Origin of the sequence: Mycolicibacterium duvalii (assembly GCF_010726645.1) — a bacterium.
GTDB lineage: Bacteria > Actinomycetota > Actinomycetes > Mycobacteriales > Mycobacteriaceae > Mycobacterium > Mycobacterium duvalii.
Genome location: NZ_AP022563.1, coordinates 2,449,059 through 2,505,683, shown reverse-complemented (window position 1 = coordinate 2,505,683; position 56,625 = coordinate 2,449,059). Strand labels below are relative to the sequence as shown.

The following is a 56,625-nucleotide window of genomic DNA, read 5'->3' as shown; positions in this document are numbered from 1 at the left end:
TCTGTCCGTCTCCGACCGGCATCCCGCACGTCGGCCTGATCCGGACTGCGTTGTTCAACTGGGCCTACGCCCGCCACACCGGGGGCTCGTTCGTGTTCCGCATCGAGGACACCGACGCCCAGCGGGACAGCGAGGAGAGTTACCTGGCGCTGCTCGACGCATTGCGCTGGCTGGGCCTGGACTGGGACGAGGGGCCCGAAGTGGGCGGGCCCTACGGCCCGTACCGGCAGTCCCAACGCCGGGACATCTATGCCGACGTGATCACGCGTCTGCTGGACAGCGGCGAGGCCTACGAGGCGTTCTCGACTGCAGAAGAGGTCGAAGCCCGGCATGTGGCGGCCGGCCGAAACCCGAAGTTGGGCTACGACAACCACGACCGTGACCTCACCGACGAGCAGCGCGCCGAGTTCCGCGCGCAGGGCCGTACGCCGGTGGTGCGGCTGCGCATGCCCGACACGGACCTGACTTGGCACGACCTGGTGCGTGGGGAGACCACCTTCCCGGCCGGATCGATACCCGATTTCGCGCTGACCCGCGGCACCGGTGAGCCGCTCTACACCCTGGTCAACCCGGTCGACGACGCCATGATGAAGATCACACACGTGCTGCGCGGCGAGGATCTGCTGCCCTCCACGCCCCGGCAACTGGCGCTGTACGCCGCGCTGACCAGGATCGGCGTCGCAGAGGCCACACCGCAGTTCGCCCACCTGCCGTCGGTGCTCGGCGAGGGCAACAAGAAGCTGTCCAAGCGCGACCCGCAGTCCAACCTCTTCCTACACCGCGACCGCGGCTTCATCCCCGAGGGGCTGCTGAATTACCTTGCGCTGCTCGGCTGGTCCATCGCCGATGACCGCGACGTGTTCAGCCTCGAAGAGATGGTGACCGCGTTCGACGTCGCCGACGTCAACTCGAATCCGGCCAGGTTCGATCAGAAGAAGGCCGACGCGCTCAACGCCGAGCACATCCGGCTGTTGACCGAAGACGAGTTCTGTCGCCGGCTCGCCGCGCACTTCACCGCGCACGGCTGGCACACCGGGCTCGACGACGCGGGCTTCGCCGAAGCATGCCGATTGGTGCAGACCCGCATCGTCGTGCTCTCCGACGCGTGGGACCTGCTCAAGTTCCTCAACGACAGTGAGTTCACCCTGGATGAGAAGTCGGCCGGCAAGGAACTGCGCGCCGCCTCGGTACCGGTGCTGACGGCTGCTCTGGCGGCCGTGGAGACGCTCGCGGACTGGGATGCCGCCCACCTCGAAGAGGCGCTCAAAGCTGCCCTTGTCGACGATTTGGAGCTCAAACCGCGTAAGGCGTTCGGTCCGGTCCGGGTGGCGGTCACCGGATCCTCGGTGAGCCCTCCGCTGTTCGAATCCATGGAGCTGCTCGGCCGGCAGCGCAGCATCGTCCGGCTGCAGGCCGGCCGGGACCACGCGGCGGCCGCGGCGCCGGGGGAGGCGTGAAAAAGCACCCTGCAATCTTTGGTAGTCTGCTCGTCGGCCCGTCAAAAGGCGCACCGCGGTCCCGCTGCGGTGTGCCGGGTCGAAAAAGGGCCTGTGACCAGCGGTGACAGGCGCCTATTGGGGTATGGTGTAATTGGCAACACAGCTGATTCTGGTTCAGCCATTCTAGGTTCGAGTCCTGGTACCCCAGCGACTACGGTGATTAGGTCAGCAATCTCACCTTCGGCTATGCTGACCCACCGAAGTACAGTTCTGGCCCCCGTCGTCTAGCGGCCTAGGACGCCGCCCTCTCACGGCGGTAGCGTGGGTTCGAATCCCATCGGGGGTACGCATACGGCTCCGGTCCTCATCGAGGATGCGGAGCCGTCTTCATTGGTGTCGGCGCAGGTGTCGCGATGCTCACAGCCGCCGTGTCAGCGCGTCGGCGGCGGCGACGAGGTCGGCCGCCCACCGCGCGCCCGGCCGCCGCCCCATGCGGTCGATCGGACCCGACACCGACACGGCTGCGATCACCGCTCCGCGGGCGTCGCGCACCGGCGCCGAGACACTGGCCACCCCGGGTTCGCGCTCCGCGGCGCTCTGGGCCCAGCCGCGCCTGCGGACCTCGGCCAGGGTCCGGTCGGTGAACTTCGCGGCGGGCAGCACCGCCTGCTGGGTGGTGGCGTCAGCGAAGGCGAGTAGGACCTTGGCCCCCGAACCCGCCGTCATCGGCAGCCGGGTGCCGACCGGGACGGTGTCACGAAGCCCCGCAGGCGGTTCCAGCGCCGCGACGCAGATCCGTGACGTGCCCTCCCGGCGGTACAGCTGCACGCTCTCGCCGGTCAGCTCCCGCAGCCGGGGCAGGACCACCGCGCCGGCGGACAGCAACGGATCCCGGACGTGAGCTGCGAGTTCGGTCACCGCCGGGCCCAGCCGCCACTGGCCGTCGGCGTCGCGGGCCAGCAGCCGGTGGGTCTCCAGTCCCACCGCCAACCGGTGCGCCGTCGCGCGGGGCAGGCCGGTCCGCTCGCACAGATCGCCGAGGCCGCACGGCGACTCGGCCACCGCGTGCAACACCCCGACCGCTTTGTCCAGCACGCCGATGCCGCTATCCTGTCCCATAGAGAGATATTAGCGTCCCAGAATGTGAGATCGTCAAGATGACTGCAGCAGCCACCCCCCGCACCCTCGCCGAAAAGGTGTGGAGCGATCACGTGGTCGTATCCGGCGCCGGTGAGGGCGCCGCACGGGAACCGGACCTGATCTACATCGACCTGCATCTGGTCCACGAGGTCACCAGCCCGCAGGCTTTCGACGGATTGCGGTTGGCCGGTCGGCAGGTGCGGCGCCCGGATCTGACCATCGCGACCGAAGATCACAACGTGCCGACCATCGACATCGACAAGCCGATCGCCGACCCGGTCTCCCGCACACAGGTGGAGACACTTCGGCGCAACTGTGCGGAGTTCGGTATCCGGTTGCATCCCATGGGTGACGCCGAACAGGGCATCGTGCACATCATCGGACCGCAACTGGGTTTGACCCAGCCGGGCATGACGGTGGTCTGCGGTGACAGTCACACCTCCACCCACGGCGCCTTCGGGGCCCTGGCCATGGGCATCGGCACTTCCGAGGTCGAGCATGTTCTTGCCACACAGACACTTCCGCTGCGCCCGTTCAAGACGATGGCGGTCAACGTCGACGGGACGCTGCCGCCCGGCGTCAGCGCCAAGGACATCATCTTGGCCGTCATTGCCAAGATCGGTACCGGCGGGGGCCAGGGCTACGTCATCGAATACCGCGGCAGTGCGATCGAATCGCTGTCGATGGAGGGCCGGATGACGATCTGCAACATGAGCATCGAGGCCGGCGCCCGGGCCGGCATGGTGGCCCCCGACGACACCACCTTCGAGTTCCTGCGGGGCCGTCCGCACGCACCCACCGGACCCGACTGGGACGCCGCGGTGGCCGCGTGGCGGCAGCTGCGCACCGATCCCGGTGCCGAATTCGACACCGAGGTGTACCTCGACGCCTCCACGCTCAGCCCGTTCGTGACGTGGGGGACCAACCCCGGTCAGGGGGTGCCGCTGGCCGGCGCCGTTCCCGACCCGGACATGATGGCCGATGAGGGGGAGCGCCAGGCCGCGGAAAAAGCGTTGGCATACATGGGGCTTCAGGCGGGTACCCCGATGCGCGATATTCCCGTCGATGCGGTGTTCGTCGGCTCGTGCACCAACGGCCGGATCGAGGATCTGCGGGTGGTGGCCGAGGTGCTGCGCGGCCGCACGGTGGCCGACGGTGTGCGCATGCTCGTCGTGCCGGGCTCCATGCGCGTACGGGCCCAGGCCGAGGAGGAAGGGCTCGGCGAGATCTTCCGGGCCGCGGGGGCGGAGTGGCGCCAGGCCGGGTGTTCCATGTGCCTGGGGATGAATCCCGATCAGCTCGCCCCGGAAGAGCGTTGCGCGTCGACGTCGAACCGCAATTTCGAGGGCAGGCAAGGCAAAGGCGGCCGCACCCACCTGGTCTCACCCGCGGTGGCCGCGGCCACCGCGGTGCGGGGAACCCTGTCCTCGCCGGCGGATCTGACACCAGCGGCCGTGGCGCCGCAGACAGGAGAACTGTGATGGAGGCCTTCACGACGCACACCGGGATCGGCGTGCCCCTGCGGCGCTCGAACGTCGACACCGATCAGATCATCCCGGCCGTGTACCTGAAGCGGGTGACCCGAACGGGATTCGAGGACGGACTGTTCGCCGGGTGGCGCTCCGACCCGTCGTTCGTGCTCAATCAGCCGCCCTTCGACCGGGGTTCGGTATTGGTGGCGGGGCCCGATTTCGGCACCGGGTCGTCCCGGGAACACGCCGTATGGGCGCTGATGGACTTCGGCTTCCGGGTGGTCATCTCTTCGCGCTTCGCCGACATCTTCCGGGGCAATGCCGGCAAGGCCGGCCTGTTGGCCGCCGAAGTCGGTCAGGACGACGTGGAAATCCTGTGGAAGTACATCGAGCAGCACCCGGGTGCGGAAATCACTGTAAATCTTCAAGATCGAACAATTGCCGCCGGAACCATCCTGGTGCCGTTCAATATTGACGACTACACCGCCTGGCGATTGCTCGAAGGGCTCGACGATATAGGCCTTACGCTGCGGAAATTGCCCGAAATCGAGGCCTACGAGCGGCGTCGTCCGAGCTGGAAGCCCCGCACCCAGCCAGCCTGAACGGAGGCGTCGAACGGGCGCCTGACGCCGAAATCGCCCGGCTGCGATCCCCTTTTCGCGGCCTCCGGTAGGACAGTTTGCGCGGCAAGCGGATTGAAAAAAGTTCGCTGGCACGGCTTGAAATTGCGCGTGGCTCTTGGAAATCAGCAGCCAATGGGTTTACCGTGTCCACTAGTCGGTCCAAGGAGGACCACTGTTATCCGGAGGTTTTGCATGAATAAAGCAGAGCTCATCGACGTACTCACGGAGAAATTGGGCTCGGATCGTCGGCAGGCCACTGCCGCGGTGGAGAACGTCGTCGACACCATCGTGCGCGCTGTGCACAAGGGCGACAGCGTGACCATCACCGGCTTCGGTGTTTTCGAGCAGCGCCGTCGTGCCGCCCGAGTCGCCCGTAACCCGCGTACCGGTGAGACGGTGAAGGTCAAGCCGACATCGGTTCCGGCGTTCCGGCCCGGCGCTCAGTTCAAGGCTGTCGTTTCGGGCGCCCAGAAGCTTCCGGCCGAGGGCCCCGCGGTCAAGCGCGGCGTCACCGCCGGCAGCACTGCGCGCAAGGCGGCCAAGAAGTCTCCGGCCAAGAAGGCTCCGGCCAAGAAGGCCGCGGCGAAGAAGGCTCCGGCGAAGAAGGCTCCGGCCAAGAAGGCTCCGGCCAAGAAGGCGGCCACCAAGACCGCGGCCAAGAAGGCTCCGGCCAAGAAGGCAGCCACCAAGACCGCGGCCAAGAAGGCTCCGGCCAAGAAGGCAGCCACCAAGACCGCGGCCAAGAAGGCCCCGGCCAAGAAGGCAGCCACCAAGACCGCGGCCAAGAAGGCCCCGGCCAAGAAGACCGCCGCGAAGAAGGCTCCGGCCAAGCGCGGTCGCCGGTAGTCGACGGTTTCACCTCACGCGCCGCGGGTCACCGACCCGCGGCGCGTTGGTGTCCGGGCACGTCAGCGGACGGTGTACCGGCGCGAAAGGACCAGCGGTGTCACTTTTTCGGCGCCAACGGGCTGCCGAGGTGGTCGGCGGCGACCAGACGGCCGTCGACCAGCGACAGCACCCACGTGCTGCCTTTGCGGTTGCGTGACTTGTCCGGCCGGACGCCGTCGCGTTCGCACCACCACGCGATGAGATCCGGTATCACCTTGCCCTGGGTACAGATCACCGGCGTCTGAGCGCTGTCGGCGATCTCGAGCAGCCGGTGGTGGGCGGCTTTCGGCTTGTCGGCGTACGCCTCTTCGGTCAGGGTCGACTCGTCCTGCACGATCGCACCGAGTTCCTCGGCCAGCGGAGCCAGCGTCTGCCGGCACCGAACGCGGTCGGCGGCGAACAGATCCTGCGCGCCGAACGCCAGCAGCAATCCGACGAGTGACTCGGCCTGCGCTCGACCGTGCTTGTCCAGTGGGCGGTTACGGTCATCACCGCGATACCTCGACTTGCTGCCCGCGGTGGCGTGGCGGACGACCAGCACCGTCTTGGTGTCAGCGGGCAGCTTGGCGAACCGCCGCAACACCTTGCGGTCGTGCGGGTAGCCCAGCTGATCCATGGCCTGGCGTACCGGCAACCACTTGAGCTCGTCGACTTCGTGATTGACGGTGAAGTCGCCGCCGACCGCGCGGGCGGCCCAGTACCGGACCTTCTTGACGCCTTCCTCGATCGGGTAGCTCACCGATGCCAGGCGCCGACCCAGCTGGGACTGAAATCCCGTCTCCTCGGCGATCTCGCGCACCGCGGTGACCGGCTCGGTCTCACCGGGATCCACCTTGCCCTTGGGCAGCGACCAGTCGTCATAGCGGGGGCGATGGATGATCGCCACCTCGGGTTCGCCCGAGCCGTCCTGCGGCCGCCAGAGCACGGCGCCGGCGGCGAGCACGATGTTCCTCACTGCCACAGGGTCCTTGGACACCTCAGCGCCGACCTTCCGTCACGGCTGGCGGTGACGCTTCATCATCGACACCTGGTGGTCCTGCACGGTGTGGCCCTCCTGTGGGGATGCGGTCCAGTGCCCATCGGCTCCCAGTTCCCAGCAGCGGGTGCTGGGGTCCATCGCCGATTCGAAGACGTCGTCCAGCTGGCCGGCCAGTCGCGGATCCTTCACCTGCGCCATGACTTCGACACGACGGTCCAGATTACGGTGCATCATGTCGGCGCTGCCGATCCAGTATTCCTCGATGGCGCGGAAGTGAATGATTCGCGAATGTTCGAGGAACCGGCCCAGAATGGAGCGCACCGTGATGTTCTCCGAATAATCGTCGGCCCCCGGGCGCAGCGCACAAATGCCGCGCACCACGACCTCCACGCGCACACCCGCCTGCGAGGCCCGGTAGAGCGCGTCGATGACCTGCTCGTCGACCAACGCGTTGGCTTTCAGCCGGATCCGGCCGTCGGCCCCGTCGCGAGTTGCGGCGATCTCGCGTTCGATCCGCTCGATGATGCCTCTGCGCACGCCGTACGGGGCAACCAGAAGATTGCGGTAGGAGTCCTTGCGGGAGTACCCGGTCAACGAGTTGAACAGGTCGGTCAGGTCGGCGCCGATGTCGGGGGCGGCGGTGAGCAGACCGATGTCCTCGTACAACCGCGCGGTCTTGGGGTTGTAGTTGCCGGTGCCGACGTGGCAGTAGCGACGGATCATCGAGCCTTCGCGCCGAACCACCAGACAGGTTTTGCAGTGTGTCTTCAAGCCGATCAGGCCGTAGACCACATGCACGCCCGCCTGTTCCAGCGCCCGGGCCCACTTGATGTTGGCCTGCTCGTCGAACCTGGCTTTGATCTCCACCAGGGCGACGACCTGCTTGCCGGCCTCGGCTGCGTCGATCAACGCGTTGACGATCGGCGAGTCCCCGGACGTGCGATACAGGGTCTGTTTGATCGCCAGGACATTGGGGTCGGCGGCGGCCTGCTCGATGAACCGTTGCACGGTGGTGGAGAACGAGTCGTACGGGTGGTGGACCAGGACGTCCCCGTCGCGCAGCGCAGCGAAAATGCTCTTCGGCGTCTCGCGCTCACCGAAGGCCGGCGGCGTCGCGGGCACGAACGGCGGATCCTTCAGTGCCGGCCGGTCCACGCCGTAGATCTGCCACAGCGACGAGAGGTCCAGTAACCCTGCGACTTCGACGACGTCGCCGGGGGCCACGTCGAGCTCGCGCAGCAGCAACTCGAGCATGCTCTCGGTCATGTCGTCGGAGACCTCCAGGCGCACCGGCGAGCCGAACCGCCGGCGTGCCAGTTCCCGCTCGAGGGCCTGCAGGAGATCCTCGTCGCGGTCCTCTTCCACCTCGAAGTCGGCGTTGCGGGTGATCCGGAAGGCGTGGTGTTCGACGATCTCCAGGCCCGGGAACAGCACCGGCAGGAACGCCGCGATCAATTCCTCCATCGGCAGGAAGCGGACCTGGTGGCCGCCGCCCGGACGGGCCGCGAGTTCGACGAAGCGGTCGACGTTGTCAGGCACCTTGATCCGGGCGAAGTGCTGACCGCCGTCGTCGGGATGTTTGACGGTGATCGCCAGGTTCAGGCTCAGGCCGCTGACGAACGGGAACGGGTGCGCGGGGTCGACGGCCAGCGGGGTCAACACCGGGAAGACCTGTTCGTGGAAGTACGTCGACAGCCGGGCGCGCTCGGCTTCGTCGAGTTCGGCCCACGTGACAATAATGATTCCCTCGTCGGCCAACGCGGGCCGTACCGAGTCGAGGAACACGTGGGCGTGGCGGCTGGCGATCTGCTGGGTGCGCTCGCTGATCCGCCGCAGTTGCTCGCGCGGCGACAGACCGTCAGCCGAACGGACCGACAGGCCCATCTCGTCGCGGCGCTTCAGGCCGGCGACGCGCACCATGTAGAACTCGTCGAGGTTGGACGCGAAGATCGCCAGGAACTTCGCGCGCTCGAGCAGGGGCAGCGACGGGTCGGCCGCCAGGGCGAGCACGCGGGAGTTGAAGTCCAGCCAGCTCAGTTCCCGGTTCAGATACCGGTCCTCGGGCAGCGGGTTCTCGACGGTGGGTGGCGTCGCCGCCGGTGGTGCCTCGGGCGTCGAAGCGGTCGCGGCCGGCAGGGCCTCCGCCACCTCCCCATTCGCCGTCCGGGTCTGAGCTTCGGTCATGGCCTCGATGATTCCCTATCCACACCGGGTCGGGCTACCGCGAGCAAAGATGTCCGTCAGACGTTCACCGTTGCGCTGCGATGGCCTTGGCGGTGGCCGGGCCGATGCCGAGGGCCTGGGCGGCCAGGAGATCCTCCGGGGTGTCGATGTCGCAGCGCAGTCCCGGCCATGGACCGTCGAGTTCCAGCGCCCCCGAACGCCGATGCCGGCGCGCGGAATCGGCGCCGAACCGCGGATCCAGTGGCGCGGCGAACGCCAACAGCGCCGACGTCCCGCCGCCGTGCCGGTCGGCGACGAAACTGCGCCGTGCGTGTCGGCCGGCAGCGATCGCCTCGGCCAGTTCATAGGGCTGAAGTGCCGGCAGGTCACCTTGCAGCGCAACAATATTCGGCCCGTCTCCGGCCATCAGGACCGCCGCGGCGGTCAATGCGTTGTTGAGCGGGTCGGCGTGGCCGTCGGGGGTCGGATCCGCCAGCGCGCGGGCGCCGCTGTGCTCGGCGGCCTCGGCTGCGACGCGGTCGGGGGTGACCACCACCACCGAGCGCACCGCGGGCACGGCCACCGCTGCGGAGATGGTGTCGACGAGCATCGCGAGCACCACGTCTTCGCGGGCCGCCGCCGAAAACATCGGCGCCAGCCGCGTCTTGGCCGCCGTGAGCCGCTTCACCGCGATCACCACGCCGACGTCGGCTCGGTGAGATCGCGGGCGGGCGGCCGTCGGGGAGTCGGTGCCGCTCACGATCGCCATCCTGCCAGCCGCGGCCGGCCGGTTACGCTGAAGCCGTGGTGGAAGCGGCGGTGATGGGAGCCGGGGCGTGGGGGAGCGCTCTGGCCAAGGTGTTGGCAGATGCGGGGAACAACGTCACTCTCTGGGCGCGCCGGCCCGAGCTCGCCGACGAGATCAACGCCACCCACCGCAACTCGGGTTATCTCGACGTGGAGTTGCCGGCAGCCATCCGCGCCACCAGCGACCCCGCCGAGGCGCTCGACGGGGCCTGCACCGTACTGCTGGGAGTACCGGCCCAGACACTGCGGGACAACCTCAGCCACTGGACGAAGTGGATCGGCGCCGACGCCACGCTGGTCAGCCTTGCCAAAGGTATCGAACTGGACACCCTGATGCGGATGAGCCAGGTGATCGTCCAGGTGACCGGCGCCGATCCGGGCCGGGTGGCCGTGGTCAGCGGACCGAATCTGGCCAGCGAGATCGCCGAGGAGCAGCCTGCGGCCACGGTGGTCGCCTGTTCGGATTCGGGCCGTGCGGTGACGCTGCAGCGGGCGCTGTCCACGCACTACCTGCGGCCGTACACCAACTCCGATGTCATCGGCGCCGAGATCGGTGGCGCATGCAAGAACGTCATCGCGCTGGCGTGCGGGATGGCCGCCGGGGCCGGGCTGGGGGAGAACACCGCGGCAGCCATCATCACCCGCGGCCTGGCCGAGATCATGCGGCTGGGAATCGCGTTGGGGGCCAAGCCGGCGACCCTGGCCGGGCTCGCCGGGATCGGTGACCTGGTGGCCACCTGCATGTCGCCGCACTCGCGCAACCGCTCCTTCGGGGTACGACTGGGCGGCGGGGGCACCATGCAGGCCGCACTGGACGCGACCGGAGGACACGTCGCCGAGGGGGTCACCTCCTGCGTCTCGGTGCTGGCGCTGGCGTCGAGCTATGACGTCGAGATGCCGTTGACCGAGGCGGTACACCGGGTGTGTCACAAAGGGCTTTCGGTCGACGAGGCGGTTGCGCTGCTGCTGGGTCGATCGACCAAGCCGGAGTGACCTGTGCAGGGCACCTACGGCGATTCCACCCGCAGCGTCAAAGCCACCGACACCGAACGACTCCCGGGTTCGCCGGTGGCGCCCTACCCGGTGCCGGCCGCGGCCTATCATCTCGACCCCGCCGAGGACGACGCGCAGGACACCTACGGACGTCGCTCCAATCCCACCTGGCGGCAGCTGGAATCCGCCCTTGCTCAGCTCGAGAATTCCTCTGACGCAATCGCTTTCGGATCCGGTATGGCCGCGCTCACGGCGGCGCTGCGCGTCGCGGTCGCGCCGGGTGCCACGGTGGTGGTGCCGGCCGACGGCTACTACCAGGTGCGCGCCTACGCCCGCGAGTACTTCACGCCACGCGGAGTGACTGTCGTCGAAGCGCGTTGCGAGCAGATGTGCGATGCCGCCGGCAGCGCCGACGTCGTCCTGGCCGAGACGCCGTCCAACCCCCGGCTCGACGTGGTGGACCTGCATCGGCTGGCCATGACGTGCCGGGCGCGTGGAGCCACGTTGATCGTCGACAACACCACCGCGACCCCGCTGGGACAGCAGCCCCTGTCGCTGGGCGCCGATCTGGTGGTCGCCAGCGCCACCAAAGCGCTGGCCGGCCATCACGACCTGCTCGCCGGGTACGCGGCGGGCAACCATCCCGACCTGATGGAGCGGCTCCGGACCGAACGGCTCCACGCCGGACCGGTGCTCGGTGCGCTCGAGGCGTGGCTGCTGCTGCGCAGCCTGGCCACGTTCGGTCTGCGATTCGACCGGCAGTGCCAGAACGCCGCCGCGGTGGCAGTGATGCTGCGCACCCACCCGGCGGTGCGAGCGGTGCGTTACCCCGGGATACCGGAGGATCCCGCGCATCCGGTGGCGGCGGTCCAGATGCGCCGCTTCGGCGGGATCGTCGCGGTGGAGTTGGCCGATGCACGCACCGTGCACGCGCTGGTCGAGCGGAGTGCGCTCCTGGTCGCGTCGACGAGTTTCGGCGGCATCCACAGCTCGGTGGACCGGAGGGCCCGGTGGGGTGACGCGGTGCCCGACGGCTTCGCCCGCATCTCGCTGGGCATCGAGGACACCGAGGATCTACTCGCCGACCTCGAACAGGCGCTACCGCGGACGTGAGTCGTTCCGACCCGCTGCGCGCCGGCACCGGTGGGCCCGGACGGTAGCCTCTCTAGGTTGTGACTGCCCGCACCCGCGTTGCCGTCGTCTACGGCGGACGGAGTTCTGAACACGCGATCTCGTGTGTGTCGGCCGGCAGCATCCTGCGCAACCTCGATCCGCACCGGTTCGAGGTGGTGGCGGTGGGTATCTCCGCGGCCGGTTCCTGGGTGCTGACCGACGGCCGGCCCGAGACCCTGGCGATCACCGACGGCACGCTGCCGTCGGTCAACTCGTCGTCGGGCACCGAGTTGACCTTCGCCGCGGACCCACAACGACGAGGACAGCTGCTGTCGCTGGCCGACGGCGCCGGCGATGTGCTCGCCTCGGTCGACGTGGTGTTCCCGGTACTGCACGGGCCGTACGGAGAGGACGGCACCATCCAGGGTCTGCTGGAGCTGGCCGGGGTGCCCTACGTCGGAGCCGGGGTGCTGGCCAGCGCGGTGGGCATGGACAAGGAGTTCACCAAGAAGGTGCTGGCAGCCGACGGCCTACCGGTCGGAGACCACGTGGTTCTGCGGCCCGGGCGGGGCGACCTGTCTTTCGAAGAGCGGGAACGGCTCGGGCTGCCGGTGTTCGTCAAACCCGCCCGCGGCGGATCGTCGATCGGCGTCAGCCGCGTCACCGGGTGGGACTCGCTCATCCCCGCCGTCGAGCTCGCCCGTCGCCACGACCCGAAGGTCATCGTCGAGGCCGCCATCGGAGGTCGGGAGCTCGAATGCGGTGTCCTCGAATTCCCGGACGGCCGCGTCGAGGCGAGCACACTCGGCGAGATCCGGGTGGCGGGAGTGCGCGGGCGCGAGGACGGGTTCTACGACTTCGAGACGAAGTACCTCGCCGACGCCGCCGAACTCGACGTCCCGGCCAAGGTCGACGACACCGTCGCCGAGGAGATCCGGGCGCTGTCGGTCCGCGCGTTCACCGCCATCGACTGCCAGGGGCTGGCCCGCGTCGACTTCTTCCTGACTCCCGAAGGCCCCGTGATCAACGAGATCAACACGATGCCGGGCTTCACCACGATCTCGATGTACCCGCAGATGTGGGCGGCCAGCGGGGTGGACTACCCGACGCTGCTGTCGACCATGGTGGACACCGCGATCGCGCGCGGCACCGGCCTGCGGTGAGCGGGCGCTCAGCGGGCCGGGGCCGGATCGATCGGCCGCGCGGGCAATGACTGTGTGATCACGGTCGATAGCGCCTGGATCGGTGCCGGCCCCGATCCCGCCGGCAGCGTCAGGGCGATGTAGACCGGCCGGTCCACCGCGAACCACGTGGTCCGACCGTCCGCCGAGCCGGCGTCGCTGACCCGCAGCCACGACACCGCGTCGACCATCTGCAGGGGGGCGCCGACCACGAACTCGCCCGGACGCGACAACCCGCAGCGCAGGATCACCGCCTCCCCGCCGTCGGGCAGCTGCCATGCCGCCGTACCCACCGGGGCCGGTTCGACAAGCTCCGCGCGCCGATAGTCACCCAGCCGCTCGGGCAGTGCGTCGACCAGCGCCCGGCACTCCGGTCCGTCGGACCGTGGCGCGGGCAGGGCCGCGACCGACACCGGCGCGGGCCCGTCAGGGCGCTGCAGCACCGCGGCGACCGCGAGAACGCCGACTACGGCGCCGACGGCGACGATCAGCGCGGCGATCAGCATCCCCCGCGACGGTCCGTCTCCGGAGCGGCTGTCCATCCGTTTCTCCTATGTCAAGCCGCTGCCGTTTGGCAAGGCTTGTGATGGTTGTTGTGATCGGTGTGGAGGTGTCCGTAGACGACGCGGGCCAGGCGGCGCTTGAGGCAGCGCAGGGCTTCGGGTGTGGAGTCGCCTGTGGTGAGGCGGCGTCGGTAGTAGGTCTGGCCGACGCCGTCGAGGCGGATCTGGGTGACCGCGATGCGGTGTAGTGCGGCGTTGAGTTGGCGGTTGCCTGACCGGGTCATCCGAACACGTCCACGGGTGTTTCCCGACCACACCGGCACCGGCGCCACCCCGGCATGGCGGGCGAAGGCCGCTTCACTTTGAACCGGGTGACTCCGGCGGTCTCGCCGACCAGCTTGGCTGCGGTCAGCTCGCCACAGCCAGGCATGGCCAGCAGCGCCGGGGCCACGGCGCGCACCCGCGCGCCGATGCGTGTGGCCAACGTGTTGATCGTCTCGGTCAGGCGGGTGATGTCGGCCAGCTCGTCGCGGGCCAACTCGGCGACGATCCCGGTCTGGGTGTCCAACCACTGACCAAGCAGGCGGCGATGTTTGGCCAGGTCCAGCGACCGCGGTTTGGGTGCGTGTCCGGGGTCGAGTTCGTGGACCCGCCACAACAACCGGTTGATCGTCGCGGTGCGTTGGGCGACAAGGACTTCCCGGCGATCCACCAGCAGCTTGAGCTCGCGCGAGATCTCGTCATGCGAGGCGATCGGAAGATCGGGCTCACGCAGGAAACCCGCGCGACTGCAAGTGCGTCGATCGGGTCGGACTTGCCGCGGGTACGGGCCGAGGCCCTGCTCTGGGCCATCAACTTCGGGGGGACCCGCACCACCTTCTGGCCCAGGGCCAACAGATCGCGTTCCAGACGCGCCGACAGATGCCGGCAGTCCTCGATCGCCCAGACGACATCGTCGCCGAACCGTTGCCGGGCCCACATCACCATCTCGGCATGCCCAGCGGTGATCGCGGTGACGGTCTTCTCAGCGAGCTTGCGGCCCACCTCGTCGACGGCGACGAAGGTGTGGGTGCGCTTGTGTACATCGGCTCCAACAACAACCATGGTGGTTGCCTCCTTCACTGTGAGGTGACGGTTGGGCCGGTCGGCGGACAAACCTCAGTGGGGGCGATGCCACGCTCCTATCAAGTCACGCCGGCCGGTCCTTCACACCTGATGCCGACAAAACGCATGCACACCAACCCGAAGGCGGCACAAACCCTACGAGCCAGACACCAGGTGCAAAGGATCCAACCACCGCACTAAGCGGCGACCCCACCCTGACACTGAGCCAAACCCTAGAGGTGCGCTCCGGTGGCGATGGGACAGGTCAGGGTGCGGGTGATTCCGCTGACCCCGGCCACCGCGGGCACCACCGTCTTGGTCAGCTCGGTCAGCGTGGCGGCCCCGACCCGCGCGACGACGTCATAAGGGCCTGTCACGGACTCGGCCGAGAGCACCCCGGTGAGTCCGGCGACCTGCTCGGCGACGACCTCGGCGCGGCCGACCTCGGTCTGGATCAGAACGAAAGCCTCGACCACGCCGTCATTCCCTTCGTCCGGCTGCATAGACTCCACGCCGCAGGGCCCAAACCTACCGCAGGAGCGCGCGGCCTTCAGGCCACGAAGCCGACCCGAGGAGCGACATGGCGGCCGACGAAACCGATTCGACGCTGGCCGAATCAGGGGAGTTCGCCGTCATCGACCGGCTGGTCAGGGGGCGGTCCCAACCGGCGTCGGTCACCGTCGGTCCGGGAGACGACGCGGCCGTGGTGGCCGCTCCGGACGGCCGGACGGTGCTGTGCACCGACATGCTGGTGCAGGACCGGCATTTCCGGCTGGACTGGTCCTCACCGCACGACGTCGGACGAAAAGCCATCGCGCAGAACGCCGCTGACATCGAAGCGATGGGCGCGCGCCCGACGGCCTATGTCGTCGGGTTCGCCGCGCCGGCCGACACCCGCACCGCCGATGCGGTCGGGCTGGCCGACGGGATGTGGCAGGAGGCGGACTCGACCGGTGCCGGCGTGGTCGGCGGCGACATGGTGCGGGCCCCGCTGTGGGTGATCTCGGTGGCCGCGCTCGGTGACCTCGAAGGGCGCCGACCGGTGCTGCGCAGCGGTGCCGAACCCGGCCAGCGCGTGGCCGTCTGCGGAGAGCTGGGCCGGTCCGCCGCCGGATATGCTTTGTGGGACAACGGAATCAAGGGATTCGACGGCCTACGTCGGCGTCACCTCGTGCCGGAACCGCCCTACGGGCAGGGGCGGGTGGCCGCGCAGGCGGGCGCCACATCGATGATCGACGTCTCCGACGGACTGCTCGCCGACCTCGCCCACATCGCCACCGCGTCCGGTGTGTACATCGACCTGGCCGGCACCGCGCTGGCCGGCGACGTCGACGCGGTCGCCGACGCGGCCCGGGCGCTGGGCAGTGACCCGTGGCAGTGGGTGCTCGGGGGTGGGGAGGATCACGCTCTGGTCGCCACGTTCACGGCGGCGCCACCGCCGGGGTGGCGGGTGATCGGCGAGGTGGCACAGGCCGACGGTGCGCCCCGGGTCACCGTCGACGGCGCCGAGTGGGGTGGGGCGGCGGGCTGGCAGTCGTACTGACCGCTAAGTTGGCCTCTCGTGACCGCTCGACCTCTCACCGAATTGATCGATCCCGCCTGGGCGCGGGAGCTCGCCCCCGTCGAAGCTCAGGTCGCGACGATGGGCGAGTTTCTGCGCACGGAGCTGGCCGCAGGGCACCGCTATCTGCCTGCAGGCCCGAACGTGCTGCGGGCGTTCACCTTTCCGTTCGACGATGTCCGGGTGCTGATCGTCGGCCAGGACCCGTACCCCACCCCTGGGCACGCGGTCGGTTTGAGTTTCTCGGTGGCGCCCGACGTGCGTCCGCTGCCGCGCAGCCTCGACAACATCTTCACCGAATACTGCGCGGACCTCGGCTACGACAAGCCGGCCAACGGTGATCTGACCCCGTGGGCGCATCAGGGGGTGATGTTGTTGAACCGGGTTCTCACGGTGCGGCCGGGCACCCCCGCGTCGCACCGCGGTAAGGGCTGGGAAACCGTCACCGAGTGCGCGATCCGCGCATTGGTGGCGCGGGAGCAGCCGCTGGTGGCCGTGCTCTGGGGACGGGACGCTGCCACCTTGAAGCCGATGCTCGGGGACACGCTGACGATCGAGTCGCCGCATCCTTCGCCGTTGTCGGCGTCCCGGGGTTTCTTCGGGTCGCGCCCGTTCAGCCGCGCCAACAGTCTGCTCGAGCAGATGGGGGCCGACACGGTCGATTGGCGCCTGCCCTGACGGCGCGCAGCGCGGGATCCGCCACTGAGGGGCCCGGACGGATCCCGCCGCGCCGGGGTCAGCCGACCGGGCTGGTGGTCACCTCGGGCAGGTCGATGTCCGGGGAGGGAACGTCGACACTCGGTGACGGGATCTCGATGGTGTTCTCGCCCTCGGTGGTGGGCGCGGGTTCGGTCGTCTCGGGCGGAGTCGTCTCCGTCGTGGTCTCGGTCGTCTGAGTGGTTTCGGTCTCGGTGGTCTCCGTGTCGGTGGTTCCGGAGTCACCACAGGCGGCGAGCAGGCCGGTGGCGGCCAGCGCCCCGGACGCAGTGATCAGCGCAGACCGCAGATTTCTACTGTTCCTCATGCTGTGTGGCCGTATCCTTCCCGGCCGGGCCGTGTGCCCAGCCTCAGGATGGCCCGTACCCGAGCAGCCCACAGCGAAACGTGGCGCCCCGGCGTACCGCGGGCACCGACGGCGTCAGCCGCGCGAGACCTTGCCCGCCTTGAGGCAGGAGGTGCACACGTTGATGCGCTGCTTGTTGCCGCCGGGGCGGGCCACGGCGCGCACCGACTGGATGTTCGGGTTCCACCGACGGCTGGTCCGGCGATGGGAGTGCGACACCGACTTGCCGAAGCCGGGGCCCTTCCCGCAGATCTCGCACACGGCAGCCATATGTGAAACTCCTCGAGTCAGTCTTGGGGTCCGGGTCCGTCTGGCCACCGGTTGCGGCGGCGCGACCCGACAACCCGACCAGAATACCGGCTCGGCCGCGGGAGCCAAAATTCGCGGCCCGGCATCCACACCGCCGACCTCGGGTCTTCGGCGGTGTCGGCGCGACTGACTAGGCTGACGCCCACGACGGCGTCGATGGGTGTTGTGGAGGTGGGATGTCGGCTCGGCGGCTCGATGCGTCCACGCTGCGACGTTGGGCCCATACCGCGGTATCCGAACTGATCAGCCACACCGACGAGATCAATCTGCTCAACGTGTTCCCGGTGGCCGATGCCGACACCGGGACGAACATGCTGTTCACCATGCGCGCCGCCTGGGCGCAGGCCGACAGCCGCGAGGCCGTCGACGACGTCGCGGCCGTGGCTGCCGCGATGGCCGACGGGGCGTTGCGCGGCGCCCGGGGCAACTCCGGGGTCATCCTGTCGCAGATCCTGCGCGCAGTGGCCGACGTCACCGGCTCGGTGGCCGCCGACCGCGACGGCGTCCTGGCCGACATCGACGGACCGGTCGTGGCCGCCGCGCTGCGGCACGCGGTGACTCTGGTGGTGACGTCGATGGGCGAAGCGGTGCCGGGCACCATCGTGTCGGTGTTGCAGGCCGCGGCCGCCGCCGCCGAAGACGCCGCAGGAGCGCAGGCCGATTTGCGCGACGTGGTCGGGTCGGCGGCGGCGGCCGCCGCCGACGCACTCGAGCGCACCCCCAGCCAGCTCGCCGTGCTCGCCGAGGCGGGGGTGGTCGATGCCGGCGGACGCGGACTGTTGGTGTTGCTCGATGCGTTGAGCACGACGCTGACCGGGCACGCCCCGCCGCGGCGGGTCTACGAACCGGCGCGGACCGGCTCCGCGGGTGCGGCGGGCCCGGTGGCGACCCCGCAGTTCGAGGTGATGTATCTGCTCACCGGATGCGACGCCGCCGGTGTCGAGCGGTTGCGCGCCCGCCTCGACGACCTCGGCGAGTCGGTGGCGATCGCCGCCTCCGGCCCCGGCGGCAGCGATCGCGCGGACCGCTACTCGGTGCACGTCCACGCCGACGACGCCGGTGCCGCGGTCGAGGCGGGGCTGGCGGTCGGAAGCCCCAGCAACATCCAGATCACCTCGCTGCACGGCGGCCGGCCCGCAACCGGAGCATGGAGCCGCGAGCGTGCAGTGCTGGCACTCGTCGACGGAGACGGCGCCGAAGAGCTGTTCGGCAAGGAGGGCGCCCAGGTATTGCGCCACGATCCCGACGCCCCGATCAGCGCCCACCGACTGTTGCACGCCCTCGTCAACACCGGTGCGGCCCAGGTGATGGTGCTGCCCAACGGCTACGTGGCCGCCGAGGAGCTGCTGGCCGGCTGGGCGGTGGCCTCAGAGTGGGGGATCGCCATGGTCCCGGTGCCGACCGGATCGATGGTGCAGGGCCTGGCAGCGCTGGCGGTGCACGAACCCGAGCGTCCCCTGGTCGACGACGGGTACACCATGGCGCGGGCCGCCGGCGGGGCGCGGTACGCGTCGGTACGGGCCGCCACCGAGGAGGCGCTGACCTGGGCGGGCAGCTGCAAACCCGGCGACGGACTGGGCATCGCCGGCGACGAGGTGGTGATCGTCGGCGACGATCTGGTCGCCGCGGGTGCCGGGTTGATCGACCTGATGCTGGCCGCGGGTGGTGAGCTGGTCACGGTCCTCCTGGGGGCCGACGTCGACCCGGGCGTCGGCGATGCGCTCGCCGAGCACGTCCACCGGCAGCATCCAGGCACCGAATTCGTGCGCTTTCCCACCGGACACCGCGGCGACGCGCTGCTGATCGGGGTGGAGTGACATGGCGGCGCCGGGGGACCGCCTCGATCTGGTGATCGGTAAGAAGGCCGCCGATCAGCTTGCCGAACATCTCGACCTGCACACCGTCAGCGACCTGCTGCGGTACTTCCCGCGCAAGTACAGCGATGCGATGACCGTGCGCGGGCACGGCGAGGACCTCGACCTCTCCGAGGGCGAACACGTCACCTTCATCGACGTCATCACCAAAGCCGAACGCAAGTACACCAGGCGCAGCCCGAGCCGGGAGTTTCTCGTGGTCACCCTCGGCGACCGGCGCCCGAAGGTCACCGCGACGTTCTTCAATCCGCGCTTCCTCAAAGGCACCCTCGTAGAGGGCGCCAAGGTGATGCTCTCCGGGGTCGTCGGCTACTACCGCGGCGTGCTGCAGCTGACCCATCCGGCGTTCCTGGTGCTCGAATCACCCGAGGGTCGCACCGGCGGGACGAAATCGCTGGCGGCCATCGCGTCGGCCGCCGGGGTGACCGGTGACGCGTTGCTCGCCGAGTTCGAGCGCGAGTTCTTCCCGATCTACCCGGCCAGCGCGAAGGTGCAGACGTGGGATATCTACGCGTGCGTGCGGCAACTGCTCGCGGTGTTGGATCCGGTCGCCGAACCGTTGCCGGAATCGTTTGTGCGCGAACACGATCTGATGAGTGAGAACGACGCGTTGCGTGCCGTGCACCTGGCCGAGACCCAGCGCGAGCGGGCCCGGGCGATCGACCGGCTGACCTACGACGAGGCGATCGGTCTGCAGTGGGGTCTGGTGGTGCGCCGGCACGGCGAGCTCAGCGGCACCGGTCCGGTCGCCGCGCGTCGCGGGGACGGCCTGGCTGCGGCGATGACCGCGCAGCTGCCGTTCGAGTTGACGGCCGGGCAGCGCGAGGTGCTCGATGTGTTGTCCGCGGAGATGGCCGCGGCCCGTCCGATGAACCGCATGCTCCAGGGCGAGGTCGGCTCCGGGAAGACCATCGTGTCCCTGCTGGCGATGCTGCAGATGATCGATGCGGGCTACCAGTGCGCGTTGCTGGCCCCGACCGAAGTCCTTGCCGCCCAGCACGCCCAGTCCATCCGGGCCATGCTGGGTCCGCTCGGGATGGCAGGCCAGCTCGGCGGGGCCGACGACGGAACGCAGGTGGCGCTGTTGACCGGGTCGATGCCGGCGGCGCAGAAACGCGAGGTGCGCGCGCTCGTTTCGGCCGGGGCGGCCGGCATAGTGATCGGCACGCACGCGCTGCTGCAGGACGCGGTGGAGTTCGCCAACCTGGGCATGGTGGTCGTCGACGAACAGCACCGGTTCGGCGTGGCGCAACGAGATCGCCTGCGCGCCAAGGCTCCCGCCGGGATCACGCCGCATCTGCTGGTGATGACGGCCACCCCGATTCCGCGGACGGTTGCGCTGACGGTCTACGGCGACCTCGAGACCTCCACGCTGCGGGAGCTGCCGCGGGGCCGCCAGCCCATCGCCACCAACACCATCTTCGTGCGCGAGAAGCCGGCGTGGCTCGACCGGGCGTGGGCGCGGATCGCCGAGGAGGTGCGTGCCGGCCGCCAGGCCTACGTCGTGGCGTCGCGTATCGACGAAGCCGACAAGCCCGGCGGCGGGGACCCCGACAAGGACGTCGAGAAGGCCAAGGACGGCGCCGATGAACCTGCGGAGCAGGGGCCGCCGCCGATCACCGTCGTCGAGTTGTTCGCCCGTCTGCAGCGGGGCCCGCTGGCCGGTCTACGGCTGGGGCTGATGCACGGCCGCCTGGCCGGCGAGGAGAAGGACGCCGTGATGGCCGCGTTCCGCGCCGGCGAGATCGACGTGCTGGTGTGCACGACGGTCATCGAGGTCGGCGTGGACGTGCCCAATGCCACGGTCATGGTGGTGATGGACGCCGACCGGTTCGGCATCAGCCAGCTCCATCAGCTGCGGGGCCGGATCGGGCGCGGCCGGCACCCCAGCCTCTGCCTGTTGGCGACCAACCTGCCCGAGTCGTCGCGGGCCGGTCAGCGGCTGCAGGCGGTCGCCGGCACCCTGGACGGCTTCGCGCTTGCCGATCTGGACCTGCAGGAACGCAGCGAAGGCGACGTGCTGGGCTATCACCAGTCCGGCCGGCCCATCACGCTGCGCTTCCTGTCGTTGGCCCAGCACCTCGACATCATCCTGGCCGCGCGCGAGCTCTGTGAGACGGTCTACGCGTCCGATCCCGACGATCCCGGCATGGCGGCGTTGTCGGCGCCGTTCACCGCCACCGACCGCGTGCAGTTCCTGGACATGTCATGAGCCGCAAGCACGTGCTGTGGCTCGCGGTGGCGGCGATCCTGTCGGTCCTGGTGGCCTACCAGGTCACCTCCGCCACGAACCCGCCCGCCGAGTATCTCGCCGATGCCGATGTGCCGACCGTCGCGCCCGGGGTGGACGTCTTGGCCGGAATCGCGCAGATCGACGCGCGGCCGCGTCGCGGCGACTACCGCCGCGACGCATTCGGCGACTCGTGGACCGACGACACCAGCGCTCCGGGTGGACACAACGGGTGTGACACCCGCAACGACATCCTGGACCGGGACCTGATCGACAAGACCTACGTGGCGATCTCGCGTTGTCCGACCGCGGTGGCCACCGGCGTGCTGCGGGATCCGTACACCAGCGCCACCGTGCCGTTCGTGCGGGGCGCACAGACCGGCGCGTCGGTCCAGATCGACCACATCGTGCCGCTGGCTTACGCCTGGGATCTGGGGGCCGGCGACTGGACCGACGAGATGCGCACCCGGTTCGCCAACGATCCGGCCAATCTGCTGGCCGTGGACGGACCCACCAATCAGGACAAGGGCGACAAGGAACCCGCGGTGTGGATGCCGCCGAATGCGGCGTTCCACTGCCAGTACGCCATGCAGTACATCGCGGTCCTGCGCGGTTACCGGCTGCCGGTGGACGCGCCGTCGTCGCAGGCGCTCAGGGCAGCCGCGCAGACGTGTCCGGCGGGGTGACGGTGCCGACGGTCACCCCGGCTGCCTCCTCCATCGGTTTGATCACGCAGGTGAAATCCGCGTCGGGTCCCTGGCTGGCCTGGGTGGCCGCCCAGATGCCGGCCACGAGCTCGGCGACCTCGACCGGCGCGCCGAGCGCCCGGGCTTCGGTGAGGTAGAGCGCGACGTCCTTGGCCATCAACCCGGTCGCGAACCCGTAGTCGAAGGTGCGCGGCAGCACCGCCCGGGGGAACTTGTCGCGGCTGGCGTGGGTTCCGCCGGAACCGGCGTTGAGGACCTCGATCATCACCTCGGGGTCCAGCCCGGACTTCACGCCCATCACCATCACCTCAGCCGTCGCGGCCAGGGTGGTGGCGGCCATCAGGTTGTTGACCAGTTTCATGGTCTGTGCGGCGCCGGGCTTCTCCGAGACGAAGATGGCCTTTCCGATCGCCGCGTACACGTCTGCCAGAGCGTCGAATTCGGTGCGCGGCCCGGACACCATCACCGCCAGCGTGCCGGCTTCGGCGCCGTGGATACCGCCGCTGACCGGACTGTCCAGAGCGGCCACACCACCCGCGGCCAACATGTCGTGATTGCGTTGCGCCGCAAGCTGTCCCACGGTCGACAGGTCGACGAACCGCCGGATCCGCTGCGCGGCGGCAAGTTCGGCGGCCACCGCGGTGCAGACCTGTGGTGTCGGCAGGCTGGCCAAGACGGTGTCGGCGCGATCGCCCACGTCGCGTACCGAGGCCGCCACGGACGCGCCCGCGGCGGCCGCGCGGTCCAGCGCCTCCCGGTGCGTGTCGAAGGCCACCACCCGGTGACCGGCGGTGAGCAGCCGTCGCATCATCGGCAGCCCCATGTTGCCCAGCCCGACGAACCCGACGACGCCGCCGGTCACCGGGCGTCCACCTCGGCGAACACCTCACGCGCCAGCCGGAAGCTGTCGACCGCAGCCGGAATCCCGGCGTAGACCCCGACCTGCAGGAAGACCTCACGAATCTCTTCGCGGGTGACCCCGTTGGTCAGGGCTGCGCGGACGTGGGTGCGCAGCTCGTGCGGACGGTTGAGCACCGCCAGCATGGCCAGGTTCAGCATGCTGCGCGTCTTGTGGGTCAGGCCGTCGCGGCCCCACACCGCGCCCCAGCAGTACTCGGTGACCAGATCCTGCAGCGGCCCCGAGAAGTCGTCGGCCTGGGCGGCGGCCTTCTCGACATACTCGGCGCCGAGCACCGCGCTGCGGATCGCGCGTCCCGTCTCGTAGGTGTGCTCGTCCACCGGGGCCTCCGTTCGATCGACAGTTCCGAGGACCGAAGCTACCGTCGACGCCGTCTCGGCTACCCGGTGTAGGTGTCCGGGTCGGGACGGAAGCGGGTGCCGTCGTCGAGGCCGTTGAGCGCGGTCATCTGCTCCTCGGTGAGCTCGAAGTCGAACACCTCGAGGTTGGCCTTGATGCGCTCCGGTGACGACGAGCGGGGGATGACGGCGTTCCCGAGCTGCAGGCTCCAGCGGATCAGGACCTGCGCCGCGGTCTTGCCGTGCGCCTCGGCGACGCCGGCGACGGTGGGGTGATCGAGCAGGCGGCCGACCCCGAGCGGGCCGTAGGCCTGGGTGACGATTCCTTGCTCGGCGTTGACCGCACGCAGGTCGGCCTGGTTGAGCAGCGGGTGCAGCTCGATCTGGTTGACCGCGGGGGTGAAGAACGACAAGTTGATGATGTCGTCGAGGTGGTGGGCGTGGAAATTGCACACTCCGATGGACCGGGTGTCGCCGAGTTCCTTGGCCTTCATCAGCCCGCCCCAGCTGTCGATGTACTTGCCCTGCTCACCGGCCGGCCAGTGGATGAGATAGAGGTCGACGTAGTCCAGACCGAGCCGCTCCAGGCTCGCCTTCAGCGCGTCGCGGGAGGCGCTGAACCCCAGATCCTGCGGTGACAGCTTGGTGGTGACGAAGATTTCCTCCCGAGCCACGCCGGAGGCTTTGATCGCGCGGCCGACGGCGGCCTCGTTGCCGTACGCCTCCGCGGTGTCGATCAGGCGGTAACCGGCTTCGAGCGCGGCCGTGACGGCGCGTTCGGTGTCGGATTCCGACAGCTCACCGACGCCGAGGCCGATCACCGGCATCGTGTGGTCGTCGTTGAGAGTCACGGTGGGAATCGCAGCCGCCGAAGTCATGTCACCTTCTTCTCTGAAGTGGAATGCTCGCGATGACTATATTGCCGCCACTCATACCCACCTAATCAGCGCGCGGTACCCGCCACGCCGTAGGCTGACGCCGACCGTGCGCCCGGCGCGGCCGCTCGCCGCAGGCCCGCTGCCGGACGGCACGCGCGACGACCGGATTCGGGAGGGAACGCCATGACCGCCGCGGAACAGATCAGCGTCGGACCGTCCGCAGTCAAGCTCTCGGTCAAAGACACCGTCACCAACAAGATCGCCGGGTTGACCCTGCGCGGGATGCCTTACATTCCGCACGGCCTCAAGCGCCTGGCGCTCGGTGGGCGCGCGGTGGTCATCGACGGCAACACCCTCGACACCACCATGCAGCTGATGCTGGCCGGACAGAAGGCGATGGGCATCGACGGCTTGGTCGCCGACGACGACCCGGTGCTCTCACGGGCCCAGCTGGAGGTGCTGGCCGCCGGCTACCGGCAGCAGATCCCGGTGCCCGGGGTGAGCGAGTTGACCGTCGACGGTGCGCACGGGCCGCGCGCGGCCCGCCACTACCGAACCGACGAACCGGATGCTCCGCTGCTGGTGTTCTTCCACGGCGGCGGCCACGTCATCGGCAGCATCGACTCACACGACGACCTGTGCCGGGAGATCTGTCGCACTGGACGCGTCCACGTCCTGTCCGTGGACTACCGGCTGGCCCCGGAACACAAGGCGCCCGCCGGCGCCGAGGATGCCTACGCCGCGTATCTGTGGGCTGTCGAACACGCGGCCGGGCTGGGTGCCGATCCGAAGCGCATCGCCGTCGGCGGCGACAGCGCCGGCGCGAACCTGTCGGCGCTGGTGGCGCTGCGCGCGCGCGACGAGGACGCCCCCCGCCCCGCCTTGCAGCTGCTGTTCTACCCGGTCACCGACTACGTCGGGCACACCCGGTCGAAGACCCTCTTCGCGCACGGGTTCTTCCTGACCCAGCACGACATCGACTGGTTCACCGGTCACTTCCTCGACGGATCCGAACTGGCCGCCGACGATCCGCGGGTGTCCCCGCTGCTGGCCGACGACCACTCGGGCCTGGCCCCGGCGCTGCTGATCACCGCGGGCTTCGATCCGCTGCGCGACGAGGGCCGCAGCTACGCCGACGCGCTGCGCCGGGCGGGCACCCCGGTCGACTTCCGGGAGTACGGCTCGCTGGTCCACGGGTTCGCCAACTTCTTCCCGCTGGGCGGGGGCAGCGCCACCGCGATGGCCGAGATCATCTCGGCGCTGCGCGCGCATCTGGCCCACGCCGGATAGGGGCGGCCGCGCGCGCCGGTACGCTGTGCATCGTGGCGACCAAACCCAAGAAGAACGCACGGTATGACCTGAAGGCAGCCGACCGGAAACGCAATCTGTTCGTCCAGATCGGTCTGACCTCGGTCGTGGTCCTCTTCGCCGTCGCGCTGGTCCTCTACATCGTGATGTCGGCCGACGACAAACCCACCGCCGGCGAGTCGAAGTCGATCCGGGTGGCGTCCAACAGCGTCATCACCAAGGAAGGCACCGACGAGCCGAAGGCCGTGGTGTCGATGTACGAAGACTTCCTGTGCCCACACTGCGGCGCGTTCGAGCAGCAGTTCGGCCCGACGATCAACAAGCTCGTCGACGCCGGCGTGATCGCCGCCGACTACTACATGGTCGGCATCCTGGACCGGCCGCAGAACAAGAATTACCCGTCGCGAGCCGGTGGCGCGGCCTACTGCGTCGCCGACGAGTCCGTCGACGCGTTCCGCCGCTTCCACGCCGCGCTCTACGCCCAGCAACCCGGCGAGATGGGCAGCAACTACCCCGACAACGCGCGGCTGATCGAGGTGGCCCGGCAGGCCGGCGCGGCTGGCACGGTCCCCGAGTGCATCAACAACGGCACCTACGTGGACATGGTCCGCGGTCTGGCCGCAGCCACCGGCATCCAGTCGACCCCGACCGTGCGCATCAACGGTGAGGACTATCAGTACAGCACCCCCGACGCGCTGGTCGCCAAGATCCGGGAGATCGTCGGCGACGTGCCCGGCCTCGAGGCTGCCCCGCCGGCAGCGGATCCGGTCCCCGCATCATGACCGTCACCGCGACCGACAGCGGCTCCGCGACCGGTTCGACGGTCGAGGAGCCGACGCCGGCCGCGGTCGGGCGCACCAGCGCGCTGGCGGTACTCGTCGCCGGGGTCCTGGGGTTGGCGTCGGCGCTGACCCTGACGATCGAGCGCATCGAGTTGCTGATCAACCCCGACTACATTCCGTCGTGCAGCATCAACCCGGTGCTGTCGTGCGGGTCGGTGATGATCACGCCGCAGGCCTCGCTGTTCGGCTTCCCCAACCCGCTGATCGGCATCGTGGCCTTCACGGTCGTGGTGGTCACCGGGGTGCTGGCGCTGGCGAAGGTGCAGCTGCCCCGCTGGTACTGGGCCGGCCTGGCCGCGGGCACCCTGCTGGGCGCGGTCTTCGTGCACTGGCTGATCTTCCAGAGCCTGTACCGGATCGGCGCGCTATGCCCGTACTGCATGGTCGTCTGGGCGGTGACCATTCCGCTGCTGGTCGTGGTGACGAGCCTCGCGGTGCGCCCGCAGATGTCGGGCAACCCGGTGCTGCGGACACTGCACACCTGGCGGTGGTCGCTGGTCGCGCTGTGGTTCACCGCCGTGCTGCTGCTGATCCTCGAGCGATTCTGGACCTACTGGTCGACTCTGATTTGATGACGATGGGGCGACGGTTAAGGTGAACCGTGGCCGGTCGGATCTCGAAAGTCCTCGTCGCCAATCGCGGTGAGATTGCCATTCGCGCGTTCCGCGCCGCCTTCGAGATGGGGATCGCGACAGTCGCGGTCTATCCGTACGAAGACCGCAATTCCCTGCACCGCCTCAAGGCCGACGAGTCCTATCAGATCGGCGAGACCGGGCATCCGGTGCGGGCCTATCTGTCTGTCGACGAGATCATGCGGGTCGCCACCGAAGCCGGAGCCGACGCCGTCTACCCCGGGTACGGCTTCATGTCGGAGAACCCGCAACTGGCCGCAGCCTGCGCCGCGGCCGGCATCACCTTCGTCGGGCCGGGCGCCGACGTCCTCGAACTGACCGGCAACAAATCCCGGGCCATCGAGGCCGCACGCGCGGCCGGCCTTCCGGTGCTGGCGTCGTCGGAACCGTCGTCCTCGGTCGACGAGCTCATGGCGGCGGCCGAGACGATGGAGTTCCCGCTGTTCGTCAAAGCGGTGTCCGGTGGTGGCGGCCGCGGTATGCGCCGGGTCGCCGAGCGCGCCACACTGGCCGAAGCCATCGAGGCCGCCAGCCGGGAGGCCGAATCGGCGTTCGGCGACCCGACGGTCTACCTCGAACAGGCGGTGCTGCGCCCCCGCCACATCGAGGTGCAGATCCTCGCCGACACCGCCGGCGACGTGATGCACCTGTTCGAGCGGGACTGCAGCGTGCAGCGCCGGCACCAGAAGGTCATCGAGCTGGCGCCGGCACCGAACCTGCCGGCGGAGTTGCGCACCAGGATCTGCGACGACGCCGTCGCCTTCGCCCGGCAGATCGGCTACACCTGTGCCGGCACCGTGGAGTTCCTGCTCGACGAGCGCGGCCATCACGTCTTCATCGAGTGCAATCCGCGCATCCAGGTCGAGCACACCGTCACCGAGGAGATCACCGACGTCGACCTGGTCGCCGCCCAGCTGCGCATCGCCTCCGGTGAAACGCTGGCGGACCTCGGGCTCAGCCAGGACATGCTGACCATCCGCGGGGCGGCCATGCAGTGCCGCATCACCACCGAAGACCCGGCCAACGGGTTCCGCCCCGACACCGGCCGCATCACCGCCTACCGCTCTCCGGGCGGCGCCGGTATCCGGCTCGACGGCGGCGCGCACCTGGGCGCCGAGATCGGTGCCCACTTCGACTCCATGCTCGTCAAACTCACGTGCCGCGGGCGAGATTTCGGTGCCGCGGTCGCCCGCGCGCATCGTGCGCTGGCAGAGTTCCGGGTGCGCGGAGTGTCGACCAACATTCCGTTCCTGCAGGCTGTCATCGACGATCCGGACTTCCGGGCCGGAAAGGTCGACACCTCGTTCATCGACGACCGGCCCTACCTGCTGACGGCCCGCACGACCGCCGACCGCGGCACCAAGATCCTGACCTACCTGGCCGACGTCACGGTCAACCAGCCGCACGGACCGCGACCGTCGTCGGTCTACCCGCAGGACAAGCTGCCCGACATCGACCTCGACACCATGCCACCGCGCGGGAGCAAGCACCTGCTCTCCGAGGTCGGCCCGGAGGCCTTCGCACGCTGGATGCGCGAATCCCGCTCGGTCGGGGTCACCGACACCACCTTCCGCGACGCCCACCAGTCGTTGCTGGCCACCCGTGTCCGCACCTCGGGCCTGCTGACGGTGGCGCCCTACATCGCGCGCCTGACACCGCAGCTGTTGTCGATCGAGTGCTGGGGCGGAGCGACCTACGATGTGGCGCTGCGCTTCCTGAAGGAAGATCCCTGGGAGCGGCTGGCCGCCCTGCGCGAAGCGGTGCCCAACATCTGTCTGCAGATGCTGCTGAGAGGCCGCAACACCGTCGGCTACACGCCGTATCCGGAATCGGTGACCCACGCGTTCGTCCAGGAAGCCACGGCGACGGGAATCGACATCTACCGCATCTTCGACGCGCTCAACAACGTCGACTCGATGCGTCCGGCCATCGATGCGGTGCGCGAAACCGGCAGCGCGGTCGCCGAAGTCGCGATGAGCTACACCGGCGATCTGTCGGACCCCGCGGAAACGCTGTACACGCTGGACTACTACCTCAAGCTCGCCGAGCAGATCGTCGAGGCCGGTGCCCACGTGCTCGCGATCAAGGACATGGCCGGGCTGCTGCGGGCGCCGGCCGCGGCGACTCTGGTCAGCGCGCTGCGCAGCCGTTTCGACCTGCCGGTCCACGTGCACACCCACGACACCCCGGGTGGTCAGCTGGCCACCTACCTGGCGGCCTGGCAGGCCGGGGCCAGTGCCGTCGATGGGGCGGCGGCACCGCTGGCAGGTACCACCAGCCAGCCGGCCCTGAGCTCGATCGTGGCCGCGGCCGCGCACACCGAGTACGACACCGGGCTGTCGCTGCCGGCGGTGTGTGAACTGGAGCCCTACTGGGAAGCGCTGCGGAAGGTGTACGCCCCGTTCGACGTCGCCGCGGCCGGTCCGCCGACCCCGACCGGGAGGGTGTACCGGCACGAGATTCCGGGCGGGCAGCTTTCGAATCTGCGACAGCAGGCGATCGCGCTGGGGCTCGGCGACCGTTTCGAGGACATCGAGGCGGCCTACGCCGGCGCCGACCGCATCCTCGGTCGCCTGGTGAAGGTGACGCCGTCGTCGAAGGTCGTCGGCGACCTGGCGCTGGCTCTGGTCGGTGCAGGCGTCACCGCAGACGAATTCGCCGCGGAACCCGACCGTTTCGACATTCCCGACTCGGTGATCGGCTTCCTGCGGGGTGAACTGGGCGATCCGCCGGGCGGCTGGCCCGAACCGCTGCGCAGCAAGGCGCTGGCCGGCCGGGCGCCGGCGAAACCGCCGACGGAGTTGAGCGCCGAGGACGAGAATCTGCTGTCGCAGACCGGACCGAAGCGGCAGGCCACCCTGAACCGCCTGCTGTTCCCCGGCCCCACCAAGGAGTTCGAGGCCCACCGCGAGTCCTACGGCGACACGTCGAGCCTGTCGGCCAACCAGTTCTTCTACGGGCTGCGCCACGGCGACGAGCACCGGGTGACCCTCGAGCGGGGCGTCGAGCTGATCATCGGTCTCGAGGCGATCTCCGACGCCGACGAGCGCGGCATGCGCACGGTGATGTGCATCATCAACGGTCAGCTGCGCCCCGTGGTGGTCCGCGACCGCAACGTGGTCAGCGAGGTACCGGCTGCCGAGAAGGCCGATCGCAAGAATCCCGACCACGTGGCCGCACCTTTCGCCGGAGTGGTGAGTATCAGTGTTGCCGAGGGGGATTCGGTGGCCGCCGGGCAGACCATCGCGACCATCGAGGCGATGAAGATGGAGGCGGCGATCACCGCGCCCAAGGCGGGCACCGTCGAACGCGTCGCCGTGGCGGGCGCCGCCGCCGCGGTCGAGGGTGGCGACCTGCTGGTGGTGGTGAGCTGAGCCGAATCGTCGCCGGCGCCTTCGGGGGACGACGAATCACGGTGCCGCAGCACAAATCCGGGCGCGGCACCCGGCCCACCACCGACCGGGTGCGCGAATCACTGTTCAACCTGCTCTCGGCGCGTATCGACTTCACCGGGCTGCGGGTACTCGACCTCTACGCGGGCAGCGGCGCGCTGGGGCTCGAGGCGGCCTCGCGAGGCGCGGCCTCGGTCCTGTTCGTCGAAGCGGATTCCCGGGCCGCGGCGGTGATCGAGCGCAACGTCGCTGCGTTGGGCGCCGACGGTGCGGTGGTGCGGCGCGGCGCGGTGAGCACCGTGCTGGCCACCGCGACGGCCCAACCGGCGGACCTGGTGCTCGCCGACCCGCCCTACGAGCTGTCCAATGCCGAGGTGGAGGCGATGCTGGGCGCGCTGACCGACCACGGATGGACATCACCGGGAAGCATCGTGGTCGTCGAGCGGCCCGCCGGCGGTGCGGAACTGGCCTGGCCTCCGGCATGGGCGAGGTGGAAGTCCCGTCGCTACGGCGACACCCGGGTCGAAATGGCGCAGCGCCGCTGACTCCACCGCGCCCCGGCGCGCGGCTGCTAGCGTCGTGGCCCATGAGCGGAGCGGTGTGCCCCGGATCGTTCGACCCGGTGACTCTCGGACACATCGACGTCATCGAACGTGCCGCCGCGCAGTTCGATGAGGTCCTCGTCGCGGTCCTGGTCAATCCGAACAAGAAGGGCATGTTCAGCACCGAAGAGCGGTTGGCGATGATCGAGGAGTCGACAGCTCATCTGCCCAACGTGCGGGCCGAGTCGGGGCAGGGCCTGGTCGTCGACTTCGCCCGGGCGCGCGGGCTGACCGCGATCGTCAAGGGGCTGCGCAGCGGCACCGACTTCGAGTACGAACTGCAGATGGCGCAGATGAACAAGCACGTCGCCGGTGTCGACACGTTCTTCGTCGCCACCGCGCCGGGCTACTCGTTCGTGTCGTCGTCGTTGGCCAAGGAGGTCGCCACCCTCGGCGGCGACGTCTCCGACCTGCTGCCCGGTCCCGTCAATGCGCGGCTGCAGGACAAACTGCGCGGTTAGCGCCTTTACCGCCGTGCGGTTCGGACTGACATAATGTCGGGAACAGACCACAGCGTGCACCGGTAGCGGAGTAGAGGGCGACACACCGGGGCGGGAAAGCCCAGTCACAGCCGTAACACCAGGCACACTAGTCACTAACAACTACGCCTGGAGGGTGTCACCGTGTACCGAGTTTTCGAAGCGCTCGACGAGTTGGGTGCCATCGTCGAAGAAGCCCGCGGAGTGCCGATGACGGCCGGCTGCGTGGTGCCCCGCGGCGACGTCCTGGAACTGATCGACGACATCAAGGACGCCATCCCGGGCGAACTGGACGACGCCCAGGACGTCCTCGACGCCAGGGACACCCTGCTGCGTGAGGCCAAGGACCACGCCGAGTCCACGGTGTCGACGGCCAACGCCGAGGCCGACTCGATGGTCAACCACGCCCGGGCCGAGGCGGACCGGCTGCTGGCCGACGCCAAGGCGCAGGCCGACCGGATGGTGGCCGAGGCGCGGACCCACAGTGAGCGCATGGTCGCCGAGGCGCGCGAGGAGGCCGCCCGCATCGCGGCGACCGCCAAGCGGGAGTACGAAGCGAGCACCGGCCGGGCCAAGTCCGAGGCCGACCGGCTGATCGAGAGTGGAAACCTCGCGTACGAGAAGGCTGTTCAAGAAGGCATCAAGGAGCAGCAGCGGCTGGTGTCGCAGACCGAGGTGGTGGCCACCGCGACCGCCGAGGCCACCCGGATGATCGACACCGCCCACGCAGAGGCCGACCGGCTGCGCGGTGAGTGCGACATCTACGTCGACAGCAAGCTTGCCGAGTTCGAGGAGTTCCTCAACGGCACGCTGCGCTCGGTCGGCCGGGGCCGGCACCAGTTGCGCACCGCCGCGGGCACCCACGACTACGTCTCACGCTGACCGCGCGCCCGGCCTGACCGCCGCTGACCCCGGTCGGCGCCTCACCGTACGATGACGCACATGGCGAGGCACGCGCGCGCGGCGGCTCGGGGGTCACGGTCGCCGCTGGTGATCGATGTTTCACGGCTCGGTCGGCGGCCGGGCTCGATGATGACGGTGCAGACCACGGTGCCGAGCCCGGTCCGGATCGGGCTGGAACTCATCGCCGTCGACAAGGACGCACCTCTGCAGCTGGACCTGCGACTGGAATCGGTGTCGGAGGGCGTGCTGGTGTCGGGGACGGTGTCGGCGCCGACGACCGGCGAATGTGCGCGCTGCCTGACGGCGCTGCGCGGTGATGTCGCAATCGACCTGACCGAGCTGTTCGCCTACCCGGCCAGCGCCACCGACGAGACCACCGAGGACGACGAGCTGCCGCGGGTCACCTCCGACGGCGGCGCTGACACGGTGAACCTGGAGCAGTCGGTCATCGACGCGATCGGGCTGGTGCTGCCGTTCTCGCCGGTATGCGACCCCGACTGTGCCGGCTTGTGCCCCGAGTGCGGCGTGCCGTTGGCGACAGCCGAGCCGGGCCACCACCACGACACGATCGACCCGCGGTGGGCGAAACTGGCCGCCCTGCGCGAGCAGATCGGCGACGACTCGTGACGATGGACCGCGCGCCCCTGCTCAAGGCGCTCGGCGTCGACCTGCCCGACGACCTGCTCACCATCGCGTTGACCCACCGCAGCTACTCCTACGAGAACGGAGGTCTGCCCACCAACGAGCGCCTTGAGTTCCTCGGCGACTCGGTGCTCGGGCTGACCATCACCGAGGAGCTCTACCACCGCCATCCCGACCGTTCCGAGGGCGATTTGGCCAAGCTGCGCGCCAGCATCGTCAACACCCAGGCGCTGGCCGACGTCGGCCGCAACCTCTGTGAGCACGGCTTGGGCGCCTATCTGTTGCTGGGCAAGGGCGAGGAGAACTCCGGCGGCGCCGACAAGTCGAGCATCCTGGCTGACGGCGTCGAATCTCTGCTGGGCGCGATCTATCTGGAGCACGGGGCGGTCGTCGCCAAGGAGGTCATCCTGCGGCTCTTCGCAACGCTGCTCGACACGGCCCCGACGCTGGGGGCGGGCCTGGACTGGAAGAGCAGCCTGCAGGAGCTCACGGCGTCGCGCGGTCTGGGGGTGCCGACCTATCTGGTCACCTCCACCGGTCCCGACCACGACAAGGAGTTCACCGCCACCGTCGTCGTCGCCGAGGCGGAGCGCGGCACCGGTGTCGGCAGGACCAAGAAGGAAGCCGAACTCAAAGCCGCCGCGGCCGCGTGGAACGCGCTCAACGACGCGTGACTGGCGGGCCTGCACACGATGCCTGAACTTCCCGAGGTCGAGGTCGTCCGCCGGGGCCTGGACCGCCACGTGATCGGCAGGACGATCACGGCCGTGCGGGTGCACCATCCACGGGCGGTGCGCCGCCACGATGCCGGCCCGGCCGACCTGACCGCGCGCCTGCTGGACACGACGATCACCGGAACCGGCCGGCGGGGCAAGTATCTGTGGCTGACCCTCGGGCCGGACGCCGCGCTGGTCGTGCATCTGGGGATGAGCGGACAGATGCTGCTGGGCCCGGTCCCGAACGAGAACCACCTGCGCATCGCCACGCTGCTCGACGACGGCACGACGATGAGCTTCGTCGACCAGCGCACCTTCGGCGGTTGGGTGATCGCCGACATGGTGACCGTCGACGGCACCCCGGTCCCGGTGCCGGTGGCCCACATCGCCCGCGATCCGCTGGACCCGTTGTTCGACCGGGAGGCGGTCGTGAAGGTGTTGCGCGGCAAGCATTCCGAGATCAAACGCCAGCTGCTGGACCAGACCGTCGTCTCCGGTATCGGCAACATCTACGCCGACGAAGCGCTGTGGCGGGCGAAGGTCAACGGGGCGCGGCGGGCTTCGGCGCTGTCGCGGCCCAAGCTGCGGGAGTTGCTCGACGCCGCCGCGGCGGTGATGACCGACGCGCTGGGGCAGGGCGGCACCTCGTTCGACGCGCTCTATGTCAATGTCAACGGCGAGTCCGGTTACTTCGACCGGTCGCTGGACGCCTATGGCCGCGCGGGTGAGCCGTGCCGGCGCTGTGGAGCAGTGATGCGCCGCGACAAGTTCATGAACCGCTCGTCGTTCTACTGCCCGCGCTGCCAACCGCGCCCCCGCACCTGAGTACCCCGGCGGACGAGTATTCCGGGCTGCGATCCGGCCGTCCCCACGACCGGGAATTCTGTTCCGCGGGGAGTCGAACCCAGCGGAGGTTGTAGAAAAGAGCCATGACCGAACTGTGGGTGGAGCGCACCGGGGTGCGTCGCTATACGGGGCGCAGCTCGCGCGGCGCGGAGGTGCTGGTGGGCTCGGAGAGTGTCGAGGGGGTGTTCACCCCGGGCGAGCTGCTCAAGATCGCGTTGGCCGCCTGCAGCGGAATGGCCAGCGACCACCCGCTGCGGCGCCGTCTCGGCGAGGATTACCGGGCCACCGTGCGGGTCGCCGGTGCCGCCGACCGGGAGCAGGAGCGCTACCCGCACATCGACGAGGTGCTCGAACTGGACCTGTCATCACTCGACCCGCAGGAACGCGCACGGCTGCTCACCGTGGTCGAGCGCGCCGTCGACCAGGTGTGCACCGTGGGACGCACGTTGAAAAGCGGTACGGAAGTGACATTTGAGGTTAAAGATGTTGGCCGACAGTGACGTCCGCCTGGACGCGTGGGTGCACGGACATGTGCAGGGAGTGGGTTTCCGCTGGTGGACGCGCTCGCGCGCGCTCGAACTGGGGCTGACCGGGTTCGCGGCCAACAAACCCGACGGTCGCGTCCACGTGGTCGCCCAGGGGCCCCGAAGTGCTTGTGAGCAGCTACTGGACCTCCTGACCACCGGCGGGTCACCGGGTCGGGTCGACAAGGTGATCACCGACTGGTCCGAACCGGCCGACGCGATCGCGGGCTTCACCGAGCGCTGACGAACTCGGCGGTAGGGTTTGACGTCATGCATCTGAAGAGTCTGACGCTGAAGGGCTTCAAGTCCTTCGCCTCGCCGACGACTCTGCGGTTCGAGCCCGGCATCACCTGCGTGGTCGGCCCCAACGGTTCGGGGAAGTCCAACGTCGTCGATGCGCTGACCTGGGTGATGGGGGAGCAGGGCGCCAAGACCCTGCGCGGCGGCAAGATGGAGGACGTCATCTTCGCCGGGACGTCCTCGCGCGCGCCGTTGGGCCGCGCCGAGGTGACGCTGACGATCGACAACTCGGACAACGCGCTGCCGATCGAGTACTCCGAGGTGTCGATCACCCGGCGGGTGTTCCGCGACGGTGCGAGCGAATACGAAATCAACGGCAGCAGTTGCCGATTGATGGATGTGCAGGAGCTGCTGTCCGATTCGGGCATCGGCCGGGAGATGCATGTGATCGTCGGTCAGGGCAAGCTGGCCGAGATCCTGGAGTCCCGGCCCGAGGACCGCCGCGCCTTCATCGAAGAGGCTGCCGGCGTGCTCAAACACCGCAAACGCAAGGAAAAGGCGGTCCGCAAGCTCGATTCGATGTCGGCCAACCTCGCCCGGCTGACCGACCTGACCACCGAACTGCGCCGCCAGCTCAAGCCGCTGGGCCGGCAGGCGGAGATGGCCCGCCGCGCCCAGACCATTCAGGCCGACCTGCGCGACGCCCGGCTGCGGCTGGCCGCCGATGACCTGGTGGCCCGCCGAGCCGAGTTCGACGACAGCAACCAGGCCGAGACCGCGCTGCGCACCGAGCACGACCAGCTCAGCGAACGCCTGCAGGCCCGCACCGCCGAGCTGGAAGCCCACGAGGCCGCGGTCGAGGACCTCTCCGAACGCGCAGATGCCGCACAGCAGCGGTGGTTCCGGCTCTCCGCGCTGGCCGAGCGGGTGGGCGCCACGGTACGGATCGCCAGCGAACGCGCCCAGCATCTGGATGCCGAGCCGGAACGCTCTGGTGGACCCGACCCCGATGATCTGGAGGCGCAGGCCGACGCGGTCGCCGAGCAGGAGCGCCAACTGCTCCAGGAACTCGCCGAGTCCCGCGAGCGCCTGGACGCCGCCCGCGCCGAACTGGCCGAACGCGAGCAGGCGGCCGCGGAGGCCGAACGCGCCCACATGGCCGCCGCGCGGGCCGAGGCGGATCGCCGAGAAGGGTTGGCGCGGCTGTCGGGGCAGGTCGACACCATGCGCACCCGGGTGGAGTCGATCGACGAAACCGTTGCGCGGCTGTCGGCCGGGATCGACGAGGCCGCCCAGCGCGCCCAACATACCCAGGCCGAATTCGAAACCGTGCAGGGCCGCGTCGGCGAGCTCGATGCCGGCGAGGTCGGCCTCGACGAGCACCACGACCGCACGGTCACCGCGCTGCGCCTGGCCGACGAGCGCGTCTCCGAGCTGCAGGGCGCCGAGCGTGCGGCCGAACGGCGGGTGGCCTCCCTGCAGGCCCGCATCGACGCCCTGTCGGTCGGCTTGGAGCGCAGGGACGGCGCGGCGTGGCTGCAGGAGAACCTGGACAGCGCAAGGCTTTTCGGATCGATAGCGAACCTGGTGAAAGTGCGCCCCGGGCACGAGGCGGCCATCGCCGCGGTCCTCGGCGCAGCCGCCGACGCGCTGGCGGCCGAGGACAGCGGCGCCGCACGGGACGCGCTGGCCGCGCTGAAGTCCTCCGACGGTGGCCGGGCCACGCTGGTGCTCGGCGACTGGCCGGAACTCAGCACACCGGCGCCGTCCGGGGCGTTGCCCGCTGCGGCGCAGTGGGCCATCGATCTGGTCGACCCCGCGCCACGGGTGCGCGGCGCGATCACTGCGCTGCTTACCGGCGTGGCTGTGGTTCACGACCTCGGCCAGGCGCTGGAACTCGTTGCTGCACAACCACATCTGCGTGCTGTCACCGCCGAGGGCGACCTGGTGGGCGGCGGCTGGGTCAGCGGCGGTTCCGATCGCAAGCCCAGCACGTTGGAGATCACGTCGGAGGTCGACAAGGCGCGGACCGAACTCGTCGACGCCGAGCGCCAGGCCGCCGAACTGTCGGCGGCGCTGGCCGGGGCGCTCGATGAGCAGCGCGCCCGGCAGGACGCCGCCGAACATGCTCTGGCCGCCCTCAACGAGTCCGACGCGGCGATCTCGGCGATCTATGAGCAACTCGGCCGGCTCGGGCAGGAAGCGCGGGCCGCCGACGACGACTGGCAGCGGCTGATCAAACAGCGCGAGGAGCTCGAAGCGGGCCGCGACCGCACCGTCACCGAACTGCGCGAGCTCGAGCAGCGGCTGCTCAACGCGCAGCAGGAGCCGATGTTCGAAGCCGAGCCGGTCGACCGGCAGGAGAGGGGCGCGGCCGCGGAGGCCGCGCGGGCCGCCGAGGTGGAAGCGCGGCTGGCGGTGCGCACCGCCGAGGAGCGCGCCAACGCTGTACGCGGACGGGCGGATTCGCTGCGCCGGGCGGCGACCGCCGAGCGGGAGGCGCGGGTCCGCGCCCAGCAGGCACGCGAGGCCCGGGCGCGGGCGGCGGCAGTGGCGGCCGCCGTGGCCGACTCCGGGCGGCTGGTCGCTGCCCGGCTGACCGCCGCGGTGGCGGTGGCCTCACAGATCCGCGACGAGGTGGCCGCCGAACGCCAGGTGCGCGCCGGCGCGCTGAGCGCTGCCCGCGAGGAGGTCAACGACCTGACGACGCGGGTCGGCGCGCTGACCGACGCACTGCACCGTGACGAGGTAGCCAAAGCGCAAGCCGCCCTGCGGATCGAGCAACTCGAAGAGCAGGTGCTCGAGCAGTTCGGCATGGCTGTCGACGATCTGATCGCCGAGTACGGGCCCGCGGTCCCGCTGCCGCCGACGGAGCTGGAGATGGCCGAGTACGAGCAGGCGCGCGAGCGGGGGGAGCAGGTCACCGCCCCCGCTCCGATGCCGTTCGACCGCGCGGCTCAGGAACGCCGTGCCAAGCGCGCCGAACGCGAACTCAAGGAACTCGGCCGGGTGAACCCACTGGCGCTCGAAGAGTTCGCTGCGCTCGAAGAGCGGTACAACTTCCTGTCCACCCAGCTCGAGGACGTCAAGGGGGCCCGCAGGGACCTACTGGACGTGATCGCCGAGGTCGACACCCGCATCCTGCAGGTGTTCACCGAGGCCTACTCCGACGTGGAACGGGAGTTCTCCCAGGTGTTCTCGACGCTGTTCCCGGGCGGCGAGGGCAGGTTGCTGCTCACCGACCCCGGAGACATGCTCACCACCGGCATCGAGGTGGAGGCCCGCCCGCCGGGCAAGAAGATCAAACGCCTGTCGCTGCTGTCCGGCGGGGAGAAGTCGCTGACAGCGGTGGCCATGCTGGTGGCGATCTTCCGCGCCCGGCCGTCCCCGTTCTACGTGATGGACGAGGTCGAGGCCGCGCTCGACGACGTCAACCTCCGGCGCCTGATCAGCCTGTTCGAGCAGCTGCGGGAGCGTTCGCAGCTGATCGTCATCACGCATCAGAAGCCGACGATGGAGGTCGCCGACGCGCTGTACGGCGTGACGATGCGTGGTGACGGCATCACCACGGTGATCTCGCAGCGGTTACGCGGCCACGAATTGGTGGCCAGCCCGTCCTGACCCGCCGAGGTCAGTCGATCTCGACCACGCCGTGGCGGCGCAGCTCGGCGAGATCGGCGGCGCCGCATCCGTGCAGACAGACCAGGAGCTCGTAGAGAAAGTCCTGCAGCCAGTCGACCACCGCGGCCACCGACTCGATCGCAGGCGCGAGCAGCGGCCGGGCGACGGCGACCACCGTGGCGCCCATCGCGAGGGCCTTGGCCGCGTCCATTCCGGTGCGGATGCCCCCGGAGGCCACCAGGGGCATCGCGGGCAGGGCGCGGTGCACCTCGCAGAGCGCCTGGGCGGTGGGGATGCCCCATTCGGCCAGCGCCGGGTAGCGCACCTCGCCGTAGCGGACGTATTGCTCGATGCGGGCCCACGAGGTGCCGCCGGCCCCGGCGACGTCGACGGCGGCGATCGGGAAACCGGCCAGTTCGGCGGCGGCCGCGGCACCGAAGCCGTGGCCGACCTCCTTGACCATGACCGGGCAGCCGATCTCGCCGATCACCTCCCGCAGGCGGCCCAGTGAGCCGGAGAAGTCGGTGTCGCCGTTGTGCTGCATCGCCTCCTGCAGCGGGTTGGTGTGCACGGCCAGCGCGTCGGCGCCCACTCTGCCCAGGGCACCGGTCAGGCCGGGCACCGCCGCGCGATTCAGCTGGGCCATGCCGATGTTGCCGATCAGCAGCACATCGGGGGCGGCCTCGCGGACGTCGAAGCTGACCCCGGCCGCGGTGTCGTCGATCATCACCCGCTGCGAGCCCAGCATCATGCCGAGGCCGAGCTGCTGCGCGGCGGCGGCCAGGTTGCGGTTGATGATCCCGGACAGTTCCGCTCCGCCGGTCATCGCGCCGATCAGCACCGGGGCTCGCAGCCGGCGCCCCAGGAACTCGGTGCCGAGATCGATGGCCTCGAGGTCGGTCTGGGTCAGCGCGTTGTACGGCAGCCGGTAGCGCTCGAATCCGGTGGTCACGGTCTGGTAGTCGACCGGTTCGGTCAGGCACACGTCGATGTGGCGGCGTTTGCGGTGGGCGAGGGACGCCACGGGGTCGAAGGTCATCGCGGGCGGCCCTGCGACAATGGCGGGGTGACTGAGAGTATCGGGCTGGGCCTGTGGATCGCCATCGCGGTCATCGCTGTACTGCTGATCGTTGCGCTCGTCGTCGGCCTGATGCGGTACCGGCGCCGCCGCATCAGCTTGAAGGCTCCAGACACCGCCACTCCCGTCGATCGTTCCGGCGGCTACACCGCATCGTCGGGCATCTCATTCACCTCGTCGGCACCGGCTCAAACCCCACCGTCCGCGCCGCCGGCACCGGAGCGCATCGACACCACCGGTCTGCCCGCCATCGGCGATGATGCCACCATTCCCCGGGACGCACCGAAACGTCCGATCGCCGACGTCCGACTTCCCGAGCCGCCGGCCCCGCGCGCCGCCCCGCCGGCCCCGCCATCCGCGCCGGAACCCGTGGCCGAGCCCGCGCCGGAACCCGAGCCCGCGCCGGAACCCGAGCCCGCGTCGGAGTCCGCCGAGCCCGTGGTCGCGGCCACCGAGGCCGTCGCGCCCGACGTCGAGTCCATCGCCCCGACAGAGGGGCGGCTGGACCGGCTGCGGGGCCGGCTGGCCCGGTCGCAGAACACGCTCGGCCGCAGCATGCTCGGCCTTCTCGGCGGCGGTGACCTCGACGAAGACTCCTGGGAGGAGGTCGAGGACACCCTGTTGATCGCCGACCTCGGGCCGGTGGTCACCGAGTCGGTGGTTACCGCGCTGCGCAGCCGGATGGCCAGCAGCCGGGTGCGCACCGAGGCCGACGCCCGGGCGGTGTTGCGCGAGGTGTTGATCGCCGAGTTGCGCCCCGACCTGGACCGGTCCATCCGCGCGCTGCCACACCAGGACAAGCCGTCCGTGCTGTTGGTGGTCGGGGTCAACGGCACCGGCAAGACCACCACGGTGGGCAAGCTGGCCCGGGTGCTGGTCGCCGACGGACGCCGGGTGGTCCTCGGTGCCGCCGACACGTTCCGCGCCGCAGCCGCCGACCAACTCCAGACGTGGGCGGCCCGGGTGGGCGCCCAGGTGGTCCGCGGCCCCGAGGGCGCCGACCCCGCGTCGGTGGCGTTCGACGCCGTCGACACCGGTATCGCCTCCGGGGCCGACGTCGTCGTCATCGACACCGCCGGCCGTCTGCACACCAAAACCGGCCTGATGGACGAACTGGGCAAGGTCAAGCGCGTGGTGGGCAAGCGCACCGCAGTCGACGAGGTCCTGCTGGTACTCGACGCGACGATCGGCCAGAACAGCCTGCCGCAGGCGCGGGTCTTCGCCGAGGTCGTGGACATCACCGGGGTGGTGCTGACCAAACTCGACGGCACCGCCAAGGGTGGAATCGTGTTCCGGGTGCAACAGGAGCTCGGCGTGCCGGTGAAGCTGGTGGGACTCGGCGAGGGGCCCGACGATCTCGCTCCGTTCGAGCCGGCGGCCTTCGTCGACGCCCTGCTCGGGTGAGCGAGCGGCGCCCGCCACACGCCGCCGACAGCGCGCACGCGACGCGGCGCTGTGATGGACGGACCGGCGGCGATGTGCGGGCCGTACGGACGAAACACGAGCGTAACGACTTCCGCGCGTCCGTTCACCCAGGCGAAACACTCCTGAATCACCGGGGAAACGCGCTGCACAGAGTCTCTTCGGGAGGCCGATCCGCGTCGGCCGTCATCCCAAGGAGGTTCACACAAAGTGGCATTCGGCTTACATGATGTGGTCTCGGCCCTGCCGGACGACCAGTTCCTGCCGTTCGGGCCTGAGGGCCTGAGCGCAGGAGACACGGCGTGGGTGCTCACATCCGCCGCGCTGGTACTGCTCATGACACCCGGTTTGGCGTTCTTCTACGGCGGCCTGTCCCGGCAGAAGTCCGTCCTCAACATGATGATGATGTCGTTCGGCTCCATGGGCCTGGTCAGCGTCATCTACGTGTTGTGGGGCTACTCGATGTCGTTCGCGTCGGCACACACCGGCGAGAGCGACATCCTCGGCATCTTCGACAACCCCTTCGCACTCTTCGGCGTCAGTCAGCTCACCGAGGTCCGGGAGGTCGACGGTGTCGACACCTTCGTGCTCGGCGGCTTCGGAACCGTGCCCGCCATCGTCTGGGTGGCATTCCAGCTGACCTTCGCCGTCATCACGGTCGCGCTGATCAGCGGTGCGGTCGCCGAGCGGATGAAATTCGGCACCTGGCTGCTGTTCGGCGGCATCTGGGTCACCCTGGTGTATTTCCCTCTGGCCCACATGGTCTGGGGTGGCGGCCTGCTGTCGGGGTCGGAATCGGGGATCGCGGCCAAGCTGTTCGGCGTCGATGACGAAGGCGTGGCCAACGTTTCACCGATCGACTTCGCCGGCGGCACCGTCGTGCACATCAACGCCGGTATGGCCGCCCTGGTGCTGGCGCTCCTGCTGGGCAAGCGCACCGGTTTCGGCCGGACCGCGTTCCGCCCGCACAACATCCCGTTCGTGATGCTCGGTGCCGCGCTGCTGTGGTTCGGCTGGTTCGGCTTCAACGTCGGCTCCGAAGGCGCCGCCGACATGCTCGCCGGTGCGGTGTGGGTCAACACGACCGCCGCGACCGCGGCCGCGATGCTGGCCTGGTTGCTCGTCGAGCGTATCCGCGACGGGCACGCCACCAGCGTCGGTGCAGCCTCGGGCATCGTCGCCGGGCTGGTGGCCATCACGCCGGCGTGCGGATCGCTGAGCGCCATCGGCTCGTTGATCCTGGGTGCGGTGGCAGGTGTGCTGTCGGCGCTGGCCATCTCGCTGAAGTACAAGTTCGGTTACGACGATTCGCTCGACGTGGTCGGCGTGCACCTGGTCGCCGGCCTGTGGGGCACCGTGGCCATCGGCTTCCTGGCCACTGAAACCGGGCTGTTCTACGGTGGGGGGATCGAGCAACTCATCGTGCAGATCGTCATCGCCGCAGTCGCTGTCGTGTTCACCGGTGTGATGACCGCGATCATCGCGTTCATCGTCAAGCCCCTGGGATGGCGGGTGTCCAAGGAAGACGAGGACACTGGTATCGATGAGACCGAACATGCCGAAACGGCTTACGAGCTCGCCTGAGCGGCGACAATTTCCTCGGAAGGGATCGACTACATGAAGCTGATTACCGCGATCGTCAAGCCGTTCACGCTGGAGGATGTCAAGACCGGTCTCGAACAGACGGGCATTCTCGGAATGACCGTCAGCGAAGTCCAGGGCTACGGTCGCCAGAAGGGGCACACCGAGGTGTACCGGGGGGCGGAGTACTCCGTCGACTTCGTCCCGAAGGTGCGCGTGGAGGTCGTCGTCGAGGACGCCGCCGTCGACAAGGTGGTGGACGTGATCGTCCAGGCAGCGCGCACCGGCAAGATCGGCGACGGCAAGGTCTGGGTCAGTCCCGTCGAGACCGTCGTCCGGGTACGCACGGGCGAGCGGGGGGCCGACGCGCTGTAGATGACGCTCACCGATTGAGAACTCGTCTCCCGGCAGCACCGCCGACGGAGCGCTGGATCGTCAAGTGCCGGGAGGACACCTCATGAGCAAGCACACACAGCCCGCTGCCGGGCCCCCGCACTGGGAGCGCCCGGCGGCGGGTTCTTCCCGTCCTGCAACCGATCTCACCGCGGCAGCCCAACAACTACTCACCGGCAGCAATCGCCAGCTCGACGCCGCGGCGCTGCGCCGCGCGTTGCTCGACCTCTTCGACTTCTGGCTGACCACCAAGGCGGCCGAGATCGGGATCACCGCGACCAGCGGGTTCGCCATCATCGCCACGGGCGGGCTGGGGCGCGGTGAGCTTCTCCCGTACTCCGACCTCGACCTGATGCTGCTGCATGACAACATGCCGCCCGACGTGGTCGGAGAGGTCGCCGAGCTGCTCTGGTACCCGTTGTGGGACGCCAATATTCGACTCGATCACAGCGTCCGCACGGTGCCCGAGGCGCTCAAGGTCGCCGGTGAGGACATCGCGGTCGGCCTGGCCATGCTCGATGCGCGCCACATCGCCGGCGACGCCGACCTGTCGGCACTGCTGATCGGCGGGGCCCGCCGCCAGTGGCGCACCGGGATCGCCTCACGGTTCGACGAGCTCGTCGAGCACACCCGTGCCCGCTGGCAGCGCAGCGGCGAGATCGCGCACCGCGCCGAGCCGGATCTCAAATGCGGCAGGGGAGGCCTGCGCGACGTGCAGCTGCTCAACGCGCTGGCCATCGCCCAGCTCGCCGACGTCTATCCCAGCCGGTCGCTGGCATCGCCGACCGAATCGCTTGGAGAGGCCCATCTTTCGTTGCTCAACGTGCGCACCGAGCTGCACCGGGTCGCCGGTCGGGGCCGGGAACTGCTGTTGGCCCAGCACGCCGACGAGATCGGTGCGGCGCTACGGATCGGGGACCGCTTCGATCTGGCCCGCATGCTCTCCGATGCCGCCCGCACCGTCAGCTACTACGTCGACGCCGGAATTCGCACCGCGGCCAACGCGCTGCCGCGGCGCGGACTGGCGGTGTTGCGCCGGCCGGTGCGGCGCCCGCTCGACGAGGGCGTGATCGAGTTCAACGGCGAGGTCATCCTGGCCCGCGACGCCCGCCCCGAGCGCGACCCCGGACTGATCCTGCGGGTGGCCGCGGCGTCGGCGGTGACCGGACTGCCGATGGCGTCGTCGACGCTGAGCCGGCTGGTGGAGACGGCGCCGGAGTTGCGCGCCCCGTGGCCCCGACAGGCGCTCAAGGACCTGTTGGTGATGCTGGGCGCCGGGCCGTCGGTGGTCGCCACCATCGAGGCGCTCGACCGCACCGGTCTGTGGGGCCGGCTCTTCCCGGAGTGGGGCGCGGTACGCGACCTGCCGCCCCGCGACGTCGTGCACATCTGGACCGTGGACCGTCATCTGGTCGAAACCGTATCCCGCGCAAGTGCTTTGACCACCAGGGTGTCGCGGCCGGATCTGTTGGTCCTGGGGGCGCTGGTGCACGACATCGGGAAGGGGCGCGGCGGCGACCACAGCATCATCGGCGCGGAGCTCGCCACGCAGATCGGTAATCGCCTGGGCCTGTGGCCGTCGGACATCGACATTCTCTCCGCGCTGGTGCGCCACCATCTGTTGTTGGCGCATACCGCCACCCGCCGTGACCTACAGGACCCGCGCACCATCGCCACTGTCGTCGACGCGCTCGGCGGGGACCGCACGGTGCTCGAGCTGTTGCACGCGCTGGCCGAGGCCGACTCCCTGGCCACCGGGCCCGGGGTGTGGGGTGACTGGAAGGCGTCGCTGATCGGTGATCTGGTCCGGCGCTGCCGATTGGTGATGGCCGGCGAACCCCTGCCCGAACCCGACCCCATCGATCCGCGCTTCGTCGCCATGGCCGCCGGGTCCGGGGTGCACGTCGAGCTCGTCGCCACCGACACGCCGCACATCTATCAGGTCACGATGATCGCCCCGGACCGCCGCGGCGTGCTGTCCAAAGCCGCCGGCGTGCTGGCCCTGAACTCGCTGCGGGTTCATTCGGCCTCGGTCAACGGATGCCACGGGGCGGCGGTGAACACCTTCGTGGTCTCCCCGCACTTCGGCAGTCCGCCGGCCGCCGAGCTGCTGCGGCAACAGCTCATCCTGGCCATCGACGGAGAGTTCGACGTGGTGGGCGCACTGGAGAAGAAGGGCGCCGATGCGACCACGGCCGGGCGGGTCGGCGAGGTGCGCCCGGCGGTGCCGGCCGACGCGCCGGTGGCCCCGCCACGGGTGCTGTGGCACGGCGGGGCCGGTACCGCCCAGCTGATCGCCGAGGTCCGGGCCGCCGATCGGGCAGGTCTGCTGTCGGCGCTGACCGCGGTCTTCGAACGGGCCGGCGTCGACATCGCCTGGGCAAAGGTGACCACCCTGGGTTCGGCGGTGGTCGACGTTTTCGGCCTCGTCCTGCCCGAGGGGTGGGCCGGGGGAGCATCGGCGGAGTCGCAGCGCCCGCACCTGGAGCGTCAGCTCCTGGCGGTACTGCCGGCTCCGCCGCCCAAGCCGGTGCAAGAGGCCGGCTGAGCCGGCCGGGCGGGCGGCGGTCGGACACCGTTCGCGGTGAGGGCATGCGCCGCCAAGTAGGCTTGCCACGTGTTTGAATCCCTGTCCGACCGGTTGACCGGTGCCCTGTCGGGGCTGCGGAACAAGGGCCGGTTGACCGACGCCGACATCGACGCCACCGCCCGCGAGATCCGGCTGGCCCTGCTGGAGGCCGACGTGTCGCTGCCGGTGGTCCGGCAGTTCGTCGCCCGCATCAAGGACCGCGCCAAGGGCGCCGAGGTGTCAGCAGCGCTGAACCCGGCGCAGCAGGTCATCAAGATCGTCAACGAGGAACTCATCGGCATCCTCGGCGGCGAGACCCGTCAGCTGGCGTTCGCCCGCACCCCGCCGACGGTGATCATGCTGGCCGGTCTGCAGGGCTCCGGTAAGACCACGTTGGCCGGGAAGCTGGCCAGGTGGTTGAAGTCGCAGGGGCACACCCCGTTGCTGGTGGCCTGCGACCTGCAGCGGCCGGGCGCGGTCAATCAGCTCCAGATCGTCGGTGAGCGCGCCGGCGTGCACGTCTTCGCGCCCCACCCCGGCACGGCGCCCGGCGCCGAAGAGGTCAAGGGCACCGCCGACCCCGTCGCGGTGGCCTCGGCCGGTCTTGCCGAGGCGAAATCCAAGATGTACGACGTAGTGATCGTCGACACCGCGGGCCGGCTGGGCATCGACGAGGAGCTGATGAGTCAGGCCGCGGCGATCCGCGCGGCGGTCGACCCCGACGAAGTGCTGTTCGTCCTCGACGCGATGATCGGACAGGACGCCGTCAGCACCGCCGACGCGTTCCGCGAGGGCGTCGGATTCACCGGCGTGGTGCTGACCAAGCTCGACGGCGACGCCCGCGGCGGTGCGGCGTTGTCGGTGCGCGAGGTCACCGGTGTGCCGATCCTGTTCGCCTCGGCCGGGGAGAAGCTCGAGGACTTCGACGTCTTCCATCCCGACCGGATGGCCAGCCGCATCCTGGGCATGGGGGACGTGCTCACGCTGATCGAGCAGGCCGAGCAGCATTTCGACGCGGCACAGGCCGAGGCCACCGCCGCCAAGATCGGCAGCGGAGAGCTCACGCTGGAGGACTTCCTCGAGCAGATGCTGGCGATCCGCAAGATGGGTCCGATCGGCAACCTGCTCGGGATGCTGCCCGGTGCCGGGCAGATGAAGGACGCGCTGGCCGCCGTCGACGACAGTCAACTCGACCGGGTCCAGGCGATCATCCGCGGCATGACGCCCGCCGAGCGGGCCGACCCGAAGATCATCAACGCGTCGCGGCGGCTGCGCATCGCCAACGGCTCCGGGGCGACGGTCTCGGAGGTCAACCAGCTCGTCGACCGCTTCTTCGAAGCCCGCAAGATGATGTCGCAGATGGCCGGCCAGATGGGGATGCCGTTCGGCCGGAAGAACAACCGCAAGGCCGCCAAGGGCAAGAACAAGAAGAAGAAGGGCGGCAAGGGCCCGACCCCGCCGAAGGTGCGCAACCCGCTCGGTGCCGGAATGGCCGGCATGCCCCCGGGCTTCCCCGACCTGTCGAACATGCCCAAGGGGCTCGACGAGCTGCCGCCGGGTCTGGCCGACATCGATCTGTCGAAGCTGAAGTTCCCGAAGAACTGATGGCGGCGCCCCTGCACGTCCGGGGCCGTGGTCTGCCCGACGGTGAACCCGTCGAATGGTGGGTCGTCAACGGCACGTTGAGCGCTGAACCGGCGGCCGGTGCGGAGACGATCTTCGGCGCGGACGGATATGACGGCTGGATCCTGCCGGGTCTGGTCGACGCCCACTGCCACGTCGGGCTGGGGCCGCAGGGCCAGATCCCGGTGGACGAGGCGGTCGAGCAGGCCGAAACCGAACGCGCCTTCGGCGCGCTGCTGCTGCGCGATGCGGGCTCGCCGACCGACACGCGCGACTTCGACGACCGTCCGGAGTTGCCGCGCATCATCCGGGCCGGCCGCCACCTGGCGCGGCCGAAGCGCTATCAGCGCGGCTTCGCGATCGAACTGGAGGACCCCTGGCAGCTGCCCAAGGCGGTGGCCACCCAGGCCCGCTGGGGCGACGGCTGGGTCAAGCTGGTCGGGGACTGGATCGACCGGGACACCGGTGATCTGGCGCCGCTGTGGCCGGACGACGTGCTCGAGGCGGCGATCGGCGCCGCGCACGCCAACGGCGCGCGCGTCACCGCCCACGTGTTCAGCGAAGACGCGCTGCCCGGCTTGATCACAGCGGGCATCGACTGCATCGAACACGGCACCGGGTTGACCGAGGACACCGTGGACCTGATGGTCGAACACGGAACCGCGCTGGTTCCGACACTGATCAACATTGAGAACTTTCCCGGCATCGCCGACGCGGCGCACCGGTACCCGCGCTATCAGCAGCACATGCGTGCGCTGTACCGGAGTTGCCGGGAGCGGATCGCCGCAGCGCGTGAGGCGGGCGTCCCGATCTATGCCGGGTCGGACGCGGGCAGCGCGGTCGCCCACGGCCGCATCGCCGACGAGGTCGAAGCCCTCAAGGAAATCGGCATGTCCGCCACCGAAGCGCTCGGCGCCGCCTGCTGGGATGCCCGCGAGTGGTTGCGTCGTCCCGGTCTGCGGCACGGCGCCTCCGCCGACCTGGTCTGCTACGACGAGGACCCGCGGGCGGGGGCGGCGGTGCTGGCTAACCCGGCGATGGTGATCCTGCGCGGAGTCGTCTACTAGTTGCGTAACCCCACGGCGGTTTCGGGCCCCGATTCCGCCACCGTGTTACGTAACCGACCCTCAGGGCTGCGCGAAGCCCCAATCCAACAGCCGAATCGCATGCCCGTACAGGTCGCCGGTGCCGTACATCTGCACGACGACCAGGCGCCGGCTTCCCCGCTGTGCGGCGCCGACGTAGGTCTTGCGGGCCAGGTTGGTGTAACCGGTCTTGCCGCCGAGATCGCCGGGGTAGCGCGTGAGCAGTTCGTTCTGGTTGTGCAGGGTCCGGCCCGGGAACTGCGCCGACGGGGACCGCATGATCTGGGCGATCAACGGATACTTCAACGCCGCGCGCATGATCACCGCGAGATCGTGCGGGGTGGTCGCGGATTCCCAACCCGGACCGTCCAGGCCCGACGGTGAGGACGCCTTGGTCGCGCGGGCACCGACCAACGCGGCTTTACGGTTCATCGCGGCCAACGCCACCGGCTGTCCGCCGAGCATGTCGGCCAGCATGTTCGCCGCGTCGTTACCGGAGACCATAAGGATCGCCGCGACCAATTGGGCTGTGGTGTAAGCCTGTCCGGGTTTGAGTCCGACGCAGGAACATTCCACTTTGGTATGGGATTCGTTGGCGCGGGCGAAGCTCTCCGGAGACAGACGGTCGAGCACGGCCATGGCGAGCAGCACCTTGATCGTGCTGGCCGGTGCGTAGCTGCCGTACGGGTCGCGGCTGGCCAGCACCCGGCCGGTGTCCATGTCGGCGAGCAGCCACGCTTTGGCCGGACCTTCGGGAACCGGTTGCGCCGCAGCCGCTTCAGGCTGCGCCACCGCGGTCGCGCCGGAGGGCAGCAGGGCGGTCACCAGGGCCGCGCACAGGGCGAGCGCCAACCCCGCGAACCGTCTTCGCACACTTGGCGACGGTAACCACTGCCGGACTCGATCCGTACGCGATCAGGTCTCCATTGGATATCGACGCCGCGCGCCGGCTTCTCGTGCCTAGAGTCGGCTCACTCGGGCGTTGGGGCCCAGCGCGAAACCCCAGTCGAACAGGCTCGCCGCCTGATCCCAATACGTCGGTGCACCCTCGACGTTGACGCCGTACATCAGCGCCACCACCAGGTGCCTGCCGTTACGCTGCGCACCGCCGACGAAGGTCTTGCGGGCGAGGTCGGTGTAGCCGGTCTTGCCGCCGAAGGTGCCCGGGTAGCGGTGCAGCAGTTCGTCCTGGTTGACCAGCACCCGGTCCCCGGCCGCGGTCGGGAAGACTGCCGTGGGCTGTGCGGTGATCTGCGCGAACACCGGGTTGGCCATGGCGGCGCGGAAGATGACGGCCAGGTCGCGGGGCGAGGACCAGATGTCGATTCCGGGGCCGTCCAGTCCGGACGGCGAGCCGGCCCGGGTCGCGTGCGCGCCGAGGGCGGCGGCCTTGGCGTTCATCTTGGCCAGCGCCACGTCCCGCCCGCCGAGCATCGTCGCGAGGCTGTTGGCCGCGTCGTTGCCCGACACCAGCAGCAGCGCCTCGAGCAGCTGCCGGGTGGTGTAGGTCATCCCGGGAGTCACACCGGCGCAGTTGCATTCGACCTCGGTGTCGGCCTGGTTGGCCACCATGGTGGCATCCAGCGGGAGCTCGTCGAGGACGGTCTGGGCCAGGAGGACCTTGATGGTGCTCGCCGGCGCGTACCGGCCGTCCTGGTTGCGGCCGGCCAGAATCGCCCCGGTGTCCATGTCGGCCAGGACCCAGGCCTGCGCCGGGCCGTCGGGCACCGGCACCGAGCCCGCCGGCTGACTGATGCCCGCGGGTACCGCGGTCGCGATGGGGGAGCTGACGGTGGCTGCGCCCGCGACCAGGCTGATCGCGACACCCGCACACGCCAAGAGCCGTGACGTCATGACGGTCGAGTGTAAGCGCGGCGCCGACCGGTCGCCCATCGTGTTCAATCGTGCGGGTGATGACTCTGACGGAGATCTCCGACCGGCTGGAGATCCAGCAGTTGCTGATCGACTACTCCACGGCCATCGACTCGCGTCGCTTCGACGACCTCGACGCGGTGTTCACCGGCGACGCCTACATCGATTACCGCGTTTCCGGCGGCATCGACGGCCGATTCCCCGAGGTGAAGGCATGGTTGAAAGACGTGCTGCCGAACTTTCCCGCCTACTACCACATGCTGGGCAACGTCGACGTGCGGTTGGACGGCGACCGCGCCACCTCGCGCGCGATCTGCTTCAACCCGATGGTGCTCGGTGGCGAACAGGGGCAGGTCTACTTTGTCGGGATCTGGTACGTCGACGAGTTCGTGCGCACCGAGCACGGCTGGCGGATGAGCCGGCGGGTCGAGGAGAAGTGCTTCGACAAGATCGTCTAGCCCCGCGGCGCGGAGCGCACCAGTCGCCGGGCCAGCACACCCGCGACCTTCTTGATGCGATCGGACAGATAAACCGAGAACAGCACGTTGAAGATGTCCTCACGGATGCGGGTCAACGTGGAACTGGTGAATTGCCAACGTCCGTCGCGTTTCTCGTAGGTCTCGTGGTAATGGCCGTAGCCGCGGAGGTTGACTCCCGGCGCCAGCCGGACCACATCCTCGAGGGCCCAGACCGCGCGGGCGGTCGTGGCCGAGGTGACCTCGATCTCGGGCGCGTGCACCTGGTGCACCGTGGCGCGGTCGCCCAGGCTGTGCCGAGTGAACGCGACGAACTCGTCGGCGCCCACGATCAGCTTTCCGCCTGCCGGCGAGGTGTCGCTGCGGAAGTCGTCGACGAACAGCGTGCGCCATTGGCTCCACTGCTTGGTGTCCAGCAGACGGCAGTACCGGGCCTTGAGCTGTTTGATCGCCTCGATGTCGGACCACGGAGTGCTCATCTCGGTCACGGGTGCAGCCTACGGTGACGCTTTCGGTTCCGGCCCTCGGACGTGTTCGGCAAGCCTGCGTTCACAGCGATCGTGTAGTGATGACCGACATGACCGCCGCGCTCACGGAGTCCCAGCTCAAATCGGTCGAACAGGCTCTGGAGGAATTGGACCTGGCGGCTCTGACCGCCGCGCTGCGGCCGCTCTCGGCGGTCCAGATCGTCGCGCTGCTGGGGCGCTCGGACCGTCGGCAGCGGGCGGTGCTTTACCGCGTGCTGCCGAAGGACCAGGCGTTGGAGGTGTTCGAGCGGCTCGACCCGAGCCTGCAGAGCGACCTGGTCGGCGGCCTGCAGGACGACACGGTCGCGGCGCTGTTTGCCGACCTCGACCCCGATGACCGCGTGGAGTTGCTCGACGAACTGCCCGCAACCGTCGCGGCCCGGCTGCTGCGGGGGCTCCCGGCTCGCGAACGCGACCTCACCGCCGGGATGCTCGGCTACCCGCACGCCGCGATCGGACGGCGGATGAGCCCGGAGTTCGTCTCCGTGCGCGCGACGATGACGGCCGCGCAGGCGCTGTCCCGGGTCTCCGAACGACTCGGCGACGCCGAAACGATCTACACGCTGCCGGTCGTCGAAGACGAGCGTGTCCTCGTCGGCGTGGTCAGCTTGCGCCGGCTGCTGGCCGCCGCGCCGGAGACTGCGGTCGGCGACGTGATGTCCGAACCGCACTGGGCCCGGGCCACCGAGAGCGCCGAGGCCGCGGCCCGCCGCTGCGCTGATCTGAAGGTGCTCGCGCTGCCGGTCGTGGACAACGAGACTCGGTTGGTGGGGATCCTCACCGTCGACGACGCGTTGCGGATCCTGGAGTCCGCCGAGTCCGAGGACCAGGCTCGCATCGCGGGCACGGAACCGCTGCGCCGGCCCTACCTCACCGCGTCCGTGGTCAGTCTGGTCCGGTCGCGGGTGGTCTGGCTGCTGGTGCTGGCGATCGGTGCCACCCTGACCGTCCAGGTGCTCGAGGTCTTCGAGTCGACGCTGGCCGAGGTGGTCACCCTCGCGTTGTTCGTGCCGCTGCTCATCGGCACCGGTGGAAACACCGGTAACCAGGCGGCCACCACCGTCACCCGTGCGCTGGCACTCGGTGATGTCGGACCCCGTGACCTCGGGAAAGTGCTCCTCCGCGAGTTGCGGGTGGGGCTGGCGCTGGGGCTGCTGCTCGGCGCGTTGGCCTACACGGTGACCAGCCTGATCTACCAGCCCGCCATCGGCGCGGTGATCGGGTTGACCCTGGTCAGCCTGTGCACCATGGCGGCGGCTGTCGGAGGTGCGATGCCGTTGATCGCCCGCGCGGTGCGCGTCGACCCGGCGGTGTTCTCCAACCCGTTCATCTCCACCTTCGTCGATGCGACCGGACTGTTGATCTACTTCCTGATCGCCAAGGCGGTACTGGGAATCTGACCTGCGATTTCCGGTGCGGGCGGCGGTTCTGGCACAATAGGCCGCTGTCCACGTGCGGCTTCCTGTCCAGGATGGGCCGTACGGCGGTCACACACGTAAGGCAAAACCGGATCGGGCAACCCGCCCGCATCGCTGAATTGCAGCGTGGCAACGCAGTAGGAGTAGTCGTTCATGGCTGTCAAGATCAAGCTCACCCGGCTTGGCAAGATCCGCAATCCGCAGTACCGCATCATCGTCGCCGACGCCCGCACCCGCCGCGACGGGCGCGCCATCGAGGTGATCGGCCGGTACCACCCGAAGGAAGAGCCCAGCCTGATCGAGCTCGACTCCGAGCGTGCCCAGTACTGGCTCGGCGTGGGTGCCCAGCCGACCGAGCCTGTGTTGGCGCTGCTCAAGATCACCGGTGATTGGCAGAAGTTCAAGGGCCTCCCGGGTGCCGAGGGCACGCTGAAGGTCAAGGAACCCAAGCCGTCGAAGCTGGATCTGTTCAACGCCGCGCTCGCCGAGGCCGACGGTGGTGCCACCACCGAGGCGACCACCCCGAAGAAGAAAAAGGCCCCCGCAGCTAAGAAGGCGGCCTCCGACATCGAGGCGACCGCCGACCCGGCCGGTAACGCCGACCAGTCCGAGCCCGCCGCCGAAGGCGCGGACGCGACCGTCGCCGGTGCCACGGAGGGCTCGGGCGAGTCGGCGCCGGCCGAGAGCTGAGCCCGCGATGAGCTCTGTCGTCGTCGACGCCGTCGAGCACCTGGTCCGCGGCATCGTCGACAACCCCGACGATGTGCGTGTCGACATGGTGACCAACCGCCGTGGCCGGACGGTCGAGGTCCACGTGCACCCCGACGATCTCGGCAAGGTCATCGGACGCGGTGGGCGTACCGCAACCGCGCTGCGCACCCTGGTCGCCGGGATCGGTGGCCGCGGCATCCGCGTCGACGTGGTCGACACCGACCGGTAGAGCACGGGCGGCACCCGCACAGCGCAGATCGGACGGGCCGGAATGGAGTTGGTGATCGGACGCGTCGTCAAGGCGCACGGCGTCACCGGTGAGGTTGCCGTCGAGATCCGCACCGACGACCCGGAGGATCGCTTCGTGGCCGGAGCGACCCTGCGGGGCCGGTCCGCCAAGGGGGGCGCTCAGCGCGACTATGTGATCGACTCGGTGCGCGCGCACGGCGGTCGGCTGCTGATGCGCCTGACCGGGGTGGCCGACCGCGAAGCCGCCGACCGATTGCGCGGCACCGTGTTCGTGGTGGATGCCGCCCACCTCCCCCCGATCGAAGACCCCGACGAGTTCTACGACCATCAGCTCGAAGGGCTGACGGTCTGGACCGTCGCCGGGGACAGGGTCGGCACCGTGACGGAGGTATTGCACACCGCCGCAGGAGAACTGCTCGCGGTGCGGGCGGCCGCCGGTAACGAGGTACTGGTCCCGTTCGTGTCGGCGATCGTGACCTCGGTGTCGCTGGCGGATCAGAAGGTGACGATCGATCCACCCGAGGGCCTGCTCGAACTCTAGAGAGGCGAAGCTGTGCGGATAGACGTCGTCACGATCTTCCCCGAATTCCTGCAACCACTGCGACAGGCGTTGCCCGGCAAGGCGATCGAGGCGGGCATCATCGACCTGGCCGTGCACGACCTACGGGACTGGACGCACGACGTGCACCGCTCGGTCGACGATTCGCCCTACGGCGGCGGCCCGGGGATGGTGATGAAGGCCCCCGTATGGGGGGAGGCTCTCGACGACATCTGTACTGCCGAAACGCTTCTGGTGGTGCCGTCACCGGCCGGTCGGCTGTTCCGGCAGTCGGTGGCGCAACGCTGGAGCAGCGAAAGGCACCTGGTGTTCGCCTGCGGCCGCTACGAGGGAATCGACCAGCGGGTGATCGATGACGCCGCACGGCGGATGCGTGTCGAGGAGGTGTCGATCGGTGACTATGTGCTCCCCGGCGGTGAGTCCGCAGCGGTGGTGATGATCGAAGCCGTGGCGCGGTTGTTGCCGGATGTGCTCGGCAATCCCGCCTCGCATCAAGACGATTCGCATTCGGAGTCGGTGGGTGGCCTGCTGGAAGGGCCGAGCTACACGCGCCCGGCGAGCTGGCGCGGCCTCGACGTGCCCGAGGTGCTGCTGTCCGGCGATCATGCCCGCATCGCCGCGTGGCGCCGCGAGCAGGGCCGTCGGCGCACCCAGGAGCGCCGACCCGACCTGCTGGGCTAGATCTGTCCCTCCGGGAACGGTGTCAGATCTGTCCCTCCGGGAACAGGGTCCGGACCGCGTCGGTCAACGTCCGGCGCGCGGTCTCGGCGTCGCCGGGCTGCATGGCGGCGATGGCCATGACGTAGCGACGGTCGGCGCCGATGACACCGGTGGACAGATGCATCCAGTCGGCGCCGATGCAGCACATCCAGCCTTGCTTGACGGCGACGCGCTCGCGGGGAAGCCCTTCGGGGATACCGAAGCGCTGCGGGTACACCCCGCCGGGCACCATCCCGTCGGGCGCGGTCGGCGTCGAGGCCGCGAGGTTGTCGAGGATGATCCTGGCTTGCTCGGCAGGCAGACCGCCGGACCCGGCCAGCAGCTTGTCGTAGTAGCTGACCAGGTCGGTCACGGTGCTGACGGTGTTGAACCAGCGTCCGTTGCCCGGCCGCTGAGTCGACGACAGCCCGTAGCGTGCGACGACCCGATCGATGATCGCGGAACCTCCGCTGCGGTTCCAGAACACCTCGGCGGCGCTGTCGTCGGAGGCGCGCAGCATCACGTCGAGGGCCTGCCGATCCTGTGGCGACAGTGTCGTGGTGCCCTCGGCAACCTGTAGCAGCAGGTCGTCGGCGATGAACAGCTTGACCACCGAGGCGATTGCGATGGTGCGATCGTTTCTGTTGGTCACCAACTGGCCGGTGTTGCGGTCGAGCACCGCGACGGTCAGGTCAGCGCCGGAGTCGGCGGCCTGCGCGGTGGCCTGCGCCGTCCGGTCGGCGAGACCGGCGAAGGCGAACGCCGGCTCGTCGGGCGGTCGTTCCGGCAGCGGGGCCATGGTGCCCAGCGGGGCCACCACCGTCAGCGGAGCGGCTGTCGGCACCGGAGGTGCACCGTCGACCTGTGCGTGACATCCGCCGAGCGTGAGCGCGGCGACGGTCAGGGCAGCGGTGGTTGTGACCAGCCTGTGCGGCCGCCAACGCATGGGTTGCCTCCGTCTTCTTCGCCATCCGCACCCGTTCGCGGGGCTGTTATCGCCCGATACCCCGTGTCTACCAGGCTAGACGCAACAGACTCGGCGTGCTCGACGACCGGCGGCGGCGGATTTCGGGGTTCGGGCCTCCGTCTGGCACAATTGGGCAGTTGTCTGTGCACGGCCGGAAACGGGTGAACCCCGCTCTGCTGCACGACCGCACCCCAGACGCCCGAACAAACTACGGCTGTAGCGCGTCACCACGACGTCGCCCGGAGCCGCGATCAGCAAGGAAGTGTCACCGATGAACACGCTCGATTTCGTCGACCAGACGTCGTTGCGCGACGATGTGCCCGATTTCGGCCCCGGCGACACGCTCAACGTCCACGTGAAGGTCA

General features: G+C 69.4%; 54 protein-coding genes, 2 tRNA genes and 1 pseudogene (2 of these 57 running past the window's edge). 40 read left to right on the top strand and 17 right to left on the bottom strand.

Annotated features, from left to right (window positions below; translation table 11 throughout):
* The 3 genes from gltX to G6N31_RS11800 all read left to right on the top strand — a co-directional run.
* On the top strand, window positions 1-1,457 hold the 3' portion of the coding sequence (gene gltX / locus G6N31_RS11810) for a glutamate--tRNA ligase (RefSeq protein ID WP_098005093.1). 19 nt of this gene lie to the left of the window's left edge; 1,457 of the gene's 1,476 nt are visible here — the last part of the coding sequence; its start codon lies beyond the left edge, outside the window; it ends in the stop codon at window positions 1,455-1,457.
* Between the two features lie 118 nt (window positions 1,458-1,575).
* Window positions 1,576-1,647 (top strand) — tRNA-Gln (locus tag G6N31_RS11805).
* Window positions 1,648-1,712: 65 nt separating this feature from the next.
* A tRNA-Glu gene (locus G6N31_RS11800) sits at window positions 1,713-1,785 on the top strand.
* Window positions 1,786-1,856: 71 nt separating this feature from the next.
* Here the strand turns inward: G6N31_RS11800 and G6N31_RS11795 are convergent.
* Window positions 1,857-2,558 (bottom strand): IclR family transcriptional regulator, encoded by a 702-nt coding sequence (locus G6N31_RS11795; protein ID WP_098005094.1) that lies wholly within the window; start codon window positions 2,556-2,558, stop codon window positions 1,857-1,859.
* A 38-nt stretch (window positions 2,559-2,596) separates the two neighbouring features.
* Here G6N31_RS11795 and leuC point away from each other — a divergent pair, with 38 nt between their 5' ends.
* From leuC to G6N31_RS11780, 3 genes are all read left to right on the top strand, one after another.
* The gene (leuC, locus tag G6N31_RS11790) at window positions 2,597-4,060 is read left to right on the top strand and encodes a 3-isopropylmalate dehydratase large subunit (RefSeq protein WP_098005095.1); all 1,464 of its coding nucleotides are present in this window, start codon (window positions 2,597-2,599) and stop codon (window positions 4,058-4,060) included.
* Window positions 4,060-4,653, top strand: a complete 594-nt coding sequence (leuD, locus tag G6N31_RS11785) for a 3-isopropylmalate dehydratase small subunit (protein WP_098005112.1) — start codon at window positions 4,060-4,062, stop codon at window positions 4,651-4,653. The genes leuC and leuD overlap by 1 nt, the downstream gene beginning before the upstream one ends.
* A gap of 213 nt (window positions 4,654-4,866) precedes the next feature.
* Window positions 4,867-5,520, top strand: a complete 654-nt coding sequence (locus tag G6N31_RS11780) for an HU family DNA-binding protein (protein ID WP_098005096.1) — start codon at window positions 4,867-4,869, stop codon at window positions 5,518-5,520.
* Between the two features lie 100 nt (window positions 5,521-5,620).
* Here the strand turns inward: G6N31_RS11780 and mutT1 are convergent, their stop codons facing one another.
* The 3 genes from mutT1 to cofC all read right to left on the bottom strand — a co-directional run bounded on the left by mutT1 (window position 5,621) and on the right by cofC (window position 9,464).
* Complete coding sequence (gene mutT1 / locus G6N31_RS11775) at window positions 5,621-6,517, bottom strand: 8-oxo-(d)GTP phosphatase MutT1 (RefSeq protein ID WP_272938768.1); 897 nt, start codon at window positions 6,515-6,517, stop codon at window positions 5,621-5,623.
* A 39-nt stretch (window positions 6,518-6,556) separates the two neighbouring features.
* A complete protein-coding gene (locus G6N31_RS11770; RefSeq protein ID WP_098005098.1) occupies window positions 6,557-8,725 on the bottom strand; it encodes an RNA degradosome polyphosphate kinase in 2,169 nt (722 codons plus the stop codon).
* 64 nt (window positions 8,726-8,789) lie between these two features.
* On the bottom strand, window positions 8,790-9,464 hold the full coding sequence (gene cofC, locus G6N31_RS11765; protein ID WP_420091136.1) for a 2-phospho-L-lactate guanylyltransferase: 675 nt from the start codon (window positions 9,462-9,464) through the stop codon (window positions 8,790-8,792).
* A 44-nt stretch (window positions 9,465-9,508) separates the two neighbouring features.
* On the opposite strand from cofC, the gene G6N31_RS11760 reads away from it, so the two are divergent.
* From G6N31_RS11760 to G6N31_RS11750, 3 genes are read left to right on the top strand one after another with little or no spacing between them, the layout of a single operon-like run.
* Window positions 9,509-10,504 (top strand): NAD(P)H-dependent glycerol-3-phosphate dehydrogenase, encoded by a 996-nt coding sequence (locus G6N31_RS11760; protein WP_234815438.1) that lies wholly within the window; start codon window positions 9,509-9,511, stop codon window positions 10,502-10,504.
* Window positions 10,505-10,507: 3 nt separating this feature from the next.
* Window positions 10,508-11,617 carry a cystathionine gamma-lyase gene (locus G6N31_RS11755; protein ID WP_098005100.1) on the top strand — a complete coding sequence of 370 codons (1,110 nt, stop codon included), beginning with the start codon at window positions 10,508-10,510 and terminating at the stop codon, window positions 11,615-11,617.
* Between the two features lie 59 nt (window positions 11,618-11,676).
* Window positions 11,677-12,780, top strand: a complete 1,104-nt coding sequence (locus tag G6N31_RS11750) for a D-alanine--D-alanine ligase family protein (protein ID WP_098005101.1) — start codon at window positions 11,677-11,679, stop codon at window positions 12,778-12,780.
* A gap of 8 nt (window positions 12,781-12,788) precedes the next feature.
* Here G6N31_RS11750 and G6N31_RS11745 read toward each other — a convergent pair whose 3' ends face one another.
* From G6N31_RS11745 to G6N31_RS11735, 3 genes and pseudogenes are all read right to left on the bottom strand, one after another.
* A complete protein-coding gene (locus tag G6N31_RS11745; RefSeq protein WP_098005102.1) occupies window positions 12,789-13,340 on the bottom strand; it encodes a DUF3515 domain-containing protein in 552 nt (183 codons plus the stop codon).
* 14 nt (window positions 13,341-13,354) lie between these two features.
* Window positions 13,355-14,423 (bottom strand): annotated as a pseudogene (locus G6N31_RS11740) (IS110 family RNA-guided transposase).
* A gap of 215 nt (window positions 14,424-14,638) precedes the next feature.
* The gene (locus G6N31_RS11735; RefSeq protein ID WP_098004464.1) at window positions 14,639-14,881 is read right to left on the bottom strand and encodes an Lrp/AsnC ligand binding domain-containing protein; all 243 of its coding nucleotides are present in this window, start codon (window positions 14,879-14,881) and stop codon (window positions 14,639-14,641) included.
* A 104-nt stretch (window positions 14,882-14,985) separates the two neighbouring features.
* Between G6N31_RS11735 and G6N31_RS11730 the strand changes: the two genes are divergently transcribed.
* Together G6N31_RS11730 and G6N31_RS11725 are read left to right on the top strand one after the other, a co-directional pair.
* Window positions 14,986-15,948 carry a thiamine-phosphate kinase gene (locus G6N31_RS11730; RefSeq protein ID WP_098004463.1) on the top strand — a complete coding sequence of 321 codons (963 nt, stop codon included), beginning with the start codon at window positions 14,986-14,988 and terminating at the stop codon, window positions 15,946-15,948.
* Between the two features lie 18 nt (window positions 15,949-15,966).
* Window positions 15,967-16,644, top strand: a complete 678-nt coding sequence (locus G6N31_RS11725; protein WP_098004462.1) for a uracil-DNA glycosylase — start codon at window positions 15,967-15,969, stop codon at window positions 16,642-16,644.
* A gap of 58 nt (window positions 16,645-16,702) precedes the next feature.
* On the opposite strand, the gene G6N31_RS11720 is transcribed toward G6N31_RS11725, so the two are convergent.
* A complete protein-coding gene (locus G6N31_RS11720; RefSeq protein ID WP_163722143.1) occupies window positions 16,703-16,990 on the bottom strand; it encodes a hypothetical protein in 288 nt (95 codons plus the stop codon).
* A gap of 114 nt (window positions 16,991-17,104) precedes the next feature.
* Entirely contained in the window at window positions 17,105-17,299 is a 195-nt protein-coding gene (gene rpmB / locus G6N31_RS11715) for a 50S ribosomal protein L28 (RefSeq protein WP_098004461.1), read from the bottom strand.
* Window positions 17,300-17,514: 215 nt separating this feature from the next.
* Here rpmB and G6N31_RS11710 point away from each other — a divergent pair, with 215 nt between their 5' ends.
* From G6N31_RS11710 to G6N31_RS11700, 3 genes are read left to right on the top strand one after another with little or no spacing between them, the layout of a single operon-like run.
* Window positions 17,515-19,155, top strand: a complete 1,641-nt coding sequence (locus tag G6N31_RS11710; protein ID WP_098004460.1) for a fatty acid kinase ATP-binding subunit FakA — start codon at window positions 17,515-17,517, stop codon at window positions 19,153-19,155.
* 1 nt (window position 19,156) lies between these two features.
* Complete coding sequence (recG, locus tag G6N31_RS11705; protein ID WP_098004459.1) at window positions 19,157-21,424, top strand: ATP-dependent DNA helicase RecG; 2,268 nt, start codon at window positions 19,157-19,159, stop codon at window positions 21,422-21,424.
* On the top strand, window positions 21,421-22,128 hold the full coding sequence (locus tag G6N31_RS11700; RefSeq protein WP_098004458.1) for an HNH endonuclease family protein: 708 nt from the start codon (window positions 21,421-21,423) through the stop codon (window positions 22,126-22,128). Before recG ends, G6N31_RS11700 begins: the two co-directional genes overlap by 4 nt.
* Here G6N31_RS11700 and G6N31_RS11695 read toward each other — a convergent pair.
* The 3 genes from G6N31_RS11695 to G6N31_RS11685 are packed head-to-tail and all read right to left on the bottom strand — an operon-like array spanning window position 22,094 to window position 24,284.
* Window positions 22,094-22,972 (bottom strand): NAD(P)-dependent oxidoreductase, encoded by an 879-nt coding sequence (locus G6N31_RS11695; protein ID WP_234815391.1) that lies wholly within the window; start codon window positions 22,970-22,972, stop codon window positions 22,094-22,096. The genes G6N31_RS11700 and G6N31_RS11695 overlap by 35 nt on opposite strands.
* Before the next feature lie 35 nt (window positions 22,973-23,007).
* Entirely contained in the window at window positions 23,008-23,388 is a 381-nt protein-coding gene (locus G6N31_RS11690; protein WP_098004456.1) for a carboxymuconolactone decarboxylase family protein, read from the bottom strand.
* A gap of 59 nt (window positions 23,389-23,447) precedes the next feature.
* Window positions 23,448-24,284: an aldo/keto reductase gene (locus tag G6N31_RS11685; protein WP_098004455.1), complete on the bottom strand. Its 837-nt coding sequence runs from the start codon at window positions 24,282-24,284 to the stop codon at window positions 23,448-23,450.
* A 282-nt stretch (window positions 24,285-24,566) separates the two neighbouring features.
* On the opposite strand from G6N31_RS11685, the gene G6N31_RS11680 reads away from it, so the two are divergent.
* The 13 genes from G6N31_RS11680 to smc all read left to right on the top strand — a co-directional run bounded on the left by G6N31_RS11680 (window position 24,567) and on the right by smc (window position 39,031).
* Window positions 24,567-25,574 (top strand): alpha/beta hydrolase, encoded by a 1,008-nt coding sequence (locus G6N31_RS11680; RefSeq protein ID WP_234815390.1) that lies wholly within the window; start codon window positions 24,567-24,569, stop codon window positions 25,572-25,574.
* Window positions 25,575-25,606: 32 nt separating this feature from the next.
* A complete protein-coding gene (locus G6N31_RS11675) occupies window positions 25,607-26,374 on the top strand; it encodes a DsbA family protein (RefSeq protein ID WP_098004453.1) in 768 nt (255 codons plus the stop codon).
* Window positions 26,371-27,006, top strand: coding sequence for a vitamin K epoxide reductase family protein (locus G6N31_RS11670; RefSeq protein WP_098004452.1), 636 nt, complete (start codon window positions 26,371-26,373; stop codon window positions 27,004-27,006). The genes G6N31_RS11675 and G6N31_RS11670 overlap by 4 nt, the downstream gene beginning before the upstream one ends.
* 29 nt (window positions 27,007-27,035) lie before the next feature.
* Window positions 27,036-30,440 carry a pyruvate carboxylase gene (locus tag G6N31_RS11665; protein ID WP_098004451.1) on the top strand — a complete coding sequence of 1,135 codons (3,405 nt, stop codon included), beginning with the start codon at window positions 27,036-27,038 and terminating at the stop codon, window positions 30,438-30,440.
* On the top strand, window positions 30,437-31,003 hold the full coding sequence (gene rsmD, locus G6N31_RS11660; RefSeq protein ID WP_098004476.1) for a 16S rRNA (guanine(966)-N(2))-methyltransferase RsmD: 567 nt from the start codon (window positions 30,437-30,439) through the stop codon (window positions 31,001-31,003). The genes G6N31_RS11665 and rsmD overlap by 4 nt, the downstream gene beginning before the upstream one ends.
* Window positions 31,004-31,044: 41 nt before the next feature.
* Complete coding sequence (gene coaD / locus G6N31_RS11655; RefSeq protein ID WP_098004450.1) at window positions 31,045-31,521, top strand: pantetheine-phosphate adenylyltransferase; 477 nt, start codon at window positions 31,045-31,047, stop codon at window positions 31,519-31,521.
* A gap of 162 nt (window positions 31,522-31,683) precedes the next feature.
* Window positions 31,684-32,421, top strand: a complete 738-nt coding sequence (sepIVA, locus tag G6N31_RS11650; RefSeq protein WP_098004449.1) for a cell division protein SepIVA — start codon at window positions 31,684-31,686, stop codon at window positions 32,419-32,421.
* Between the two features lie 60 nt (window positions 32,422-32,481).
* Window positions 32,482-33,069: a YceD family protein gene (locus G6N31_RS11645; RefSeq protein WP_098004475.1), complete on the top strand. Its 588-nt coding sequence runs from the start codon at window positions 32,482-32,484 to the stop codon at window positions 33,067-33,069.
* Window positions 33,066-33,758, top strand: a complete 693-nt coding sequence (rnc, locus tag G6N31_RS11640; protein WP_098004448.1) for a ribonuclease III — start codon at window positions 33,066-33,068, stop codon at window positions 33,756-33,758. The genes G6N31_RS11645 and rnc overlap by 4 nt, the downstream gene beginning before the upstream one ends.
* A gap of 18 nt (window positions 33,759-33,776) precedes the next feature.
* The gene (gene mutM, locus G6N31_RS11635; RefSeq protein WP_098004447.1) at window positions 33,777-34,625 is read left to right on the top strand and encodes a bifunctional DNA-formamidopyrimidine glycosylase/DNA-(apurinic or apyrimidinic site) lyase; all 849 of its coding nucleotides are present in this window, start codon (window positions 33,777-33,779) and stop codon (window positions 34,623-34,625) included.
* Between the two features lie 104 nt (window positions 34,626-34,729).
* Window positions 34,730-35,146, top strand: coding sequence for an OsmC family protein (locus tag G6N31_RS11630; RefSeq protein WP_098004446.1), 417 nt, complete (start codon window positions 34,730-34,732; stop codon window positions 35,144-35,146).
* Entirely contained in the window at window positions 35,130-35,414 is a 285-nt protein-coding gene (locus tag G6N31_RS11625) for an acylphosphatase (protein ID WP_098004445.1), read from the top strand. The genes G6N31_RS11630 and G6N31_RS11625 overlap by 17 nt, the downstream gene beginning before the upstream one ends.
* A gap of 26 nt (window positions 35,415-35,440) precedes the next feature.
* Complete coding sequence (gene smc / locus G6N31_RS11620) at window positions 35,441-39,031, top strand: chromosome segregation protein SMC (RefSeq protein WP_098004444.1); 3,591 nt, start codon at window positions 35,441-35,443, stop codon at window positions 39,029-39,031.
* Between the two features lie 10 nt (window positions 39,032-39,041).
* On the opposite strand, the gene fni is transcribed toward smc, so the two are convergent.
* The gene (fni, locus tag G6N31_RS11615) at window positions 39,042-40,070 is read right to left on the bottom strand and encodes a type 2 isopentenyl-diphosphate Delta-isomerase (RefSeq protein WP_098004443.1); all 1,029 of its coding nucleotides are present in this window, start codon (window positions 40,068-40,070) and stop codon (window positions 39,042-39,044) included.
* A 27-nt stretch (window positions 40,071-40,097) separates the two neighbouring features.
* Between fni and ftsY the strand changes: the two genes are divergently transcribed.
* From ftsY to G6N31_RS11585, 6 genes are all read left to right on the top strand, one after another.
* Window positions 40,098-41,513 (top strand): signal recognition particle-docking protein FtsY, encoded by a 1,416-nt coding sequence (ftsY, locus tag G6N31_RS11610; RefSeq protein WP_098004474.1) that lies wholly within the window; start codon window positions 40,098-40,100, stop codon window positions 41,511-41,513.
* A gap of 249 nt (window positions 41,514-41,762) precedes the next feature.
* On the top strand, window positions 41,763-43,115 hold the full coding sequence (locus G6N31_RS11605; RefSeq protein WP_098004442.1) for an ammonium transporter: 1,353 nt from the start codon (window positions 41,763-41,765) through the stop codon (window positions 43,113-43,115).
* 33 nt (window positions 43,116-43,148) lie between these two features.
* Entirely contained in the window at window positions 43,149-43,487 is a 339-nt protein-coding gene (locus G6N31_RS11600) for a P-II family nitrogen regulator (protein WP_014815171.1), read from the top strand.
* 82 nt (window positions 43,488-43,569) lie between these two features.
* The gene (locus G6N31_RS11595) at window positions 43,570-46,053 is read left to right on the top strand and encodes a [protein-PII] uridylyltransferase (RefSeq protein ID WP_098004441.1); all 2,484 of its coding nucleotides are present in this window, start codon (window positions 43,570-43,572) and stop codon (window positions 46,051-46,053) included.
* A 69-nt stretch (window positions 46,054-46,122) separates the two neighbouring features.
* Window positions 46,123-47,679, top strand: coding sequence for a signal recognition particle protein (gene ffh, locus G6N31_RS11590; RefSeq protein WP_098004440.1), 1,557 nt, complete (start codon window positions 46,123-46,125; stop codon window positions 47,677-47,679).
* Complete coding sequence (locus tag G6N31_RS11585) at window positions 47,679-48,764, top strand: metal-dependent hydrolase family protein (RefSeq protein WP_098004439.1); 1,086 nt, start codon at window positions 47,679-47,681, stop codon at window positions 48,762-48,764. Before ffh ends, G6N31_RS11585 begins: the two co-directional genes overlap by 1 nt.
* 60 nt (window positions 48,765-48,824) lie before the next feature.
* Here the strand turns inward: G6N31_RS11585 and G6N31_RS11580 are convergent, their stop codons facing one another.
* On the bottom strand, window positions 48,825-49,655 hold the full coding sequence (locus G6N31_RS11580) for a D-alanyl-D-alanine carboxypeptidase family protein (protein WP_098004438.1): 831 nt from the start codon (window positions 49,653-49,655) through the stop codon (window positions 48,825-48,827).
* A gap of 87 nt (window positions 49,656-49,742) precedes the next feature.
* Complete coding sequence (locus tag G6N31_RS11575; RefSeq protein ID WP_098004473.1) at window positions 49,743-50,636, bottom strand: D-alanyl-D-alanine carboxypeptidase family protein; 894 nt, start codon at window positions 50,634-50,636, stop codon at window positions 49,743-49,745.
* A 56-nt stretch (window positions 50,637-50,692) separates the two neighbouring features.
* Between G6N31_RS11575 and G6N31_RS11570 the strand changes: the two genes are divergently transcribed.
* A complete protein-coding gene (locus G6N31_RS11570) occupies window positions 50,693-51,112 on the top strand; it encodes a nuclear transport factor 2 family protein (RefSeq protein ID WP_098004472.1) in 420 nt (139 codons plus the stop codon).
* Here the strand turns inward: G6N31_RS11570 and G6N31_RS11565 are convergent.
* The gene (locus G6N31_RS11565) at window positions 51,109-51,609 is read right to left on the bottom strand and encodes a nuclear transport factor 2 family protein (protein ID WP_098004471.1); all 501 of its coding nucleotides are present in this window, start codon (window positions 51,607-51,609) and stop codon (window positions 51,109-51,111) included. The two genes, G6N31_RS11570 and G6N31_RS11565, sit on opposite strands and share 4 nt — an antisense overlap.
* Window positions 51,610-51,698: 89 nt before the next feature.
* Here G6N31_RS11565 and mgtE point away from each other — a divergent pair, with 89 nt between their 5' ends.
* From mgtE to trmD, 5 genes are all read left to right on the top strand, one after another.
* The gene (gene mgtE, locus G6N31_RS11560) at window positions 51,699-53,057 is read left to right on the top strand and encodes a magnesium transporter (RefSeq protein ID WP_098004437.1); all 1,359 of its coding nucleotides are present in this window, start codon (window positions 51,699-51,701) and stop codon (window positions 53,055-53,057) included.
* Window positions 53,058-53,228: 171 nt separating this feature from the next.
* Window positions 53,229-53,765 carry a 30S ribosomal protein S16 gene (gene rpsP / locus G6N31_RS11555; protein ID WP_098004436.1) on the top strand — a complete coding sequence of 179 codons (537 nt, stop codon included), beginning with the start codon at window positions 53,229-53,231 and terminating at the stop codon, window positions 53,763-53,765.
* Between the two features lie 7 nt (window positions 53,766-53,772).
* Window positions 53,773-54,015: an RNA-binding protein gene (locus tag G6N31_RS11550; protein ID WP_098004435.1), complete on the top strand. Its 243-nt coding sequence runs from the start codon at window positions 53,773-53,775 to the stop codon at window positions 54,013-54,015.
* A gap of 42 nt (window positions 54,016-54,057) precedes the next feature.
* Window positions 54,058-54,576 carry a ribosome maturation factor RimM gene (rimM, locus tag G6N31_RS11545; RefSeq protein WP_098004434.1) on the top strand — a complete coding sequence of 173 codons (519 nt, stop codon included), beginning with the start codon at window positions 54,058-54,060 and terminating at the stop codon, window positions 54,574-54,576.
* Between the two features lie 12 nt (window positions 54,577-54,588).
* Entirely contained in the window at window positions 54,589-55,275 is a 687-nt protein-coding gene (trmD, locus tag G6N31_RS11540) for a tRNA (guanosine(37)-N1)-methyltransferase TrmD (protein WP_098004433.1), read from the top strand.
* A gap of 22 nt (window positions 55,276-55,297) precedes the next feature.
* On the opposite strand, the gene G6N31_RS11535 is transcribed toward trmD, so the two are convergent.
* A complete protein-coding gene (locus tag G6N31_RS11535; RefSeq protein ID WP_098004432.1) occupies window positions 55,298-56,239 on the bottom strand; it encodes a serine hydrolase in 942 nt (313 codons plus the stop codon).
* 292 nt (window positions 56,240-56,531) lie between these two features.
* On the opposite strand from G6N31_RS11535, the gene rplS reads away from it, so the two are divergent.
* Window positions 56,532-56,625: the beginning of a 50S ribosomal protein L19 gene (gene rplS / locus G6N31_RS11530; RefSeq protein ID WP_098004431.1), read on the top strand. 248 nt of this gene lie beyond the right edge of the window; 94 of the gene's 342 nt are visible here — the first part of the coding sequence; it begins with the start codon at window positions 56,532-56,534; its stop codon lies off the right edge, out of view.

Bases quoted from the DNA above. Each gene is read 5' to 3' on its own strand.
- G6N31_RS11745 (WP_098005102.1), bottom strand. From the start codon at position 13,340: ATGGACAGCCGCTCCGGAGACGGACCGTCGCGGGGGATGCTGATCGCC.
- G6N31_RS11575 (WP_098004473.1), bottom strand. From the start codon at position 50,636: ATGACGTCACGGCTCTTGGCGTGTGCGGGTGTCGCGATCAGCCTGGTC.
- rimM (WP_098004434.1), top strand. From the start codon at position 54,058: ATGGAGTTGGTGATCGGACGCGTCGTCAAGGCGCACGGCGTCACCGGT.
- G6N31_RS11670 (WP_098004452.1), top strand. From the start codon at position 26,371: ATGACCGTCACCGCGACCGACAGCGGCTCCGCGACCGGTTCGACGGTC.
- G6N31_RS11780 (WP_098005096.1), top strand. From the start codon at position 4,867: ATGAATAAAGCAGAGCTCATCGACGTACTCACGGAGAAATTGGGCTCG.
- leuC (WP_098005095.1), top strand. From the start codon at position 2,597: ATGACTGCAGCAGCCACCCCCCGCACCCTCGCCGAAAAGGTGTGGAGC.
- G6N31_RS11535 (WP_098004432.1), bottom strand. From the start codon at position 56,239: ATGCGTTGGCGGCCGCACAGGCTGGTCACAACCACCGCTGCCCTGACC.
- G6N31_RS11630 (WP_098004446.1), top strand. From the start codon at position 34,730: ATGACCGAACTGTGGGTGGAGCGCACCGGGGTGCGTCGCTATACGGGG.
- G6N31_RS11585 (WP_098004439.1), top strand. From the start codon at position 47,679: ATGGCGGCGCCCCTGCACGTCCGGGGCCGTGGTCTGCCCGACGGTGAA.
- G6N31_RS11770 (WP_098005098.1), bottom strand. From the start codon at position 8,725: ATGACCGAAGCTCAGACCCGGACGGCGAATGGGGAGGTGGCGGAGGCC.
- mgtE (WP_098004437.1), top strand. From the start codon at position 51,699: ATGACCGACATGACCGCCGCGCTCACGGAGTCCCAGCTCAAATCGGTC.
- G6N31_RS11730 (WP_098004463.1), top strand. From the start codon at position 14,986: ATGGCGGCCGACGAAACCGATTCGACGCTGGCCGAATCAGGGGAGTTC.
- coaD (WP_098004450.1), top strand. From the start codon at position 31,045: ATGAGCGGAGCGGTGTGCCCCGGATCGTTCGACCCGGTGACTCTCGGA.
- G6N31_RS11595 (WP_098004441.1), top strand. From the start codon at position 43,570: ATGAGCAAGCACACACAGCCCGCTGCCGGGCCCCCGCACTGGGAGCGC.
- G6N31_RS11795 (WP_098005094.1), bottom strand. From the start codon at position 2,558: ATGGGACAGGATAGCGGCATCGGCGTGCTGGACAAAGCGGTCGGGGTG.
- G6N31_RS11645 (WP_098004475.1), top strand. From the start codon at position 32,482: ATGGCGAGGCACGCGCGCGCGGCGGCTCGGGGGTCACGGTCGCCGCTG.
- G6N31_RS11600 (WP_014815171.1), top strand. From the start codon at position 43,149: ATGAAGCTGATTACCGCGATCGTCAAGCCGTTCACGCTGGAGGATGTC.
- G6N31_RS11710 (WP_098004460.1), top strand. From the start codon at position 17,515: ATGTCGGCTCGGCGGCTCGATGCGTCCACGCTGCGACGTTGGGCCCAT.
- leuD (WP_098005112.1), top strand. From the start codon at position 4,060: ATGGAGGCCTTCACGACGCACACCGGGATCGGCGTGCCCCTGCGGCGC.
- G6N31_RS11625 (WP_098004445.1), top strand. From the start codon at position 35,130: ATGTTGGCCGACAGTGACGTCCGCCTGGACGCGTGGGTGCACGGACAT.
- G6N31_RS11695 (WP_234815391.1), bottom strand. From the start codon at position 22,972: ATGGGGCTGCCGATGATGCGACGGCTGCTCACCGCCGGTCACCGGGTG.
- G6N31_RS11680 (WP_234815390.1), top strand. From the start codon at position 24,567: ATGCCTTACATTCCGCACGGCCTCAAGCGCCTGGCGCTCGGTGGGCGC.
- mutM (WP_098004447.1), top strand. From the start codon at position 33,777: ATGCCTGAACTTCCCGAGGTCGAGGTCGTCCGCCGGGGCCTGGACCGC.
- G6N31_RS11550 (WP_098004435.1), top strand. From the start codon at position 53,773: ATGAGCTCTGTCGTCGTCGACGCCGTCGAGCACCTGGTCCGCGGCATC.
- fni (WP_098004443.1), bottom strand. From the start codon at position 40,070: ATGACCTTCGACCCCGTGGCGTCCCTCGCCCACCGCAAACGCCGCCAC.
- rpmB (WP_098004461.1), bottom strand. From the start codon at position 17,299: ATGGCTGCCGTGTGCGAGATCTGCGGGAAGGGCCCCGGCTTCGGCAAG.
- recG (WP_098004459.1), top strand. From the start codon at position 19,157: ATGGCGGCGCCGGGGGACCGCCTCGATCTGGTGATCGGTAAGAAGGCC.
- G6N31_RS11720 (WP_163722143.1), bottom strand. From the start codon at position 16,990: ATGAGGAACAGTAGAAATCTGCGGTCTGCGCTGATCACTGCGTCCGGG.
- G6N31_RS11685 (WP_098004455.1), bottom strand. From the start codon at position 24,284: ATGACTTCGGCGGCTGCGATTCCCACCGTGACTCTCAACGACGACCAC.
- G6N31_RS11565 (WP_098004471.1), bottom strand. From the start codon at position 51,609: ATGAGCACTCCGTGGTCCGACATCGAGGCGATCAAACAGCTCAAGGCC.
- G6N31_RS11700 (WP_098004458.1), top strand. From the start codon at position 21,421: ATGAGCCGCAAGCACGTGCTGTGGCTCGCGGTGGCGGCGATCCTGTCG.
- rpsP (WP_098004436.1), top strand. From the start codon at position 53,229: ATGGCTGTCAAGATCAAGCTCACCCGGCTTGGCAAGATCCGCAATCCG.
- smc (WP_098004444.1), top strand. From the start codon at position 35,441: ATGCATCTGAAGAGTCTGACGCTGAAGGGCTTCAAGTCCTTCGCCTCG.